The sequence below is a fragment of the uncultured Xanthomonas sp. genome, from assembly GCF_964278005.1.
Taxonomy (GTDB): Bacteria; Pseudomonadota; Gammaproteobacteria; order Xanthomonadales; family Xanthomonadaceae; genus Xanthomonas_A; species Xanthomonas_A sontii.
In genome coordinates, this window is record NZ_CAXYKF010000023.1 from 287,558 (window position 1) to 343,411 (window position 55,854).

General features: G+C 70.2%; 49 protein-coding genes (2 of these 49 only partly in view). 30 read left to right on the forward strand and 19 right to left on the reverse strand.

The annotated features are described in order from the left end of the window. The 3 genes from ACHWVH_RS15590 to ACHWVH_RS15600 all read left to right on the forward strand — a co-directional run. Positions 1-588, forward strand: the 3' portion of a protein-coding gene (locus tag ACHWVH_RS15590) for a ferredoxin reductase (protein ID WP_394687512.1). 489 nt of this gene lie to the left of the window's left edge; only the last 588 of its 1,077 coding nucleotides appear in the window; its start codon lies beyond the left edge, outside the window; its stop codon occupies positions 586-588. Between the two features lie 11 nt (positions 589-599). Continuing rightward, positions 600-1,724 carry a fatty acid desaturase family protein gene (locus ACHWVH_RS15595; RefSeq protein ID WP_394687513.1) on the forward strand — a complete coding sequence of 375 codons (1,125 nt, stop codon included), beginning with the start codon at positions 600-602 and terminating at the stop codon, positions 1,722-1,724. 166 nt (positions 1,725-1,890) lie between these two features. Continuing rightward, complete coding sequence (locus ACHWVH_RS15600; RefSeq protein ID WP_267084183.1) at positions 1,891-2,322, forward strand: low affinity iron permease family protein; 432 nt, start codon at positions 1,891-1,893, stop codon at positions 2,320-2,322. 79 nt (positions 2,323-2,401) lie between these two features. Here ACHWVH_RS15600 and ACHWVH_RS15605 read toward each other — a convergent pair whose 3' ends face one another. After that, positions 2,402-2,629, reverse strand: coding sequence for a hypothetical protein (locus tag ACHWVH_RS15605; RefSeq protein WP_267124367.1), 228 nt, complete (start codon positions 2,627-2,629; stop codon positions 2,402-2,404). A gap of 197 nt (positions 2,630-2,826) precedes the next feature. On the opposite strand from ACHWVH_RS15605, the gene ACHWVH_RS15610 reads away from it, so the two are divergent. From ACHWVH_RS15610 to imm45, 8 genes are all read left to right on the forward strand, one after another. Further along, complete coding sequence (locus ACHWVH_RS15610; RefSeq protein WP_267124368.1) at positions 2,827-3,171, forward strand: hypothetical protein; 345 nt, start codon at positions 2,827-2,829, stop codon at positions 3,169-3,171. Between the two features lie 127 nt (positions 3,172-3,298). Then, the gene (poxB, locus tag ACHWVH_RS15615) at positions 3,299-5,008 is read left to right on the forward strand and encodes a ubiquinone-dependent pyruvate dehydrogenase (RefSeq protein ID WP_295924194.1); all 1,710 of its coding nucleotides are present in this window, start codon (positions 3,299-3,301) and stop codon (positions 5,006-5,008) included. A gap of 75 nt (positions 5,009-5,083) precedes the next feature. After that, the gene (locus tag ACHWVH_RS15620; protein WP_394687514.1) at positions 5,084-6,520 is read left to right on the forward strand and encodes a sensor histidine kinase; all 1,437 of its coding nucleotides are present in this window, start codon (positions 5,084-5,086) and stop codon (positions 6,518-6,520) included. Continuing rightward, on the forward strand, positions 6,505-7,842 hold the full coding sequence (locus ACHWVH_RS15625; protein ID WP_394687515.1) for a sigma-54-dependent transcriptional regulator: 1,338 nt from the start codon (positions 6,505-6,507) through the stop codon (positions 7,840-7,842). Before ACHWVH_RS15620 ends, ACHWVH_RS15625 begins: the two co-directional genes overlap by 16 nt. A gap of 281 nt (positions 7,843-8,123) precedes the next feature. Further along, positions 8,124-8,915, forward strand: coding sequence for a hypothetical protein (locus tag ACHWVH_RS15630; protein WP_153750613.1), 792 nt, complete (start codon positions 8,124-8,126; stop codon positions 8,913-8,915). A gap of 97 nt (positions 8,916-9,012) precedes the next feature. Further along, positions 9,013-9,690, forward strand: a complete 678-nt coding sequence (locus ACHWVH_RS15635) for a hypothetical protein (protein WP_394687516.1) — start codon at positions 9,013-9,015, stop codon at positions 9,688-9,690. A gap of 154 nt (positions 9,691-9,844) precedes the next feature. Then, complete coding sequence (locus ACHWVH_RS15640) at positions 9,845-11,098, forward strand: MFS transporter (protein ID WP_394687517.1); 1,254 nt, start codon at positions 9,845-9,847, stop codon at positions 11,096-11,098. 249 nt (positions 11,099-11,347) lie between these two features. Beyond that, positions 11,348-11,536 carry an Imm45 family immunity protein gene (imm45, locus tag ACHWVH_RS15645; RefSeq protein WP_295928462.1) on the forward strand — a complete coding sequence of 63 codons (189 nt, stop codon included), beginning with the start codon at positions 11,348-11,350 and terminating at the stop codon, positions 11,534-11,536. A 165-nt stretch (positions 11,537-11,701) separates the two neighbouring features. On the opposite strand, the gene ACHWVH_RS15650 is transcribed toward imm45, so the two are convergent. Next, positions 11,702-12,193, reverse strand: a complete 492-nt coding sequence (locus tag ACHWVH_RS15650) for a hypothetical protein (protein WP_394687518.1) — start codon at positions 12,191-12,193, stop codon at positions 11,702-11,704. Between the two features lie 205 nt (positions 12,194-12,398). Continuing rightward, complete coding sequence (locus ACHWVH_RS15655; protein WP_394687519.1) at positions 12,399-13,382, reverse strand: NAD(P)-dependent oxidoreductase; 984 nt, start codon at positions 13,380-13,382, stop codon at positions 12,399-12,401. Positions 13,383-13,682: 300 nt separating this feature from the next. On the opposite strand from ACHWVH_RS15655, the gene ACHWVH_RS15660 reads away from it, so the two are divergent. After that, the gene (locus ACHWVH_RS15660) at positions 13,683-15,629 is read left to right on the forward strand and encodes a PEP/pyruvate-binding domain-containing protein (RefSeq protein ID WP_394687520.1); all 1,947 of its coding nucleotides are present in this window, start codon (positions 13,683-13,685) and stop codon (positions 15,627-15,629) included. Between the two features lie 207 nt (positions 15,630-15,836). Here ACHWVH_RS15660 and glgX read toward each other — a convergent pair whose 3' ends face one another. The 7 genes from glgX to glgA all read right to left on the reverse strand — a co-directional run bounded on the left by glgX (position 15,837) and on the right by glgA (position 28,622). After that, on the reverse strand, positions 15,837-18,002 hold the full coding sequence (gene glgX, locus ACHWVH_RS15665; RefSeq protein ID WP_295928453.1) for a glycogen debranching protein GlgX: 2,166 nt from the start codon (positions 18,000-18,002) through the stop codon (positions 15,837-15,839). A gap of 9 nt (positions 18,003-18,011) precedes the next feature. Continuing rightward, positions 18,012-18,218 (reverse strand): DUF2934 domain-containing protein, encoded by a 207-nt coding sequence (locus tag ACHWVH_RS15670; protein ID WP_081613481.1) that lies wholly within the window; start codon positions 18,216-18,218, stop codon positions 18,012-18,014. Positions 18,219-18,232: 14 nt separating this feature from the next. Beyond that, a complete protein-coding gene (gene treY, locus ACHWVH_RS15675; RefSeq protein ID WP_394687696.1) occupies positions 18,233-20,848 on the reverse strand; it encodes a malto-oligosyltrehalose synthase in 2,616 nt (871 codons plus the stop codon). Then, positions 20,845-22,812, reverse strand: coding sequence for a 4-alpha-glucanotransferase (locus ACHWVH_RS15680; RefSeq protein WP_394687521.1), 1,968 nt, complete (start codon positions 22,810-22,812; stop codon positions 20,845-20,847). Before ACHWVH_RS15680 ends, treY begins: the two co-directional genes overlap by 4 nt. 151 nt (positions 22,813-22,963) lie before the next feature. Beyond that, positions 22,964-24,751: a malto-oligosyltrehalose trehalohydrolase gene (treZ, locus tag ACHWVH_RS15685; protein WP_394687522.1), complete on the reverse strand. Its 1,788-nt coding sequence runs from the start codon at positions 24,749-24,751 to the stop codon at positions 22,964-22,966. Between the two features lie 2 nt (positions 24,752-24,753). Next, a complete protein-coding gene (gene glgB / locus ACHWVH_RS15690) occupies positions 24,754-27,000 on the reverse strand; it encodes a 1,4-alpha-glucan branching protein GlgB (protein WP_394687523.1) in 2,247 nt (748 codons plus the stop codon). After that, a complete protein-coding gene (gene glgA, locus ACHWVH_RS15695) occupies positions 26,997-28,622 on the reverse strand; it encodes a glycogen synthase GlgA (RefSeq protein ID WP_017907679.1) in 1,626 nt (541 codons plus the stop codon). Before glgA ends, glgB begins: the two co-directional genes overlap by 4 nt. 406 nt (positions 28,623-29,028) lie before the next feature. Between glgA and ACHWVH_RS15700 the strand changes: the two genes are divergently transcribed. Then, a complete protein-coding gene (locus ACHWVH_RS15700; RefSeq protein WP_394687524.1) occupies positions 29,029-29,253 on the forward strand; it encodes a hypothetical protein in 225 nt (74 codons plus the stop codon). Positions 29,254-29,318: 65 nt separating this feature from the next. On the opposite strand, the gene ACHWVH_RS15705 is transcribed toward ACHWVH_RS15700, so the two are convergent. Then, positions 29,319-29,693, reverse strand: coding sequence for a response regulator (locus tag ACHWVH_RS15705; RefSeq protein WP_017907677.1), 375 nt, complete (start codon positions 29,691-29,693; stop codon positions 29,319-29,321). Between the two features lie 115 nt (positions 29,694-29,808). Between ACHWVH_RS15705 and ACHWVH_RS15710 the strand changes: the two genes are divergently transcribed. Continuing rightward, entirely contained in the window at positions 29,809-31,116 is a 1,308-nt protein-coding gene (locus ACHWVH_RS15710) for a nitrogen regulation protein NR(II) (RefSeq protein ID WP_152235622.1), read from the forward strand. Positions 31,117-31,122: 6 nt separating this feature from the next. Here ACHWVH_RS15710 and ACHWVH_RS15715 read toward each other — a convergent pair whose 3' ends face one another. Continuing rightward, the gene (locus tag ACHWVH_RS15715; RefSeq protein ID WP_295943071.1) at positions 31,123-31,725 is read right to left on the reverse strand and encodes a cysteine hydrolase family protein; all 603 of its coding nucleotides are present in this window, start codon (positions 31,723-31,725) and stop codon (positions 31,123-31,125) included. A gap of 308 nt (positions 31,726-32,033) precedes the next feature. Here ACHWVH_RS15715 and mdoH point away from each other — a divergent pair, with 308 nt between their 5' ends. The 4 genes from mdoH (at position 32,034) to hemC (ending at position 36,505) form a co-directional block, all read left to right on the forward strand. Next, positions 32,034-33,983 carry a glucans biosynthesis glucosyltransferase MdoH gene (mdoH, locus tag ACHWVH_RS15720; RefSeq protein ID WP_267117055.1) on the forward strand — a complete coding sequence of 650 codons (1,950 nt, stop codon included), beginning with the start codon at positions 32,034-32,036 and terminating at the stop codon, positions 33,981-33,983. A gap of 39 nt (positions 33,984-34,022) precedes the next feature. Continuing rightward, positions 34,023-34,688 (forward strand): alpha/beta hydrolase, encoded by a 666-nt coding sequence (locus ACHWVH_RS15725; protein ID WP_394687525.1) that lies wholly within the window; start codon positions 34,023-34,025, stop codon positions 34,686-34,688. Between the two features lie 88 nt (positions 34,689-34,776). Then, positions 34,777-35,523, forward strand: a complete 747-nt coding sequence (locus tag ACHWVH_RS15730; protein WP_320740217.1) for a LytTR family DNA-binding domain-containing protein — start codon at positions 34,777-34,779, stop codon at positions 35,521-35,523. 58 nt (positions 35,524-35,581) lie between these two features. Next, positions 35,582-36,505: a hydroxymethylbilane synthase gene (gene hemC / locus ACHWVH_RS15735; protein ID WP_267099740.1), complete on the forward strand. Its 924-nt coding sequence runs from the start codon at positions 35,582-35,584 to the stop codon at positions 36,503-36,505. A 378-nt stretch (positions 36,506-36,883) separates the two neighbouring features. On the opposite strand, the gene ACHWVH_RS15740 is transcribed toward hemC, so the two are convergent. Further along, the gene (locus tag ACHWVH_RS15740) at positions 36,884-37,678 is read right to left on the reverse strand and encodes a YdiY family protein (RefSeq protein WP_017907670.1); all 795 of its coding nucleotides are present in this window, start codon (positions 37,676-37,678) and stop codon (positions 36,884-36,886) included. 180 nt (positions 37,679-37,858) lie between these two features. On the opposite strand from ACHWVH_RS15740, the gene ACHWVH_RS15745 reads away from it, so the two are divergent. Beyond that, positions 37,859-38,830, forward strand: a complete 972-nt coding sequence (locus tag ACHWVH_RS15745) for a YafY family protein (RefSeq protein ID WP_010341069.1) — start codon at positions 37,859-37,861, stop codon at positions 38,828-38,830. A 97-nt stretch (positions 38,831-38,927) separates the two neighbouring features. On the opposite strand, the gene ACHWVH_RS15750 is transcribed toward ACHWVH_RS15745, so the two are convergent. Together ACHWVH_RS15750 and ACHWVH_RS15755 are read right to left on the reverse strand one after the other, a co-directional pair. Beyond that, a complete protein-coding gene (locus tag ACHWVH_RS15750; RefSeq protein WP_043094676.1) occupies positions 38,928-39,344 on the reverse strand; it encodes a helix-turn-helix domain-containing protein in 417 nt (138 codons plus the stop codon). Between the two features lie 243 nt (positions 39,345-39,587). Then, positions 39,588-40,175, reverse strand: coding sequence for a lipocalin family protein (locus ACHWVH_RS15755; protein WP_017912048.1), 588 nt, complete (start codon positions 40,173-40,175; stop codon positions 39,588-39,590). Positions 40,176-40,300: 125 nt separating this feature from the next. Here ACHWVH_RS15755 and ACHWVH_RS15760 point away from each other — a divergent pair, with 125 nt between their 5' ends. Together ACHWVH_RS15760 and ACHWVH_RS15765 are read left to right on the forward strand one after the other, a co-directional pair. After that, positions 40,301-40,600, forward strand: coding sequence for a hypothetical protein (locus ACHWVH_RS15760; RefSeq protein ID WP_267084164.1), 300 nt, complete (start codon positions 40,301-40,303; stop codon positions 40,598-40,600). A 67-nt stretch (positions 40,601-40,667) separates the two neighbouring features. Beyond that, a complete protein-coding gene (locus ACHWVH_RS15765; RefSeq protein ID WP_267121987.1) occupies positions 40,668-42,773 on the forward strand; it encodes a prolyl oligopeptidase family protein in 2,106 nt (701 codons plus the stop codon). A 162-nt stretch (positions 42,774-42,935) separates the two neighbouring features. Here ACHWVH_RS15765 and ACHWVH_RS15770 read toward each other — a convergent pair whose 3' ends face one another. Then, positions 42,936-43,418 carry a GNAT family N-acetyltransferase gene (locus ACHWVH_RS15770; RefSeq protein WP_295928436.1) on the reverse strand — a complete coding sequence of 161 codons (483 nt, stop codon included), beginning with the start codon at positions 43,416-43,418 and terminating at the stop codon, positions 42,936-42,938. 38 nt (positions 43,419-43,456) lie between these two features. Then, positions 43,457-44,668, reverse strand: coding sequence for a pyridoxal phosphate-dependent aminotransferase (locus ACHWVH_RS15775; protein ID WP_394687526.1), 1,212 nt, complete (start codon positions 44,666-44,668; stop codon positions 43,457-43,459). 457 nt (positions 44,669-45,125) lie between these two features. Between ACHWVH_RS15775 and ACHWVH_RS15780 the strand changes: the two genes are divergently transcribed. From ACHWVH_RS15780 to hslU, 9 genes are all read left to right on the forward strand, one after another. Then, positions 45,126-47,216: a S9 family peptidase gene (locus ACHWVH_RS15780; protein ID WP_394687527.1), complete on the forward strand. Its 2,091-nt coding sequence runs from the start codon at positions 45,126-45,128 to the stop codon at positions 47,214-47,216. Between the two features lie 385 nt (positions 47,217-47,601). Continuing rightward, positions 47,602-47,982: a YbaN family protein gene (locus ACHWVH_RS15785; RefSeq protein ID WP_017910007.1), complete on the forward strand. Its 381-nt coding sequence runs from the start codon at positions 47,602-47,604 to the stop codon at positions 47,980-47,982. 61 nt (positions 47,983-48,043) lie between these two features. After that, positions 48,044-48,295 (forward strand): lipoprotein, encoded by a 252-nt coding sequence (locus ACHWVH_RS15790; RefSeq protein WP_017914634.1) that lies wholly within the window; start codon positions 48,044-48,046, stop codon positions 48,293-48,295. After that, a complete protein-coding gene (dapF, locus tag ACHWVH_RS15795; protein WP_394687528.1) occupies positions 48,288-49,145 on the forward strand; it encodes a diaminopimelate epimerase in 858 nt (285 codons plus the stop codon). The genes ACHWVH_RS15790 and dapF overlap by 8 nt, the downstream gene beginning before the upstream one ends. After that, entirely contained in the window at positions 49,142-49,807 is a 666-nt protein-coding gene (locus tag ACHWVH_RS15800) for a DUF484 family protein (RefSeq protein ID WP_026143225.1), read from the forward strand. Before dapF ends, ACHWVH_RS15800 begins: the two co-directional genes overlap by 4 nt. A 176-nt stretch (positions 49,808-49,983) precedes the next feature. Next, complete coding sequence (gene xerC, locus ACHWVH_RS15805; RefSeq protein ID WP_394687529.1) at positions 49,984-50,814, forward strand: tyrosine recombinase XerC; 831 nt, start codon at positions 49,984-49,986, stop codon at positions 50,812-50,814. A gap of 109 nt (positions 50,815-50,923) precedes the next feature. After that, positions 50,924-51,133, forward strand: coding sequence for a DUF3079 domain-containing protein (locus tag ACHWVH_RS15810; RefSeq protein WP_295938807.1), 210 nt, complete (start codon positions 50,924-50,926; stop codon positions 51,131-51,133). A 48-nt stretch (positions 51,134-51,181) separates the two neighbouring features. Next, complete coding sequence (gene hslV, locus ACHWVH_RS15815; protein ID WP_010341232.1) at positions 51,182-51,733, forward strand: ATP-dependent protease subunit HslV; 552 nt, start codon at positions 51,182-51,184, stop codon at positions 51,731-51,733. A 114-nt stretch (positions 51,734-51,847) separates the two neighbouring features. After that, positions 51,848-53,212 (forward strand): ATP-dependent protease ATPase subunit HslU, encoded by a 1,365-nt coding sequence (gene hslU, locus ACHWVH_RS15820; protein ID WP_295938811.1) that lies wholly within the window; start codon positions 51,848-51,850, stop codon positions 53,210-53,212. Positions 53,213-53,920: 708 nt separating this feature from the next. Here hslU and ACHWVH_RS15825 read toward each other — a convergent pair. Both ACHWVH_RS15825 and ACHWVH_RS15830 read right to left on the reverse strand, forming a co-directional pair. Continuing rightward, complete coding sequence (locus tag ACHWVH_RS15825) at positions 53,921-55,285, reverse strand: DUF2252 domain-containing protein (RefSeq protein WP_295928426.1); 1,365 nt, start codon at positions 55,283-55,285, stop codon at positions 53,921-53,923. 66 nt (positions 55,286-55,351) lie between these two features. Next, positions 55,352-55,854: the 3' end of a DUF1624 domain-containing protein gene (locus ACHWVH_RS15830; RefSeq protein ID WP_394687530.1), read on the reverse strand. 685 nt of this gene lie beyond the right edge of the window; only the last 503 of its 1,188 coding nucleotides appear in the window; its start codon lies off the right edge, out of view; the stop codon is at positions 55,352-55,354.

Here is a 55,854-nt window from a genome sequence, read left to right on the forward strand (position 1 = left end):
CAACTGGCCGATGCCGGCATGCCGGCCGATGTCGACCTGCTGTACTGGGCGCGGCGCCACGACCAGGTCTGCTTCCGCGACGAACTGCAGGCGCTGGCCGCGGCGCATCCGCGCTTCCGCCTGCACCTGGCCATCACCGGCGAGGGCGACGCCCCGGCTCCGCGCGTGGACACGCTGCCGCTGGACGCCCTGGGCAGCCTGGAGCAGGCACAGGTGCTGGCCTGCGGCCCCGGCGGCTTCGTGCAGGCCGCGCGTGCGCGCCTGCAGCACCGCGTGGCGCGTTTCCAGGCCGAGGCATTCAGCGCGCCGCCGGCGCCTGCCGATGTCGAGCAGGGCACCGTGGCGGTGACCCTGGCGCGCAGCGGCCGCGTGCTGCAGCTGCCGCGCGGCCAGTCGCTGCTCACCGCGCTGGAAGCCGAAGGCCTGCGGCCCAAGCACGGCTGCCGCATGGGCATCTGCAACAGCTGCGCCTGCGGCAAGCAGGCCGGCGTCACCCGTGATCTGCTCAGCGGCGCCCACGCCGCCGAACCCGGTTCGCTGAAGCTGTGCGTCAACAGCGCCAGTAGCGACCTGACCCTGGACCTCTGAAGGACTTCCCCATGGCGGCTCCCCGCAACCGCGCACTCACCCCGGCCGAACTGCAGGCCTTCGGCGACGAACTGGACGCGCTGCGCATGCGCACCCTGGCCGACCTGGGCGCGCGCGATGCGCGCTACATCCGCCGCATCGTCGCCGCGGTGCGCTACACCGGCGTGGCCGGCCGTGGGTTGCTGTTCCTCGGCGCCTTCGTGCACAGCGTGCTGGTGCCGGCGTGGATCGCCGGCGTGCTGCTGCTGACCCTGTCCAAGATCCTGGAGAACATGGAGCTGGGCCACAACGTGATGCACGGCCAGTACGACTGGATGGGCGATGCGCACCTGAACGGCAACACCTACGAGTGGGACATCGTCGCCACCGGCGACAACTGGCGCAAGACGCACAACTTCAAGCACCACACCTACACCAACGTGCGCGGCATGGACGACGACATCGGCTATGGCCTGCTGCGCATCTTCCCCGAGCAGCGCTGGCGCCCGTTCTACCTGGCGCAGCCGTTCATCGCGGTGGTGTTCGCGCTGCTGTTCGAATGGGGCGTGGCGATTCAGGACCTGCGCCTGGGCCGCTGGCTGGCCGGCAAGATGAAGCGCGGCGAATTGAAGCGGACGTTCCTGCCGGTCGGGCGCAAGATGGGCCGGCAGATCTTCAAGGACTACATCCTGTTCCCGGCGCTGGCCGGCCCGTTCTTCCTGCCGGTGCTGCTGGGCAACCTGGCCGCCAACGTGCTGCGCAGCATCTGGACCTTCGTGATCATCTTCTGCGGCCACTTCACCGCCGATGCCGAGACCTTCCCCAAGGAGTCGATCAAGAACGAGTCGCGCGGGCACTGGTACCTGCGGCAACTGCGCGGTTCGTCCAACCTGGCCGGCGGCAAGCTGCTGAACGTGCTGTCGGGCAACCTCAGCCACCAGATCGAGCACCATTTCTTCCCGGACGTGCCGGCCAACCGCTATGCGGCGCTGGCGGTGCAGGTGCGCGAGATCTGCGCGCGCTACGGCCAGCACTACAACACCGGTTCGCTGCCCAAGCAGTTCGGCCAGGTGGTGTGGCGGATTCTGCGCCACGCCTTCCCGAGCCGGCCGCGCCCGGTGCGGGCGCTGCAGCCGGCGACGCAACAGGCCGGCTGAGCCTCGCGCACAGGTCAAGCAAAAAGGCGGGGGCGACCCCGCCTTTTTCATTGGCCCGGCGCTGGCGCGATATGCACGCCTCGCTCACGGGAGGCTGTCGATCATCCTTGACCGCCTGCAGACGCTGGCGGCGGTGCAGGCGTCTCCCGTCGAGCGAGGGCCTGCGATGAAACCTGCTAAGCTGTTCAACGTCGTCGCCAAGAAGGCGTCGTATGCCGCCGGCACGCCCTGGACCTTCTGCATCGCGCTATGCATCGTGCTGGTGTGGGGCCTCAGCGGCCCGGTGTTCGGCTTCAACGACACCTGGCAACTGGTCATCAACACCGGCACCACCATCATCACTTTCCTGATGGTGTTCCTGATCCAGCACACCCAGAACGCCGACACCGCGGCGATGCAGATCAAGCTCGACGAACTGATCCGGGTCAGCGCCAAGGCCAACAACGAGCTGCTGGACCTGGAAGAGCTGGACGAGAAGCGGCTGGAAGAGATCCGCCGCCAGTACGAGGAACTGGCGCGCAAGGCCAGCGAGGAACTGCGTGCGCGCAATGCGCGCCACGGCGATGGCCGCGAAACCCACGATCGCCCCAAAGGTTGAGCTGACGCCCGCGCCCTGCGGACGGCGGAAGCAGCGTGTCGGCGGTGAGCGCGCGACACGCCGCTGCGCGTTGCAGGGATCAGGCCGGCACGGCGCCGTCGGGATCGTCTGTGACCGCAGTCGTCGAGGCGCGCTCGGCGCCCTGCAGGGTGTCGCCATGCGGCGGCGTGGCCAGGCCGTCATCCAGTTCGGCTGGTGGCATGGACGAGGCCCCGTCGGCCATGGTGGTGTGGGTGTTGCGGCGATAGGCGCGGATGGCGGCGTAAGCCGTGCCGGCCAGCGCAAGTTTCCAGAGTAGACCGGACATCGCAGGGCTCCAATGCGGAAGGAACGGCCAGCGTCGGCCAGCGCGGGTGGCGCAGGCGTGCAGGTCACGTGCGTGCGGCGTGGTGGTGCGGATTCGCAGCGTAGTGCTTGCTCGCGTGCTCTTCATGGCGCCTTGCGGGTTGGCTAACACCTTCCGGCCTAGCGTGATGCGGTCCCAGGCTTCTGCAGGAGATCGTCATGGCGCAGCGCACTTCACCTCCCACCGGCACGCACGACGTACGCCAGGCCGCCTACCGCGGCAAGCAGGGCGATGTGTCCGCCGGCAGCGGCGTGCCGCGCGGCCGCGACCGCGACGTGCCGTCGCAGCCCATACCGCCGCAGCAGCAGGCGCCTACGCCGCAGAATCACGGCGAGGACCGTAGCGGGCGCAGCCAGCCCAACCTGGGCCAGGCCGGAACGTATGGCGCCACCGGCGCACATGCCGGCGGCGCGCATGGCAAGGCCGCCACGCCGGGTGGCTACCACGAGGATGATGCGGACAATGCGGCGCACGATGCCGCCGCTGCACGCGGCGAAGACTAGCCGCACCGTGCGCTGAACATGGGGGCGGCAGGCGCGGGCTGCATCTGCTGCGCCACGCGTCGGTAACGCACGCGGTGCGACCATGCTGCTCCCCACCCGGAGATCAGCACGTATGTCCAAGCAGACCATGGCTCGCCTGCTCGCCGAAACCCTGCACAGCGCGGGCGTGGAGCGGATCTGGGGCGTGACCGGCGACAGCCTCAACGGCTTGACCGACGCGCTGCGGCAGATGGACAGCATCGAGTGGATGCACGTGCGCCACGAGGAAGTGGCCGCCTTCGCCGCCGGCGCCGAAGCCGCGGTCAGCGGCAAGCTGGCGGTGTGCGCCGGCAGTTGCGGCCCGGGCAACCTGCATCTGATCAACGGCCTGTTCGATTGTCACCGCAGCCACCAGCCGGTGTTGGCGATCGCCGCGCACATTCCGTCCTCGGAGATCGGCCTGAGCTATTTCCAGGAGACGCATCCGCAGGAACTGTTCCGCGAGTGCAGCCACTACGTTGAACTGGTGACCAACCCGGCGCAGATGCCGGAAGTGCTGCAGCGGGCGATGCGCACGGCGATCCTGCGCCGCGGCGTGGCGGTAGTGGTCATTCCAGGCGACGTGGCGCTGCAGGAAATGCCCAAGGGCACGCCGACGACGTGGCCGGCGCTGGCCGCGCCGCGCATCCTGCCGGCCGACGCCGACGTGGCGAAGCTGGCCGATCTGCTGCAGGCGAGCAAGGCCACCACCTTGCTGTGCGGCAGCGGCTGTGCCGGCGCGCACGACGAGGTGGTGGCGCTGGCCGACGCGCTCGGCGCACCGATCGTGCACGCGCTGCGTGGCAAGGAACATGTGGAGTGGGACAACCCGTTCGACGTCGGCATGACCGGCCTGATCGGCTTCAGTTCCGGCTACCAGGCCATACTCAACTGCGACACGCTGCTGATGCTCGGCACCGATTTCCCGTACCGGCAGTTCTATCCCAAGGACGCCACCATCGTGCAGGTCGATAACGACCCGGCCGCGCTGGGGCGGCGCACGCCGCTGCAACTGGGCATCGCCGCCGACGTGCGCGAGACCATCGCCGCGCTGCTGCCGCGCCTGCAGCGTCGCGAGGACCGCGGCTTCTTGGAGAAGTCGCTGGCTCACTACCGCAAGGCGCGCGAGGGCCTGGACGACCTGGCCGTGGCCTCGGCCCCCGGCGAGCCGTCGCATCCGCAGTTCGTCACGCGCATGGTCGATGCGCTGGCCGACGCCGATGCGATCTTCACCTGCGACGTCGGCACGCCGACGGTGTGGGCGGCGCGCTACCTGACCATGAACGGCCAGCGCCGCCTGCTCGGCTCGTTCAACCACGGCTCGATGGCCAATGCGATGCCGCAGGCGCTCGGCGCGCAGGCGCAGTTCCCGCGCCGGCAGGTGATCTCGCTGTCCGGCGATGGCGGCTTCACCATGCTGATGGGCGATTTCATCACCCTGGCCCAACTCGGCCTGCCGGTGAAGGTGGTGGTCTACAACAACGGCTCGCTCGGCTTCGTGGCGATGGAAATGAAGTCGGCCGGCTACCTGGATACCGGCACCGACCTGAGCAATCCGGACTTCGCGGCGATGAGCAACGCCATGGGCATCCTGGGTCTGCGCGTGGACGAGTCGGCGCAACTGGAGCCGGCCCTGCGCGAGGCGTTCGCGCATCCCGGCCCGGCGCTGGTGGACGTGCGCGTGGCCAGCCAGGAACTGGCGATCCCGCCGGCGGTCAAGCTGGAACAGGCCAAGGGCATGGGCCTGTACCTGCTGCGCGCGGTGATGAGCGGACGCGGCGACGAGGTGCTGGAACTGGTCAAGACCAACCTGCGCTGAGTCGCCGCAGGCACCGCGGCGCGGTTACGATCGCCGCGGTTCGCCCCGCCTCTTCCGTTGCGCCCAAGGACGTCCATGCCCCGTTCGCTGTTGCGGCAACTGCTGCTGATCTGGATCGTCATCGTCGCCGCCTGCGTGGGCATGGCGGTGGTGCTGGTCGGGCTGTACCGACACAGCGAGGGCGTGCGCAGCGAACGCGCGCAGGCCGGGTTGCGCGAGGTGTGCACGCGCATGGTGCAGCGCTACAACGGCGCCAGCGCCGCTGCCCACGGCAGCGACGGCACCGGCTTGGCGGCGGTGGTGTCGCAGCTGGTGCTGGCCGATGCCGCCGGCGTGGAAGGCGGCTTCTGGGACCGCCAGCGCGGCTTCGTCGCCTATGCCTATCCGACCTACGACGGGACCGAGCACAAGACCGACGTGCCCTCGGCCGAGCGCAACGTCATCGTGTCCACCGCGCAGCGCGGAGTGGAGGCGCAGCACCCGGTGGACTATCGCCGCGACGGGCAACGCGAGAGCCTGCTGATCGCGGCCTGCCCGCTGGACCGCAATGCCGCGGCCTGGGCCATGACCCGCGTGGCCTCCAGCGACGCCGCCGCCAGTCTGCCGCTGGCGTTGGGGATGGCGCTGATCCTGGCGCTGGTGGTGGTGTCGGCGCTGGCGCTGGGCTGGGTGGTGCGGCGCTGGAGCCAGCGCCTGCAGGGCATCCAGCAGGCCTTGGCGACGCCGGCCGAGGTACCGCAGATCCCCAAGACCGGCGCGCCGGAGCTGGACCGGCTCGGCGCCGCGGTCACCGACTATGCGCAACGCAGCGCGCGGGCCCTGGCCGAGACCCGCCGGCTCGGCGAGGAGCTGTCGCGGCACGAACGCCTGGCCGCGCTGGGGCGCATGACCGCGACCGTGGCGCACGAAATCCGCAACCCGATCGCGACCCTGCGCCTGGCGCTGGAAAACCAGATCGCCGCGCACGCGGACGGCGCCGACGACGCCCAGGCGCAACTGATGCTGGCGCAGATCCAGCGCCTGGACGGCGTGGTGGAAAGCCTGCTCGGCATGGTTCAGCCGATCCGCCTGCACCGGCAGACGGTGGCGCTGCAACCGTGGCTGCAGGCGCTGCTGGACCCGGCCGACTGGGACGGGCAGACGCCGCCGATCGCGCTGCGCCTGCAAGCGGCGCCAGCGCAGTGGATGCTGGATCCGCAGCAGGCCGGGCGCGCCCTGCACAACCTGCTGCGCAATGCGCTGCAGCACGCCGCTCCCGGCACCGAGGTCACGTTGGCGGCGCAGGCCGAGAACGACCTGCTGCACCTGCGCGTGCGCAACCAGGGCGATCCGGTGCCGGCGCCGGTGGCCGCGCATCTGTTCGAACCGTTCGCCAGCGGCCGCAGCGACGGCAACGGCCTGGGCCTGGCGCTGGTGCGCGAGATCGCCCGCGCCCATGGCGGCGAGGCGCACTACGCGCATCGCGACGGCATCACCGAGTTCAGCCTGGAGCTGCCATGGCGCGCATCCTGATCATCGACGACGACCTGGCCTTCCTCAGCACCCTGCAGGCCACGCTGCGCTCGTTCGGCCACGACGTCGTGGCCGTGGCCGATCCGCGCGAGGGCCTGGCGCGCCTGGGCGAGGGTGGGCTCGACCTGGCCTTCGTCGACTTCCGAATGCCCGGCATGGACGGCATCGCACTGATGCGTGCGCGCCAGGACGATGCGCTGGCCATGCGCGTGCCGCTGGTGATGCTCACCGCGCATGCCTCCAGCGGCAACACCATCGAGGCGATGAAGCTCGGCGCCTTCGATCACTTGGTCAAGCCGGTGGGCCGCGCCGATATCGCCGAGGTGGTCGAGCGCGCCCTGCGCAGCCGCGGCGACGCCATGCCGGAGGCCGCACCGGCCATGCCCGCCGAGGAGGACGACGCGCTGCTCGGCCACAGCGCGGCGATGCGCACCGTGCACAAGCGCATCGGCCTTGCCGCCGCGTCCGACCTGCCGGTGCTGATCACCGGCGAAACCGGCACCGGCAAGGAACTGGCGGCGCGCGCGCTGCACCGTGCCAGCGCCCGTGCCGCGCAGCCGTTCGTGGCGATCAATTGCGCGGCGATTCCCGCCGAGCTGATGGAGAGCGAGCTGTTCGGCTACCGCAAGGGCGCGTTCTCCGGCGCGGTGAGCGACCGCAACGGCCTGATCCGCGACGCCGATGGCGGCACCCTGTTTCTCGACGAGATCGGCGACATGCCCTTGCCGATGCAGGCCAAGCTGCTGCGTTTCCTGCAGGAAGGCGAGGTCTCGCCGCTGGGCGGGCGCGGCGCGCAGAAGGTGGATGTGCGGGTGATCGCCGCCACCCACCGCGATCTGCTGCAGGCGGTGGACGCCGGGCGCTTCCGCAGCGACCTGCGCTATCGGCTCAACGTGGTGCCGATCGAACTGCCGCCGCTGCGCGAGCGCGGCGACGACATCCTGCTGCTCGCCCAGCACTTCCTCGCCGCCGGTGCCAGCGCCCCGCAGACGCTGTCGACGGCAGCGCAGGCGCGCCTGCGCGCCTATCCCTGGCCGGGCAACGTGCGCGAGTTGCGCAACGCCATGCAGCGCTGCCAGGTGCTGGTGCGTGCGCCGGTGGTCGAGGCGCACGACCTGGACGAACTGCTGGCCCAGCCCGCCGAGACGCCCACGGCGCTCGATACCGACGCGCTGACCCTGCCCCAGGCGATCGCGCAACTGGAACGGCAGATGATCCAGGCGGCGCTGACCCAGGCCCACGGCAACCGCGCCGAGGCCGCGCGCCGGCTCGGCATCCATCGCCAACTTCTGTACCGCAAGCTCGACGAGTATGGGTTGTAGGCGGCGCGCTGGCGCGCGCCGCCGGGATTGGGGATTTGGGATTCGTGAAAGCGCCTGACATCAGGCCGCGGCACCCGCTTTTACGAATCCCCAATCCCCAATCTCCAATCCCCTTCCATCCACACCTGTCCGCAAAGCGGACAGATGTGGATGGAATGGAGACGCTGCCAAAGCCAGATCGGCACTCGATTCATTTAAAGATCAATGACTTAAAAGTTGGCACGGCCTCTGCATTATTTCTCCTGCGAGCGGCGCCCCCTTGCCGCTCAGGAGGAACTCCCATGATCCGTCGTAGCGCACTCGCTCTGTCCCTGGTGCTGGCCACCGCTGCCGCTGCCGCCACCGCGCAGGTGCCGGCGCCGCCCGCACCTCCCGCCCCGCCGGCGCCCGGCAGCGTCCCGGCACCGCCGCCGCCGCCCGCGGCCCCCGTCGCTGCCACGCCGGTGCGCGTGGACGGCACTGTCGAGCGTTTCATGCTCAACCCCAACGGCGACGTCGATGGCCTGTGGCTGATGGACGGCACCCAGGTCAGCTTCCCGCCGCACCTGTCGGCCGATCTGCAGGCCGCCGTACGTCGTGGCGATGCGATCTCGGTGCAGGGCTATCGCCTGGGCAGCCTGCCGCTGCTGCAGGCCAACACCATCACCGCGCGCCGCAGTGGCAAGCAGGTGGTCGACCGCCCGCCGAACCCGATGACGCCGCCGCCGGCGCCCCCGGCACCGCCGGCCCTGACCCCGCTGCAGGCCGATGGCCGCATCGAGCGGCTGGTCTATGGCCCGCGCGGCGACACCGCCGGCGTGCTGCTCAGCGACGGCACCGTGGTGCGCATGCCACCGCACGCCGCCGTGCAGTACAGCGAGTTGCTGCGGCCCGGCGCGCGCCTGAGCGTCAACGGCTTCGGCGTGTTGACCCAGGTGGGTCGCTCGGTGGAAGCCACCCAGGTCGGCCGCGACCGCAACTCGCTGCAGGCGGTGTTCGCGCCCCCGGCCCCGCCTGCGCCGCCGGCTGCTCCGCCGCCGCCGGGCGCGCCGGGTGCGCCGGCCGCCCCGCCGCCGCCGCCGGCCCCGCGTTGATCCGGGCGCGGTTCCATCGCGCCTGACCCCTGCGCCCGCCGTTCGCGGCGGGCGCTGCCGGCCCCCGCCGGCATCCCTTGTTCGTCTGGAGAATGCAATGCATTGGGTCGATCCCGATTCCCTGCCGGAAACCCGTGGCACGCTCGCGCGCTTCCTGCTCAACCCCAAGGCCGACGTCGACGGTCTGCTGTTCGACGACGGCACCGAAGTGCACACCCCGCCGCACCTGTCGGCGCAACTGCTGAAGGCGCTGCGTCCGGGCGCCGGCCTCGGCGTACGCGGACTCAAGCCGCGCGGCGCCGATGTGCTGGTGGCGTTGGCGGTGGACCCGGATGGGTCCGCGCGCATCGTCGATGAAGGTCCGCATGCCGGTCCGCACACACCCAAGCCCAAGTCGCCGGCCAAGCACAAGCCTGCGCAGGACGCGGTGCGTCACGCCGGCACCATCGCACGGCTGCTGCACGGCCCGCACGGGCAGGTGCATGGCGCGCTGCTGGAGGACGGGCTGATCGTGCGCTTCCCGCCGCACGCGGTGCCGGAATCGGCGCGCTGGCTCGCCGCCGGCAAGCCGCTGACGGCGCAGGGCGAATTGCTGGAGTCCGCGCATGGCCAGGTGCTGCATGCGCAGGCGCTGGGCGCCAGCGACGCGACGCTGCAGCCGCTGAAGCCGAAGCCGAAGCCGCCCAAGCCTCATCACAAGCCGTTGCACGCGCATGCGGATGATGCTGCGCCGAAGGACGGGCCCAAGCCGAAACCGAAGCCCAAGCCCCACTAAGTTCCGAGTCGTGGGGGCGGGGTGGCCCCGGCCCCCGCCCCCCCCCCGCGCCTGTGTTTCAGCTGGCCATCCAGGACACCGTCATGCCGCCCGTCGCGCCTGCGCAGCACCACGCTCTCCTGTCCTTGTCGACGCGCTCGTCGGCGGTGCGCGCATGAGCGGCGCTGGCAAGCGCCCGCGCGGCACGCGCGCGCTGGAAGCGCTCAACTTCACCATGGCCGACGTGCAGGACGGGCTCGGCCCGTTCCTGAGCGTGTTCCTGCAATCCAAGGGCTGGTCGCTCGGCGCGATCGGCTCGGTAATGACCGCCGGCGGCATCGTCGGCATGCTCGCCACCACGCCGGGCGGCGCGCTGGTCGATGCGACCAAGCGCAAGCGCAGCATCGTGGTGGTCGGCTGCAGCATGATCCTGCTGGCCTCAGCGCTGCTGTGGTGGTCGCCGACGCTGCCCGGCGTCATCGCCGCGCAGGTGATGACCGCGCTCGCCGCCGCCGCGCTGGGGCCGGCGCTGTCCGGCATCACCTTGGGCCTGGTGCGCCAGGCCGGCTTCGATCACCAGATCGCGCGCAACCAGGTCGGCAGCCATGCCGGCAACGTGGTGGCCGCGGCGCTGGCGGGCTTGCTCGGTTGGAAATTCGGTTTCGGCGCGGTGTTCGTGCTGACCGGCTGCTTCGGCGTGCTGGCGATCATCTCGGTGTTGATGATTCCGCGCGACGCCATCGATCACCGTGCGGCGCGCGGCATGGCCGAGGCCGAGGACGACCACGGTACGCAGGTCAGCGGCTGGTCGGTACTGCTGACCTGCAAGCCCTTGCTGGTCCTGGCCGCGGCGCTGGCGCTGTTCCACCTCGGCAATGCGGCGATGCTGCCGCTGTACGGCATGGCCGTGGTGGCCGCGCATCAGGGCGACCCGAACGCGCTGACCGCCACCACCATCATCGTCGCCCAGTCCACGATGGTGCTCGCCTCGCTGCTGGCGATGCGCCTGATCCGCGTGCGCGGGCACTGGTGGGTGCTGCTGCTGACCTTCCTGGCGCTGCCGCTGCGCGGGCTGATCGCCGCCAGCGTCATCCACACCTGGGGCGTGTTCCCGGTGCAGATCCTCGATGGCGTCGGCGCCGGCCTGCAGAGCGTGGCGGTGCCGGCGCTGGTGGCGCACCTGCTGCAGGGCACCGGCCGGGTCAACGTGGGGCAGGGCGCGGTGATGACGATGCAGGGCGTCGGCGCGGCGCTGAGTCCCGCACTGGGCGGCTGGATCGCACAGGGGTTCGGCTATCGCGCCGCATTCCTGCTGCTGGGCGGCATCTCGCTGCTGTCGCTGGCGTTGTGGGTGGGGATGCGCAAGCACTTGGTGACGGCGAAGCGGGACGGCGCAGCCGACGAACCGGTGCCGCCGCTGCCGGCCTAATCCACGTTACTTGGCCTCGTCGATGGCGCTGCCGCACACGCCGCGGTTACGCGACACTGGCCCCGGTTGCTGACGGCGCGATGCGCAGGATGGACCACGCCGTGGCAAACGAGGTGTCGATTGACCTGAAAGCAGAAGATCACCGACTACGCTCAGGATCTAGAGCGAGGCAAGATCCTGCTCTGCGAGCTTCCCGATGGCGAGTTGGTGGAACTGATGCTCATGCATCTCGCGCACTAGGAAGGGAAGATGTATGCGCTGCTGAACGTTAGCGGATACAAGGCCGGCTTGATCTATTCGATTCTTCCGGACGGCTCGCGGCCGCGCGAGACTGGGTGTGCAGTCGATTGCGAATGGCTGATCGCGAACTGGAACAAATGGTGCTACTTCGAGTGCCCGCTGGAGTGGGTGTATGTGGTGGACGCGCGCGAGAGCTGAGGGTGGGTTTGTTCCGGGAGCGATGCCTCCGCGATGAGGCTGTCGATGGAGACTGTACAGTGCTTTGTGCACTGTAACGGCCTTCGCTCGCTTGTTATGGAGAACAGTGCCGCATGATCGACCTGTCAATCCGCGCCGCGAAGCCACGCCAGCTTTGACGAATTCTTAGCTGGCACCAGCGACCTCGCGCAGGGCCAGCGTAAGCGCTCGCAGCTCTTCAGGATGGTAGCGGAAGTCAGCCTCCGTGTTGGTGGCGCCACGAGCGATCCAGTCTTCTCCGACCCGCCGGTACTGCTCGTTGGAAAGACAGCTGTGCTTTTCGTAGGGGTAGCGCAGCTTCACGAAATTGTTGCCGAGGTCGGTAAACACGCTTTCGTGGCAGTCGGTAAGCCCGGACGGGCCCGCCCATTCTCCGGCGAGCCGCAGCACGGTGTCTTGGATTTCCCGCGAGAGCTGATTGAACAGCCTCAAGTAATCGTGGCCGTGAGCGTCTTCGCCCGTGGCGCGCTCTACGACAACCTTGAGTAGCAACTCGAAGCCGACAAGCTGTAGTAGGTACGCTGAATCTGACTCGTCGCCTGCCGCCCGCAGCAGTTCAGCCGATGCGAAGCGGTTCTCGCTTTCCCGAAGCATCAACGAGTGCCGAACTGTCTCCATACTATCTAACACCATAATTAGGAAGGGCCGCGAAGCGGATTCGGCTTCAACGTAGCGCTAGCACCAGAATTAAGCGTCAGGCCCGTAAGATGAGACCAGTGCGTCGAACTGCATTGCTAGGAACGCCGCGATGCTGCCGCCACGGTGTGCAGAGTCTGCGCCGCGCAACCGTCTTCGCCAAGTGCGCCGGCTATGCTGCCACGCCTCAACCCAGTGCCACTCCGGGCACCACCTCGCAGGCGATGCCGGCGTCGGCCAATTGCGCTGCCAGCGCCGCGTGTGGCTGCTCCCTGAACGCATCGCCCGGCAGCAGGCTGACCACGCGCTGCCCGGCCTGCGCCTGTTCGATCAGCAGCGCCAGGTGCGCTGCCGGATCGTCCGGCAGCGGCTGGCGGCTGGCATCGCGGCGCGCCAGGCTCAGCACCGCCGCGCTCACCTGCGCACCGACCAGCAGCAGGTCGGCCTGGTTGAGCGTACGCAGCGCCTTCAGCGTCAGCGCGCCGGGGTCGCCGCTGCCGGTGCCGACCAGCCACACGCTGCCTTGCCGCGGTACCGCGTCGCTGCGCTGCAGGCTGTCGGCGAAGGCCTGCTCGGCGGCATCGCGTTGGCCGCTCTGCAGCAGGGTCTGCACCGGTCCCTCCAGTACCTGTTCGAACCAGCGGCGGCGCTGCGGCAGGTCCGGCAGGCGCGCGCGGATGGCGGCGCGGTGGCGCGCGAACAGTTGCGCCAGTTCGGCGTAGGAATGGTCCAGTTCGGTTTCCCAGCGCTCGCGCAGGCGCCGCGCCAGCATCGGTGCCGCGCCGCTGGAGGAGATCGCGATCAACAGCGGGTCGCGGTCGATGATCGCCGGCACCTGGAACGTCGACAGCGCGGCGTCGTCGACCACGTTGACCCACTTGCGTCGCGCTCCGGCCTGTTCGGCCAGTTGCCGGTTGAACGCGTCGTCGTCGGTGGCGGCCACCACCAGCCAGGCGGCGTCCAGCCACTGCGGGTCGAAGGCGCCGTCGGCGCGTTGCAGGCGGCCCTGCGCCAGCCACTGCGCCACGGTGGGGTTGAGCGCGTGCGCGTACACCAGCACGTCGGCGCCAGCGTGCAGCAGCGCCTCGATCTTGCGCATCGCCACCTCGCCGCCGCCGACGACCAGCACGCGGCGTCCGGCCAGGTCGGCGAACAGGGGATACAGCGGCATGCGGACTCCTGGCTGGGGCGAGGTGCGTCAGGTCGCGGGCAGGCATGTGGCGGGGCCGCACGCGGCTGCGCAGCGTTCTGTCGGTCAACGATACCGAAAGGACGGCCTGGTGGAGCTGTCCGCAGCGGATGTCATTCTCCCCCGTCATCCCAACGGCCCGCGGCGGGGGCAAACGCCGGACCATGCCCGGCAACGCCTGGCCGCGCAGCCAACGCGCAGGCGCTGGCGTATGATCCGCGCTCGTCGCCCTCCCGAACCGGCATCATGGATCGAGCCCGTCCGTCCCTTTCGTGGCCACGCGTGTCGGCGTGGTGTGTCCTTTTCGCGCTGCTGTGGCCGGTGGCGCCCACGCTGGCGCAGACCGCGCGCAAGCCGTCGGCCTACGAGCAACGCCCTGGCAGCAATGCCATCGTGCAGCCGGCGACGGGACCGGATTCCCTGCCGCGCCTGGACAGCCGTGCGCAGTTCCTGCAGCTCGCGCGGGTCTACAACGCCGGCACCGCGCTGGAGCTGCCGCATCTGCTGTTCGTGATCGACCGGCAGCAGGGTGGACGCGTCTACTACCTCAACACCCCGCGCTTCGCGCTGCACGAGCAATTCGTGCGCCAGCGTCTGGCGCCGGGCATGGGCAAGACGGCGCTGAAGGCGCAGTACCGCGATCCGCAGCGCCGCTTCCTGTTCGGGACCCTGAGCTGGCAGCAGGATCTGCCGGGCTACACCTACGAGTTCTGGGAGGGCGACGTCCTTACCGCGCCCTTGCTGCAGCAGACCGATGCCGCCCTGCGCGCGTCGTTCTTCGACACGCTGCGGTTCAAGACCAACTCCACGCTGCACGAACAGGTGGCCAAGTCCGCCGGGTTGGCCTTCGTGACACAGGAAGCGCTGCTGCGCGAGCAGCGCTTCCTGCCGTTGAACACCGGCCATGCCGAGGGACGGCTGCGCATCGTGCGTTCGGAGGCGCAGTTCCGTGCCCTGACGCCGCGCGACATCCCGGTACTGGACGAGGTGCCGATCGCATTGGCACCGGTCGCCGGCCTGATCACGCAACGCCCGTCCACGCTGTTGTCGCACGTCAACCTGCTGGCCAAGGGCTGGGGCATTCCCAACGTGTACGTGCGCGATGCGCAGGCGGCGTTGCGCCAGTACGACGGGCGCTGGGTGCAACTGGATGTCACCCACAACGACTACCGGGTGACAGCGCTGGCGGGTCCGCCGACGGCCGCACCCGCTGCCGCTCCCCGCACCGCGGCCCGCGCGCTGCCGCGTCCGGACCTGAGCGTGGCCGCGCTCCAACCGCTGGCGGCGCTGCGCGCCCGCGACAGCCGCGCCTGCGGGACCAAGGCCGCCAATCTCGGCACGCTGAAAGCGGTGCTGCCGCCGGCCGCGCGCGTGCCGGACGGCTTCTGCATCCCGTTCGCGTTCTATCAGGCGACGCTGCAGCGTCTGCAGGTCGACCAGCGCCTGCGCGACCTGCAGCGCCGCCCCGGCTTCGCCACCGATGCGGAGGTGCGTCGCGCCGCGCTGGCGGCGCTGCGTGCCGAGATCGCCGACGCCGCGCCCGATCCCGCCTTCGTGCGCGCGCTGGAGACGCAGTGGCAGGGGCAACTGCACGGCGCCGGCGTGTTCGTGCGCAGCTCGTCCAACTCCGAGGATCTGCCCGGCTTCAGCGGCGCCGGCCTGTACACCACCGTGCCCAACGTCACCCGTGCCGACGCCTTGGCCAAGGCGGTGCAGACGGTGTGGGCGTCGGTGTACAACTTCGAGGCCTACGAAGCGCGCGCCGCCGCCGGCTTGCCGCAGGACGCGGTGGCCATGGCGGTGCTGGTGCAGCTGGCCGCGCCGTCCGACAGCTCCGGGGTGATGATCACCCGCGATCCGTTCGATGCCGCGCGCCGCCACGTCACCTACATTTCGGCCAAGCGCGGCCTGGGCATCCGCGTGGTCGAGGGCAAGCGCCAGGCCGAACAGGTGATGTATTCGAGCTGGTCCAGGGCGGTGCAGGTGCTGAGCCGCTCGGCCGAGGACACCCAGCTCGTGGCCAACGCCGCCGGCGGCGTCCGCGAGGTGCCGATCGTCGGCACCCGCCAGGTACTGACCGACGCGCTCATCGCGCGGTTGGCCAAGGTCGGCGCGATGACCAAGCAGGCGTTGGGCGGCGCGGACCAGGACATCGAGTGGGCCGTGGTCGGCGACGAGGTGGTGATCCTGCAGGCGAGGCCGTATGTGGAGCGGGGTGGGCGCCAGTGAACCACCCTCACATTGCTGCCGGGGCGCTATCGGTGCAGCCGCTTGCGGTGGGCAGCCAGCGCGGCACGGTGGTATCTGAGTTCCATTGATGTCCGGTCGCGGCTGAAGCCGCTCCTATGGACGACAGTTCGCCACGTCCGCCTTCTGTAGGAGCGGCCTCAGCCGCGACCCGCAGCGCCCGACAACGCGTCGGACGCTCCCATCAGCTCACGCCGTCGGCGCATCCGCATTCTGGTGACGCGCCGCGGCGGTCTTGCTGTCGCGTTCGGCCGCCAGCAGGGTCAGCGAGCGGCCGATGCCGTGCCATTGCGAGCCGCCGGGCAGGCCGTGTTCGCCGTTGCGCTCGGCGGTGTCGATCAGCACGCGCCAGTGTTCGCCTTCGACCAGCGGCAGGGTGAACGGCACGTCCTCGACCGCGCCGTTGACGATCATCAGCAGGGTCACGTTGGACGCGGCCTGGCGCAGGCCGCTGGACGGGGCGCGGCCGTCCAGGCGCATCATCAGCGCGCGGGCGTGCGGATCGTGCCAGGAGGCCTCGGTCATTTCCTCGCCGTCCGGGGCAAGCCAGGTCACGTCCTTGATGCCCAGTTCCTCGTCGTAGACCCCGTCGAAGAAGCGTGCGCGGTGCAGTAGCGGGTAGTGCGCGCGCAGGTGGGTCAGGCGCGAGACGAAGGCGCTGAGCTGGTGCGCGCGCGGGCCGGCTTCCCAGTTCAGCCAGGTCAGTTCGTTGTCCTGGCAGTAGGTGTTGTTGTTGCCGCCCTTGCTGCGGCCGAACTCGTCGCCGGCCAGCAGCATCGGCGTGCCCTGCGACAGCAGCAGGGTGGCGAGCATGTTGCGCATCTGCCGCAGGCGCAGCGCGTTGATCTGCTCGTCGTCGGTCTCGCCTTCCACGCCATAGTTGGCGGAGATGTTGTTGTCCGAGCCGTCGCGGTTGTGCTCGCCGTTGGCCTCGTTGTGCTTGTGCGCGTAGCTGACCAGGTCGTGCAGGGTGAAGCCGTCGTGGGCGGTGACGAAGTTGACCGAGGCGGTGGGGCGGCGGCCGCGGTGGTGGAACAGGTCGGCCGAGCCGGTCAGGCGCGTGGCCAGTTCCGCCAGCTGGCCTTCGTCGCCGCGCCAGAACGCGCGCACGTTGTCGCGGAACTTGTCGTTCCACTCCGACCAGCCCGGCGGGAAGCCGCCGACCTGATAGCCGCCGGGGCCGACGTCCCACGGCTCGGCGATCAGCTTGACCTGGCTCAGCAGCGGGTCCTGGCGGCAGGCGTCGAGGAAGCCGCCCTTGGGGTCGAAGCCGTGGTGCTCGCGGCCGAGGATGGTGGCCAGGTCGAAGCGGAACCCGTCCACGTGCATCTCCGACACCCAGTAGCGCAGCGAGTCGTTGACCATGCGCAGCGCGCCGGCATTGGTCAGGTCGAAGGTGTTCCCGGTGCCGGTATCGTTGATGTAGAAGCGGCGGTCCTCGGCCAGGCGGTAGTAGCTGGCGTTGTCGATGCCCTTGAACGACAGCGTCGGCCCCAGTTCGTTGCCTTCGGCGGTGTGGTTGTAGACCACGTCCAGGATCACTTCCAGCCCGGCACTGTGCAGGCGCGCCACCATCTGCTTGAACTCGGACACCGTGCGCGTGGCCATGTAGCGCGGGTGCGGGGCGAAGAAGCCGATGGTGTTGTAGCCCCAGTAATTGCGCAGGCCCTGCTTGAGGAGGTATTCGTCGTCGACGAAGGCGTGCACCGGCAGCAGTTCCACCGCGGTCATGCCCAGGCGCTTGATGTGCTCGACCACCTCGTCCACCTTCAGCCCGGAGAAGGTGCCGCGCCAGGCCTCGGGGACCGAGGGGTGGCGCATGGTGGTGCCGCGCAGGTGGGTCTCGTAGATCACCGTGCTGTCCCACGGCGTCTGCGGGCGCTGGTCCTTGCCCCAGGTGAAGGCCGGATCGATCACCGCGCACTTGGGCATGTAGGCGGCGCTGTCGCGGCGGTCGAAGCTGAGGTCGGCATCCTTGTGGCCGATGGTGTAGCCGAACAGGGCCGGCGCCCATTTCAGTTCGCCGACCAGTTGCTTGGCGTAAGGATCGAGCAGCAGCTTGTTGGGATTGAAGCGGTGCCCGGCGTCGGGCGCGTACGGACCGTACACGCGGTAGCCATAGAGCTGGCCGGGGCGCGCGTCGGGCAGGTAGCCGTGCCAGATCTCGTCGGTGTACTCGGGCAGGGCGATGCGTTCGATCTCGCGGCCGCGATCGTCGAACAGGCACAGCTCCACCTTGGTGGCGTGCGCCGAGTACAGGGCGAAGTTCACTCCCAGGCCGTCCCATGTGGCGCCCAGCGGATACGGCAGGCCCTCGCGGATACGCGAACGGCGGGTGAGCTTGCGCACGGGCATGAAGGATCCTTAGGAAGAGGTGCTGCCGTTGCCGGCGCTGCGTCGCGGTTGCGACGGCGGCAGCGCCTCGGCATCGGCTTCGGCGGCCGCTTCCGCGGCCACCAGGCGTTCGGCCATGGCCCAATGGCGGGCGGCGTGGCCGTCGGGTCGCCCTTCGGCTTCCCAGATTTCGTGTGCGAGTTGGCGGATGCGGCGTTGGCGTGTTTCTGCGTCCATGGCTTCTTGCGAGATCAGGGGGAGGCGACCAGCACGGCCACCGGGAACTCGGCGAACAGCGCCGACACCGCAATGGCCGACGTCGCGTCGACGGTAGCACTGGCCAGCACCGGGCGATACTGTGCCTGCGGCAGTGTCAGAACCGTGTTACGCCAATCGAACTGCGCCCGCAGCGGCGCGTCCGGCCGCAGCGCCTGCGCGGCGGCGCCCAGCCGCGGTACCACCACCACCAGCGAGGCGCCCTCGTGTTCGCGCACGAAGCCGAGCACGTGTTGGGCCTGCGGGCCCTGCGCCTGCAGCGGCGTGTAGCGGCCGTGCGCGAACAGGTCCGGATGCGCGCGCCGCAGCTGCAGCAGCTGTGCGGTCAACCAGGCCTTGACGTGGCCGCTGTGCCAGTCCTGCAGCAGCGCGTCCGCTGCGGTGGCATCGCGCAGCCAGGCCTGGCGCAGCGCGTAGTCCACCGGGCGGCGGTTGTCCGGATCCACCAGCGAAAGATCCCAGCCCTCGCTGCCCTGGTACAGGTCGGGCACGCCGGGCAGGGTCAGGCGCAGGGTGGTCTGCACCAGGCTGTTGAGCGCGCCGGCCGGGGCCAGTGCCGCGGCCGCCTGCGCCAGCGCCTCGCGCAGTGCCGCGCCGGCTGGCTGCACCAGTGCCGCATCAAGCAGCGCGCGCGCATTGCGCTCGTAGTCCTCGTCCGGCCAGGTCCAGTGGGTGCGCAGCTTGGCTTCGCGCGCGGCCTTGAGCTGCCAGGCGCCGATGCGCTCGGCGTAGTCGCGCAGGCCATCGGCGTCGTCCACCGCCAGTTCCAGCGGCCACGCCGCCACCAGCATCTGCCACAGCATCAGCAGGTCGCCGGGCAGCGGCGCGGCGCTACCGGCCGGCAGCAGGTCCGCCGACAGCGCCTGGAACCGCGCCACCTGCGCCTCCCACCACGGCGCCTGCGCGCTGAGCGCGGCCAGGCGCATGCGCACGTCTTCGCCGCGCTTGTGGTCGTGGGTGGCGGTGGCCAGCAGCGCGCGCGGATAGCGCTGCGCGCGCAGGGCGTTGGCCGCGTGGAACGCCTCCGGCGTCAGCGCGAACACGTCCGGCTCGCTGCCGACTTCGTTGCGCGAGAGCAGCACGCCGTGGCGGTAGAAGGACGTGTCCTCCACCGACTTGGCGTTGAGCGGTGCCGACAGTTGTTCCAGGCGCCGGCGCACGATCCGCCGCAGCGCCACCTGCGCCTTGCCGGTGCCGCGGCCGTCGCGGCTCCAGCGCTCGATCGCATCGATCGCCGCGCACACCCGCGGCTCGGCGCCGACGCGCGCACGCTGCGCGGCCTGCGCCAGGCGCGCCGCGTCGTCGTCGTCCAGGCCATCGGGCCCGGCATAGGTGCGGTACACCTCGAAGTGCCGCAGCAAGGCCATCAGCCCGCGCGCCAGCATCTGCGGGCTGAACTCGCGGGTCAGCGGATCCAGGTGCGCGGCGGCGCCCAGCGCCTGCACGGTGCGCACGAACTCGGCCTGCAGCGAACCCTGCAGGATCTCGTCGCGCGCGGCGCGCTGCTCCTGGCCGAAGTCGCCGCTGCGGCCGCTCCAGCGCCGCCACAGCGCGGTCAGCGGTTCGGCGCCGGCCGGGTCGTGCAGCATCGCGGCGACCTGGTCCATGAAGTCGTAGCCGGTGGTGCCGTCGCAGGGCCAGTCGCTGCGCAACTGCTCGTGCGGCGCCAGGATCTTTTCCAGATACAGGACGATGCCGCCCGGGGCGATGCCGCGGCGGCGGCCGGCGCGGTCCAGTTGCGTGCGCAGCCGCTGCACGTAGCCGGTGGGATCGGCCAGGCCATCGACGTGGTCGACCCGCACGCCATCCAGATGGCCCTCGGCGACCAGCCGCAGCGGCAGCTCGTGGACCGCGGCGAACACGTCGTTCTGCTCCACCCGCAACGCCGCCAGCGAGGTGATGTCGAAAAAGCGGCGGTAGTTGAGCATGTCGTTGCCGACCCGCCACCAGGCCAGGCGATAGCACTGGCGTTCGATCAGCCGGTGCAGGGCGTCGTCGCCCAGCCGCGCGGCGTCGTTGAGCCGGGCGGCCCAGGCCGGGCGCGTGCTGGCCGCTTCCTGGGCGACGGCACCGTCCAGGCGGATCGGGAAGCGCTGGTCGTGGTGCAGCAGGACCACGCTGCCGTCCTCGGCGACCTGCAACTGCAGCGCGCCTTCGCTCAGCGCCTGCGCATACGGCCGGTCCAGCACCGGCAGCCACAGCTTGCCCTCGCGCCCGGGCGCGCGCCAGTCGATGTCGAACCAGCCGGCATGACGGCTGCGCCGGCCGTGCGTGAGCACATCCCACCACCATGGATTGCTCGGGTGGGTGGCCATGTGGTTGGGCACGATGTCCAGGATCAGGCCCATGCCGTGGCTGCGCGCGCGCTCGGACAGGTGCAGCAGCGCCGGTTCGCCGCCGAGTTCGGGATTGACCTGGCGCGGGTCGGTGACGTCGTAGCCGTGGGTGGAGCCGGGAACGGCGGTGCCGATCGGCGACAGATACAGGTGGCTGATGCCCAGCCCGGCGTAATACGGCACCCGTGCGGCGGCATCGAGCAGGGTGAAACCGGCATGCAGCTGCAGGCGGGCGGTGGCCCGCAGGGGAATCATGCGCATGCGTCGGCTCCTTGCGCGGCGGTGGCGGTGGATTGGCGGGTCTGGGCGAACGCGTCCAGGCGCGTGGCGAGTGTGGCCGCGGTCGCGGCGGCATCGGGCGCGGGCAGGCGCCGGCGCCAGTTCGGGTGGCCGTCGACGGTGCCGGGCAGGTTGGGTTGCTGGTCCAGGCCCAGCGCGTCCTCGGCCGGCAGCAGGGCCAGCGGCGAGGGCGTGGCGGCGACGAAGCGCAGCGCGCCCAGTTCCGGGTCGGCGGCCTGCGCGGGCGGCAGCGCCGCGGCGACCGCCTGGTCCATGCGCGCGACATCGTCGGTGCGTGCCTCATGGTCGGCATGTTGCTGCGCGGCGTCGCTCAGTTGCAGGCGCCGGCGCCAGTCGATGTCCTCGCCGCGGCGCCAGCCGCGCAGGGTCGGCAGGTCATGGGTGGTGGTGGTGGCGAGTGCGTCGGGGCGCCACTGCGCCGGCGGCAGGAACGCGCCGGCGCGGTCGCGGGTGAACAGCAGCACGTCGATGCCCATCACCCCGCGGCGCGACAGTTCCGCGCGGATGCCGTCCGGCACCACGCCCAGATCCTCGCCGATCACGATCGCGCGGTGCCGCCAGGATTCCAGCGCCAGCAGGCGCAGCAGGTCGTGCAGCGGATAGCGCAGGTACACGCCGGTGGAGGAGGGTGCGCCGCGCGGGATCACCCACAGCCGCAGCAGGCCGAGGATGTGGTCGATGCGCACGCCGCCGCGATCGCGCATCACCGCGCGCAGCAACTCGATGAACGGCGCGAAGCCGGTGGCGCGCAGCGCGGTCGGTGCATAGCCGCAGATGCCCCAGGCCTGGCCGTCGCCGTTGAACGCGTCCGGCGGCGCGCCCAGTTCCAGCCCCTGCAGCACCGCCTGCGGCCACGCCGCGGCCTCGGCGCCATGCGCGTCGAAGCCCACCGCCAGGTCGGCGATCAGGCCGATGCCCATGCCGTCGGCGCGTGCCTGCCGCTGCACGTCGGCCCAACTGCGCGCGGCCAGCCATTGCGCGAAGCGGTGCAGGCCCGGATCGGCATCGCCGAAGTCCTGCGCGGCGAACGCGGCATGCGCGTGCAGGGCGCTGCCGCCGTCGCGTTCGAACGCGGCCAGGTCGGCGTGCAGCGCGGCATCGGCCTGACCGAAGTCGGTATGCAGTTGCCGCAGCCACTGCCACTTCAAGGCAGCGGAGGCCGGCCAGTCGATCAGCGGGCGGGCCTGCGCCTCGGCGAAGGCCTGCGCCAGCCCGGCCGCCTCCAGCGCGCGCTGCGCGGCGGCGGCACCGAGCACGCGCGCCGGCGCTGCCTGCAACGGATCGAGGAAGCGGCGGTCGCTGGGCGAGTAGGGGCTGTAGTGCGCACTGATCGGTCGCGCCGCATGCACCGGGCTCAGCGCGATGGCATCGCCGCCGGCCGCGGCGATACGCGCGGCCCAGGCGGCGGTGCCGTCGGCGTCGCCGATGCCGGCGTCGTAGCCGCCCGGCGCCGAGTACACCTGCAACGACAGGCCCCAGCGCCGCGGCTGCGCCGCGCCCACCGCGTCGGCGACGCCGTAGCAGCGTGGCGGCGCCACCGCCAGGGTGGTGCTGCGGTCGCCGTGCTGCAGGGTCCAGTAGCCGGCGGTATCGGGTGCGACCAGGCGGCCTTGTGCGTCGCAGTGGGCGTGCAGCGTCTGCCCGTCCTCGCCGTCGAGCCGGTACGCCGCACCGGGCACGGCGCCGACCTCGACCGGCACGCCGGCGTCGGCGGTCAGCAGCGGCGGCAGTGCGGCATCGGCCTGCAGCCGGCGCAGGCTGTCGCGGCAGGCGGCCGCGTCGCGCGCGTCCAGGTCGAGCGCACCGAGCACATGGCGCAGGGTGTCGTCGGCAACCGTGCGCGGGGTGTCGCTGGCGTCGATCCAGTCGACCAGCAGGCCGGCGACGTCGGCCAGGGTGTGCAGGGAAGTGTCGGTCATGGGCAGGGCGAACCGGGCAGCAGGGCGGAGGAAGAGATATCCGCCGCGGTCCCGCCCACACGCGCCGGCGGCGCGTGCGCGGCGGTGGGCAGCGAACGAGGCGGCCAGCGTGCCGGGGACGCTGTCGCGATGGCGTCGCGACAGCGGGCGCTCATGCGGCGTTGCCGGGCCGGTAGCGCGCGACGAAGGCGTTGGGCGGCAACTGCGCGGCGTCGTCGCCGGCGTTCTCCGCGTGCACGGTGCTGCCGGGCAGGTCCAGCGCCACCGGCGCGTCGCCGAAGTTGGCGGCCACGTGCCATTCGCCGTCGCCCAGGCGCCAGCCCGCCGCGATCGCCTTCGGGCCGATCACCCGCGCCCCCAGCGCGCTGGCCTGGCTGAGCGCCGGCACCAGGTGCTGGCGGCGCAGCGCCATCAGCGCCGCGAACCAGTCGCGCCAGCGCGCACCGTCGCCATGGGTGGCGTCGCTGATGTCGGCGATGGACGCCTGGAAGGTGCCCGGTGCGTTGGGGTCTGGGATGGTGGCGCGCTGTTCCGGATCGGCGAAGGCGGCGAAGTGCGCGAACTCACGGCGGCGGCCCTCGCGCACCGCCTCGTCCAGCGGCGGCGCGAAATCGGTGAAGAACTGGAACGGGGTGCGGCTGCCCCACGGCTCGCCCATGAAGAACAGCGGGATCATCGGGGTCAGCGCGGTCAGCGCCAGCGCCGCGCGCAGTGCCGGGTCGCTCACCTGGGTGATCAGCCGGTCGCCACGCGCGCGGTTGCCGATCTGGTCGTGGTTCTGCGCGAAGATCACGAACTTGTGCGGCGGCAGGTGGCCGCTGGGCTCGCCGCGCGCGTGGCCGCGGTGGTCGGCCTGGCCCTGGAAGGCGAAGCCTTCGCCGAGCACACGTGCCAGGTGCTGCGCCGGCGCGTCGGCGAAGCCGGCGTAGTAGCCCTCGTGCTCGTCGGTCAGCAGCACGTGCAGGCTGTTGTGGAAGTCGTCGTCCCACTGCGCGCTGTAGCCGTGCTCCAGCACGTCGGCCTGGTTGGCCTCGTTCTCCAGCACCAGGTGCACGTGGCGCCCGTCGGCGACGCTGGTCATGATCGCCTCGCGCAGGGTGTCGAGGAAGGCGTTGGGCACGATCGCGTGCACCGCATCCAGGCGCAGGCCGTCGAAGCGGTATTCGTGCAGCCACATCAACGCGTTGTCGATGAAGTAGCGCTGCACCGGCGGCAGGCGGAAATCGATCGCCGCGCCCCACGGGGTCGGCGCGTCCTCGCGGAAGAAGGTCGAGGCGTATTGGCCCAGGTAATTGCCGTCCGGGCCGAAGTGGTTGTAGACCACGTCCAGGAACACGCTCAGGCCCAGGCCGTGGGCCTCGTCGATCAGTGCCTTGAGTTCGTCCGGATGGCCGTAGGCCGAGGCCGGCGCGTACGGCAGCACGCCGTCGTAGCCCCAGTTGTGGCGGCCGGGGAATTCGGCCAGCGGCATCAGTTCGATCGCGGTCACGCCGAGCGCGGCCAGCGTCGGCAACTGCGCACGCAGCCCGGCATAGCCGCCGCAGGTGCCCACGTGCAGTTCGTAGAACACCGTCTCGGCCCAGGGCCGGCCGCGCCAGTCGCCGTGGCGCCAGGCGTAACCGTCGGTGGCCAGCACCGCGCTGGCGCCGTGCACGCCGTCCGGCTGCCAGCGCGAGGCCGGGTCCGGCACCGGTCTGCCGCCGTCGATGGCGTAGCGGTAGCGGGTGCCGGGCGCGCACGCCAGGGTGGCGGCGAAATAGCCGTCGCCGATCGCCTGCAGCGGCTGCCGCCGATCGTCGCCGAATACCAGCTCCACGCGCTCGGCATCCGGCGCCCACAGCGCGAAGGCGACCTCGCCGTTGGCGCCTGGCCAGGCGCCGGGGCGCAGCGCCGCGCGCGGGGCGGCAGGGGAATCGGTCGAGACAGCGGTCGTGGCCATGGTCAAAGGTCCGGTTGCAGCCAAAGGGTGGACAGCGGCGGCAGGGTCAGCGCCAGCGATTGCGCATGCCCGTGCATCGGCTGCGGCAGGGTCGACAGCACACCGCCGTTGCCCTGGTTGGAACCGCCGTAATAGCCGCTGTCGCTGTTGAGAATCTCGCGCCAGCGTCCGCCACGCGGCACCCCCACGCGGTAATCGTGGTGGACGGTCGGCGTGAAGTTGCTCACCGCCAGCAGCGGCGGCGTATCGTCATCGCGGTCGTGGCGGACGAAGGCGAACACGCTGTTGTGGTGATCGTCGGCGATGCTCCATTCGAAGCCGTCGCTGCTGCGGTCGCTGCGGTACAGCGCCGGCAACGCACGCAACTGCCGGTTGAGGTCGGCGACCAGGCGCGCGACGCCGCGGTGCTCGGGCTGCTGCGCCTGCACCCAGTCCAGCGGCCGGTCGTGGTCCCAGTCCTGCCACTGCCCGAACTCGCAGCCCATGAACAGCAGTTTGCGTCCGGGATGCGCCCACATGAAGGCCAGGTAGGCGCGCAGGTTGGCGAAGCGCTGCCAGGCGTCGCCTGGCATGCGCGCCAGCACCGAGCCCTTGCCGCGCGCCACCTCGTCGTGCGACAGCGGCAGCACGAAATGCTCGGAGAACGCGTACACCAGGCCGAAGCTCATCTCGCTGTGGTGGTGCTGCCGGTGCAGCGGATCGCGCTGCAGGTAGCGCAGGGTGTCGTGCGCCCAGCCCATGTTCCACTTGTGGCTGAAGCCCAGGCCGCCCTGCGCCGTGGGCGCGGTCGCACCCGGCCACGCGGTGGATTCCTCTGCGATGGTGCGCACGCCCGGGAAGCGCTGCGCGATCTCGTCGTTGAGCCGGCGCAGGAAGGCGATCGCCTCCAGGTTCTCGCGGCCGCCGTGGGCGTTGGGAATCCACTCGCCGGCGTTGCGGCCGTAGTCGCGGTACAGCATCGCCGCCACCGCATCCACGCGCAGGCCGTCGACGTGGAAGCGCTCGATCCACTCCAGCGCGCTGCCGATCAGGTAAGCCACCACTTCCGGGCGGCCGTAGTTGTAGACCAGCGTATTCCACTCGCGGTGCACGCCTTCGCGCGGGTCGGCGTGTTCGTACAGGGCGCTGCCGTCGAAGCGCTGCAGGCCGTGCGCATCGTCGGGGAAGTGCGCACCGACCCAGTCCAGCAACACGCCGATGCCGGCCTGGTGACAGGCATCGACGAAGCGCGCGAAGCCGTCGGCGTCGCCATGGCGCGCGGTGGGCGCGTACAGGCCCAGCGGTTGGTAGCCCCAGGAGCCGCCGAACGGGTACTCGGCGATCGGCAGCAGCTCGATGTGAGTGAAGCCGAGCCCGCGCACGTAGGGGATCAGTTCGGCGGCCAGCGCATCCCAGTGCAGCGGCTGGCCGTTGCCGTCGTGGCGCCAGGAGCCGGCATGCAGCTCGTAGACGCTCAGCGGCTGTGCGCTGCCGGCCTGGGCCTCGCGCTGCGCAAGCCAGGCCGCATCGCCCCAGGCATGGCTGTCGGCGTACGGCACCACCGAGGCGGTGGACGGCGCCAGGGCGCTGCAGCGCGCCACCGGATCGGCCTTGCGCGGCAGCACGCTGCCGTCGGCAGCCTGCAATTCGTATTGATAGTGTTCGCCGCCGTGCAGCCCGGGCACGAACAGTTCCCAGACCCCGGCGTCCGGGTGAAAGCGCAATGGATGCCGGCGCGCGTCCCAATGGTTGAAGTCGCCGACCAGCGCCACCCGCCTGGCCTGCGGCGCCCACACCGCGAAGCGCACGCCCTCCACCTCGCCGACGCGGGCGTGATGCGCGCCGAGCGCGGTACGCAGGGCGGCGCCGTCGCCGGCGGCCAGATCCTGCAGCCAGGCCGGATCGAGCATCGGCTCGAAGGCATAGGGATCGTCGCATTCCTGCACCGCGTCCGGCCACACGATGCGCAGCCGGTAGGGCGTGGGCTGCTTCAGCTCGCCCTCGAACAGGCCATCGGCCTGCGGGTGGGTACGCATCCGCGCAATCAGCTTGCCCTGCGCATCGAGCAGGCCCAGCGCCTCGGCGCCGGGCGCCAGCACACGCACCTGCACCGTGCCGTCGGCCTGTGGATGCGGGCCAAGCCAGGCGAACGCATCGATCGCCTCGCCGCGTGCCAGTGCCTGCAGGGCAAGGCCGTCGCCGTCGTCCTCCGTGTCCGCCGCCGGGTCCCCGCCGGCGGCCGGGTCCACGGCGTGTTCCCGATCGCTCATGCGGCGGCCATGGCACTCGCGGTGGCCGACACCGTGGCGCTGGCCGCGGCCGGGATGTTGCCGGCGGTCGTGGCGGCGGTGCGCTCGTACAGCGCCATGTACTTGCGCCCGGCCAGCTCCCAGCCGCTGGGCCGCAGCATCGCCGCGCGACGCATCGCCTGCAGCAGACCCGGCAGGCGGAAGGTGCGGAACACCCGTTGCAGGCAGCGGCGCAGGCCGTCGGCCGAGGCTTCCTCGAACAGGAAGCCGGTGACGCCGTCGTCCACCGTGTCGATCAGGCCGCCGGTGGCGTGGGCGATCGGCAGGCTGCCGAAGCGCTGCGCGTACATCTGGCTCAGCCCGCAGGGCTCGAAGCGCGAGGGCATCAGCAGGAAGTCGGAGCCGGCGAACATGCGCCGCGCCAGCGGCTCTTCGAAGCCGATGTGCGCGCCGACATGGCCGGGGTAACGCCGCGCCAGCGCCGCCACCGCCTGCTCGATCTGCGGCTCGCCGCCGCCGATGATCACGATCTGGCCGCCGGCGGCGACGATCTGCGGCGCCACCTCGCAGATCAGGTCCAGGCCCTTCTGGTGCACCAGCCGCGAGACCACCGCGAACAGCGGACCGTCGCTGTCGAGCAGGCCGAACGCCTGGCGCACCTGCGCCGCGTTCTCGCGCTTGCCCTGGATCTGGCCGACACCGAAGTGCGCCGGCAGGTGCGCGTCGGTGCGCGGGTCCCAGCTGGCGTCGATGCCGTTGACGATGCCGCTGAGGCGGCCGCTGGCGGCGCGCCGCGCCAGCAGCGCGTCCAGGCCGCAGCCCTGCGCCGGGCCGGTGATCTGCGCCGCGTAGCTGACGCTGACCGTGTTCACATGGTCGGCGTGGACGATGCCGGCACGCAGGAACGACATCTGCCCGTAGAACTCCAGGTCCTGCAGGCCCTCGGCGGGGATGCCCAGGGCACCGGCCATCGCATACGGAAACAGTCCCTGGTAGGCGAGGTTGTGGATGGTCAGCAGGCAAGGCGTGCGGCCGCCGGACCAGCGCACGTAGGCCGCGGCCAGCGCACACGGCCAGTCGTTCAGGTGCAGCAGCTCCGGCGTCCAGTCCAGCCCGGCCTGACCGCCGGCGATCTGCGCGGCAGCGTGGGACAGGGTGGCGAAGCGCAGCGCGTTGTCTTCCCAGTCGCGACCTTCGCTGCAAACGTACGGCGAACCCTGTCGCTCGAACAACTGCGGGCACAGCAGCACGTAGACGCACAGACCATCCGGACGCTCGGCCCGGCCCAGCGCGCAATCCGGCAGCCCGGCATGTGCGGCGATACGGCCGACGATCTCCAGCGGCCCGGTCGTGCGCAGCACCGCCGGGTAGCCCGGGATCAGCACGCGGATGTCGCAGCTGCCGCGCAGCGCGCGCGGCAAGGCCGCGGCCACGTCGCCCAGGCCGCCGGCCTTGATGAAGTCGGCCATCTCGGAGGTCACGAACAGGCTGGTCCGGCGCGGCGCCGGGTGCAGCTTGACGGTCACCTCGGCATTGCGGACGAAGCGGCCGCGCGCATCGCGGTAGCGGCGGCGCGGCGCATGCAACACCGGATGGGTATCGCGTTGTCTGTCGGTCAGGTCGGCGGGAGTGGGGGGCGACATGGCGGTTCCGTCTGGGAAGGGGGAGGACGGGGCACACGAAAATCGGAAAGCGACTGCCGGCGCGCGTCCTGGCGGGCGCGCGACGTGAAGCGAAGGAAGAGGCACGGCAGCGTCGAAACGGAACGGCGATGTTGCAGTGCGATAATGCACGAGCAAAGTACAAATGGCGCGATAAAAGAGGCGTGAAGCGCGCGCTTGTCTACGGCGAAATGGAGAGTGCGGCGCATAGTGGATTTGCCGAACGTCAGACGCCGCAAGCATGGATCGCGTTGCACGTGCGAATGAATCGTTTAGCTTCCGTTGCCAACACGTGCCGCGCTCCCGTGCGACCGTGGTCGCCACCTCCGTTGTGCGAGCTTCATGCGGTCTATGGTGCAGTGTGCTCATGACAGTCTTGAAACCGCAGATGCGCCGCGAGCTGGACGGCTTCGTCCTCGACGGGCTGCTGCGTACGTGCCCGGATGGCGTGCTCAAGCCGCAGATCTGCATCAGTGGCCACGACGGTGCGGTGCTCGGCCGGCACGCGTTCGACGGCGTGTATTTCCGCGATGCCAACGCCGGCGCCTATTTCGTCGCCGAGCGCCTGGCAGCGATCCGTTCGGCACGGTACGGAAAGCTGGTCTTCGCCTGAATTCGCTGGCCGGTCGTCTGTCGGATGCGATTGCCGTGGGGAAGCGGTGTGGGGTGGCGCCCCGCTCAGGCTCCGGTCTGCAGACGATCCAGGGCCGCCAGCAGATCGGTGCGGCGGTAAGGTTTCGGCAGAAAGCCGGTGTGCTCCGGCAGCATCCATGGTTCCGGTGCGTGCATGCCGGAGGTCAGCAGGGCCGGGGTGACGATGCCGCGGCGGCGCAACTGGCGCACCATGCTCAAGCCGTCGCAGCGCGGCATCTGCACATCGCTGAAGATCAACGCCACGTCCGGATGCCGTTCCAGCACCGCCAGTGCTTCCTGCGCGGTCGCCGCCGACAGGACCCGGTATCCATCGGCGGCCAGCATGGCGGCGGCCAACTCCCGGATCGTCTGGTCGTCCTCCACCAGAAGAATGGTGGTGGAGGCGGAGGTGACGCGCATAATGCAGGGATCGCTTTAATAAATAATCCACTGCAGCTTCACGATTCGTCGGTGAAGCGCTGGTGACGTCCCGCAAATCCCGATATTCTCGACCTTACTTACTGCGAGACGCAGCTTGACCACGCACGCCCACTATCGGCAGATCGTCGAGCTCTCCCACGACTGCATCAAGGAAGTCGGCCGCGACGGCGTCGTGCGCTCGATCAATCCCCACGGGTTGGCCCTGCTCGGCGTGTCCGACCCCGCCGACGTCGTCGGCCACAACTGGGTCGAGCTGTGGCCCGAGGACATGCGCTCGCTGACCCAGGGCGCCTTTGCTGCGGCGTTGGGCAACGAGCAGCGTGAATTCTGGGCGGAGCGCCCCTCGCTGGATGGACGGCGGCGCTGGTGGCACGTGATGGTCAGTCCGCTGGCCAACGCCTCGGCGCGGGTGGAAAGCGTGCTGGTGATCAGCCGCGACGTCACCCAGCAACACCAGGTCGAACAGGCCCTGCGCGCGCTGGGTCACCTCGCCCCGATCGAGGGCCGGGGCGACACGATGGACGCCGACGATGCCGCTGCGCTGGGCCGTCGCTGGCAGACCGAGCAGTCGCAGCTGCGCGGGCAACTGGACATCGCCCTGGCCGCGCAGCGCGTGGCCGAGCGCGCGATGACCCAGGCGCAGAAGGGCGAGGCGGTGGGGCAGATGCTTGCCGGCGTGGTCCACGACTTCAACAACATGCTGCATACCGCGATCACCTCGGTGAGCATGGTCGCCGACCATCCGCAGCGCCTGCAGCCGGACCAGCAACGGCTGCTCGCCATCGCCAACGAGGCCTTGCAGCACGGCGCGGGCATGACCCGGCGCCTGCTCGGCTTCGCCCGCGCGCACCCGGTCAAGCCGATCTGGCTGGACCTGAACGCGCTGGTGACGCAGATGCAGCCGTTGTTGGCGCAGGCGCTGGGCGGCGAGATGCGCCTGCAATTGCTTGCATGCGCCGAGGTGGCGACGACCTATGCCGACCGCAACGCGGTCGAGCAGGCGGTACTGAATCTGGCGTTGAACGCGCGCGACGCCAGCCGCCCCGGCGATGCGGTGACGATCCGCTGCGGCGCGCTGGAGGTGCCGCCGTCGCGCGCGGCGGCGATGCGCCAGCCCGGCCGCTACGTGACCCTGGCGGTCAGCGACCAGGGCGAGGGCATGTCCGATGCGGTCAAGTCGCGCCTGTTCGAGGCGTACTTCACCACCAAACCCGAGGGCAAGGGCACCGGCCTGGGGCTGGCCCAGGTCTACGGTCTGGTGCGCCAGGCCGGCGGCTTCGTCGACGTGGAATCGGAACTGGGACGCGGCACCACCATCACCCTGGCGTTCCCGTTCGTGGCGCGGCCGCTCGGCGACGAGGGCGAGGGCGCCGACCCGATGCCGGTGCCGACGGCGGAGTAACCACGCTCATCCGCCTGCGCGCACCGGCAGCCGGTCGCTGATGCGCACCGCGAAGGCCTCGCGCAGCACCTGCAGCGCCCGTTGCTGGCGCCCGGCATCCAGCGCCGCGCAGCACGAGGGCGGCACCTGCACCTGGAAATCGCGCATGCGCGCATCGATCGCGGTCGCCAGCACGCAGGCGTCGGTGGCGATGCCGGTGACCAGCAGGCGGGTGGTCTGCAGTCGCGCCAGCAGCAGGGCCAGGGCCGAACCGAGGAAGGCGGAGTGCTTGGGCTTGAGCACGTAATAGTCCTGCGGGCGCGGCGCCAGGCAGGCGGCAATGCGTTCGCCGCGCTGCTTCGGGTCGGCGCACAGGGTCCACAGACCTTCGAAATCGGTCCGCCAGTCGGCGAAGTTGTCGTTGGCGAACAGCACCGGCCAGCCGCGGCGATGGAAGCGCGCGCGGAGCTGGGCGATGCGCTCGGCCACCGGGAGTGCGGCCTCCGCCAGCCGTGCGCCGTCCGGGAAGTCGAAACGGCTGATCATGTCCACGATCAGCAGCGCCGGCGCCCCGTGCGGCGTCGCGGGTTGCCGCTGGGTGCGTGTGCGTCGCCGGGCGGTCTGGCGCATGCGTCGATCCTCCATAGCCGGACTGGCTTCATGGTCGGCGCGACGGGTGAAACGCGGGTGAGCGCAGGTGACGGCGGCATGGCTGAACGGATCGGCCGGCGCCACCTCGGCGGCGCCGCTGGCCACCTTCGCGAAAGCTTACTATTTAGGGTTTACATTGACCGGCGTCCTTGCCCGTCGACAGGAGAGCACGTGGTACCAACTGGCGAACACAACCAGGCGCGCGTGGCCGCGGCGGCATCCGCCATGCCGTCCGCCCGCGGCACTTCCCGATGGCGCTGCGGCGCCGGACGCGGTCGGCGGATCGCATGAGCACGGTCGCCCCCACACCGGTCGTGCACGTCGATGCTCCCCTGGATGCCGGCCACGCGGTCCTGCCGCCCGAGGCGCCGCTGGCCATGCCGCTGCAGTCGCTGCAGGAAGGCAAACTGCGCAACACGCGCCTGCCCAGCACCCCGGTCGGGATCGGCTGGCGGCGCTTCTACGTGTTCGGCACCACCGCGGCGATGACCGCCTACGCCAGTTGGCTGATCGGCAAGGTCTTGGTGATCGGCGGCGTGAGCGTGCTCGAAGCCTGTCTGATGGTGCTGTTCATCCCGTTGTTCGCCTGGATCGCGCTGTCTTTCGTGAGCGCGCTGGCCGGCTTCTTCACTCTGGTGTTCGGCAAGGGTCGCAAGCTCGGCATCGATCCGGACGCGCTGCTGCCGCAGGTGCGCAACCGCACCGCGCTGCTGATGCCCACCTACAACGAGGATCCGCACCGGCTGATGGCCGGCCTGCAGGCGATCTACGAGTCGGTGGCGGCCACCGGCCAGATCGAGCGCTTCGATTTCTTCATCCTCAGCGACACCACGCGCCCGGCCATCGGCGCGGAAGAAGAGAAGGTGTACGCCGAGCTGGTGGAGCGGGTCGGCGGCCAAGGCCGCCTGTTCTACCGGCGCCGCGCCAGCAATGCCGGGCGCAAGGCCGGCAACATCGCCGATTGGGTACGCCGCTTCGGCGGCGCCTATCCGCAGATGCTGATCCTGGACGCCGACAGCCTGATGACCGGCGACAGCATCGTGCGCCTGGCTGCCGGCATGGAGGCCAACCCCGACGTCGGCCTGATCCAGACCCTGCCGGAAGTGGTCAACGGCAACACCCTGTTCGCGCGCATGCAGCAGTTCGGCGGCCGCGTCTACGGCCCGGTGATCGCCTTCGGCGTGGCCTGGTGGCACGGGGCGGAAAGCAACTACTGGGGCCACAACGCGATGATCCGCACCGAGGCCTTCGCCGCGCAGGCGGGCCTGCCGTCGCTGCCTGGGCGCAAGCCGTTCTGCGGCCACGTGCTCAGCCACGACTTCGTCGAAGCGGCACTGATGCGTCGTGGTGGCTGGGCCATGCACATGGTGCCGTACCTGCAGGGCAGCTACGAGGAAGGCCCGCCGACGCTGACCGACCTGCTGGTGCGCGACCGCCGCTGGTGCCAGGGCAACCTGCAGCACTCCAAGGTGGTGCGCGCGCGCGGCCTGCACTGGGTCAGCCGCATGCACATGCTGATCGGCATCGGCCATTACTTCACCGCGCCGATGTGGGGCATGCTGATGCTGATCGGCATCGCCATTCCGCTGCAGAACGGCGGTTTCGACCTGGTCGCCTCGGTGATCTCGCCGTTCTCGCCGGCGCGCTACTGGCACCAGCAGGACTCCACGCGGGTGGCCTGGGTATTCGCGGTGACCATGTTCGTGCTGCTGGCGCCCAAGGTGATGGGCTACTTCGCGATGCTGCTCAAGCCCGGCGAACGCCGCGGCTGCGGTGGCGGGCTGCGCGCTTTCGCCAGCATGCTGCTGGAGACCCTGCTGGCCGCGCTGATGGCGCCGGTGGTGATGTACGTGCAGTCGCGCGGCGTGGCCGAGGTGCTGGCCGGCAAGGACTCGGGCTGGGACGCGCAGCAGCGCGACGATGGGCGCATTTCGTGGTCGGCGCTGTTGCGCAGCTACGGCGGACTGAGTGCGTTCGGCCTGCTGATGGGCGGCATGGCCTATGCCGTGTCGCCGTCGCTGGCGGCATGGATGGCGCCGGTGGTGATCGGCATGGCGCTGGCGGTGCCGGTGGTGGCGATCAGTTCCTCACGCGCCGCCGGCCTGTGGCTGCGCAAGCTGCGCATCCTCGCCATTCCCGAGGAGTCGCAACCGCCGGCAGTGCTGCTGCGCGCCGCCGAACTGCGCCGCGAGGCCGCCGCACGCCGGGCCGAGGCCGAGGCGCAGGCCCAGGGCTGAGGCCGGCATACTATCCGGCCTCATTCATCGGGAACCGACATGCTGGAGACAGTGGAACACGAAACCGGCGCCGCGCCGCGCTGGACCGTCCTGTGGCTGCACGGCCTGGGCGCCGACGGCAACGACTTCGCGCCGCTGGTGCCGGAACTGGTGCGGCCGCACTGGCCGGCGCTGCGCTTCGTGTTCCCGCACGCGCCGGTGCGGCCGGTGACGGTCAACAACGGCGTGCGCATGCGCGCCTGGTACGACATCGTCAGCATGGACTTCTCCAACCGCGCCGACAGTGCCGGCGTCGCCGAATCGGTTGCCCAGGTCGAGGCCCTGATCGCGCGCGAGGACGCGCGCGGCGTGCCGGCCGAGCGCCTGCTGCTGGCCGGCTTTTCCCAGGGCGGCGCGATCACCCTGGCCGCCGGCCTGCGCCGCGAACGGCCGCTGGCCGGCCTGATCGGGCTGTCCACCTACCTGCCGGAACTGGAGAGCGTCGCCAACTGGCACGTCCCGGCGGCCCTGCGGCAACCGCTGTTCATGGCCCACGGCCAGGGCGACCCGGTGATCCCGCAGACCTACGCCGAGCGTACCGCGCAGACCCTGCAGGCGCTGGGCATGCCGGTGCAGTGGCGACGCTATCCGATGGCGCACCAGGTCTGCGCCGAGGAAATCGCCGACCTGCGCGACTGGATGGACGCCTGCCTCGCCGGCAGCTGATTGCAGCGGCCGCATGGCGGCATGGTGCGATGCCGATGGCGGGCGCCCGGAACCAGGGCTAGTATCGGCCGCAGCGCACGCCAGTCGAGTGAGGGAGACCTGGGTGAAGGTGCTGATCGCCGACGACGAACCCCTGGCGCGCGAACGCCTGCGCACGCTGCTGGCCGCGCATGCCGGCGTGGAAGTGGTGGCCGAAGCCGCCAACGGCATGGACGCGCTGCACGCCTGCGCCGCGGCGCAGCCGGACCTGGTGCTGCTGGACATCGCCATGCCCGGCCTCGACGGCCTGGAGGCCGCGCGCCATCTGGCCACCTTCGAACCGCGCCCGGCCGTGGTGTTCTGTACCGCCTACGACGCGCATGCGCTGTCCGCGTTCGAGGCGGCGGCGATCGACTACCTGATGAAGCCGGTGCGCGCCGAGCGCCTGGCCGCGGCCCTGCAGCGCGCCCGTACGTTCATGGCCGGACGCGGCAACGGCGACGCCGCGGCGCCGGCCCCGCAGCGCCGCACCCACCTGTGCGCGCGCCTGCGCGGCAGCCTGCGGCTGATCCCGGTCGACGACATCCACTACCTGCAGGCCGAGGAAAAGTACGTGGTCGTGCACCACGCGCGCGGCGAGGACCTGATCGAGGAATCGCTGCGCGCGCTGGAGGAGGAGTTCGCCGAGCGCTTCGTGCGCATCCACCGCAACTGCCTGGTCGCACGCCACGAACTGGTGGAACTGCGCCGGCTCGGCGAGGGCCAGGTGCAGGCGGTGCTGCGCCATGGCAAGCAGCCGCTGGAGGTCAGCCGGCGCTGCGTGGCGCAGCTGCGCAAGGAGATCCACCAGCGCTGACGCCGCCCGGGCCGCCCGCGTGCAGCGGCGGACGGCGGCTTTCCGCGATAATGCGCGCATGAAGATCCTGCGCATCGCTACCCGCAAGAGTCCGCTCGCCCTGTGGCAGAGCGAGCATGTCGCCGCCTGTTTGCGCCGCGCGCACCCGCATCTGGACGTGGTGCTGGTGCCGATGAGCACCCGCGGCGACGAGGTCCTGGACCGCTCGCTGGCGGCGATCGGCGGCAAGGGCCTGTTCCTGAAGGAACTGGAGCTGGCGATGCTGCGCGGCGAGGCCGATTGCGCGGTGCATTCGCTCAAGGACGTGCCGATGGAGCTGGATCCGCCGTTCGTGCTGCCGGCGATCCTGCCGCGCGCCGATCCGGCCGATGCGCTGATCTCCAACCTCTACGCCTCGCTGGACGCGCTGCCGCTCGGCGCGCGCGTCGGCACCTCCTCGCTGCGGCGGCAGGCGCAACTGCGCGCGCGGCGCCCGGACCTGGAACTGCTGGACCTGCGCGGCAACGTCAACACGCGCCTGGCCAAGCTCGACAACGGCGGCTACGACGGCATCGTGCTGGCCTGCGCCGGCCTGCAGCGGCTGGGCCTGGAGGGGCGCATCACCCAACGCCTGCAGGCGCCGGACTGGCTGCCGGCCCCGGCGCAGGGCGCCATCGCGGTGGAATGCCGCGAGGACGCCAGCGACGCGCTTGCATTGTTCGCCGCGCTCGACGACGCCCCGACCCGCATCTGCGTGGAGGCCGAGCGGGCGATGAACCGCGCTCTGCACGGCAGCTGCCACGTGCCGGTGGCGGCCTTCGCGCAATGGCGCGGCGAGGACCTGCTGTTGCAGGGCCTGGTCGGTGGCGTCGCCGACGGGCGCCTGGTGCGCGCCGACCTGCAGCGCAGTGCGCAGGATCCGCAGGCGCTGGGCCAGGCCGTGGCCGAGGCCCTGATCGGCGCCGGCGCGCGCGAACTGCTGGATGTCGATCTGCCGGCCTGAGGGCGTGCGCAGTCCGCGCCAGCGACGGTGGGGGTCACCTGTCATGCAGCCGCGACAAGCGAAGCCGAAAGCGGACTGACACCCTCCGTCGGCGGGACTGAAGTCCCTCCCACAGTGCAGATCCCGGCAGTGCCGGTTGCGCGCGTGGGGGAGCGGCTGCAGCCGCGATAGGCGTTACCGGGAAAGCCTGTCGCGGCTGACGCCGCTCCTGCAGGTGAGGTGCATTGGTCCCTGCGCGCCAACGCCATTGCGTGCCGTGCTGGCGGGGCGCGGCTGCAGCGGTTCCTGCGAGAAGCGAATCAACGGGTCAGCCCTGCGGCGTCGCGAGGCGACGCGCTGCCGTGCGCCAATCCCGAATCCCCACTCCCCAATCCCGGCTCACTTGAACTTGTAGACCAGGTTCATCGTGGTCAAGGTATCGGTCTTCTTCTTGTCGTCGCTGACGTCGCTGTTGTAGCGCGCCTGCCAGCCGGCCTTCAGCGCCAGGCGCTCGTTCATGCTCACCGAGATGCCCAGGTCGTTCTGCGCGAAGGTGTTGTACGCGCCGGACTCGACCAGCAGGGTGTTACCCAGCTCGGTATTGCTGGTCAGGCCGTACTTGAAGTCGACCAGGCCGCGGCCGATCAGGCCGGTTTCGGTGCGGTCCTCGACCACGTCGTGGGCGCGGCGCACGCCGGGACCGATCTGCACGTCGATGCTGCGGCGGTCGCCGTCCATGATCCGGGTGCCGTAGCCGATGCCGATCGTCGCCAGGCGGTCGTAGGTGGCGAAGTCGTCGCGCTCGTAGCGCAGCGAGGCGGTCAGCTGGCGGTGCTCGCCGAGCTGCAGCGCGCTGCCGGCGCTGCCGGTGTAGCGGTTGGAGGTGGTCTGGCGCTTGCGCGAGGTGGTGCCGTCCGGATTGGTGTCGGTGTACTCGGCGCTGGCGTGCAGGGCGAGCAGGTCCAGGCTGTGGATCCAGTCGCCGTCCACGTACTGGCCCTTGAGCCGGCCGTTGAGGCTTTCGTTGGTGCTGTTGCCGTGCGAGGAGGCGAAGCCCAGTTCGCCCGATCCGCTCCACGGCGAACTGGCCGGGTCCGTGGCTGTCGGTGAGGTGGCGACGTCGGCGGCCCAGGCCGGGGACGTGCTCAGCAGCAACAAAGCGATGGCGGATACGAGGGTGGCACGGCGGGACATGGCTTCTCCGGGAATGAGGACGCAGCCTTCGGCTAACGAAATGGAAACGATTTCATCATACCGGATCCACATGACACCCTGGCCGGCCCGGGGCGCCGGCTTCATCGGCGGTTCGGGCGCTGCACCGGCCGCCATGCCGGGCAGGCGTTTTCCGCCCGCGACTCAGACATAATCGGGACCATGGACCGCTACGAACGCATCAACGCACTGCACCGCCTGCTCAAGTCCGCGCGCTACCCGGTGACGGTGGCGCGGCTGCAGGACGAACTGGGCTGCTCCCGCGCCACCGTCTACCGCGATCTGGCCTTCCTGCGCGACGCGCTGATGGCGCCGGTGGAGGGCGACGGCGAGGCCGGCTTCCGCTACGAATCCGGCGAGAGCGACCGTTTCGAGCTGCCCGGGCTGTGGCTGAGTTCGGAGGAACTGCACGCGCTGCTGGCCTCGCAGCAATTGCTGGCGCGCACCGGCGGCGGGGTGCTGTCCTCGGTGCTGGCGCCGCTGCAGCAGCGCATCGAGAGCCTGCTCGCCGCCCAGGCCGGGGCGACCCATTGGCCGGTGGAGCGGGTGCGGGTGATCCCGCACCGCGGCCGCAAGCTCGACGAAGCCAGTTTCCGCACCGTCGCCTCGGCGGTGCTGGAGCGCAAGCGCCTGTCCTTCGACTACCGCGCCCGCTCCACCGACGAATCGACCAAGCGCACGGTGTCGCCGCAGCGCATCACCCACTACCGCGACAACTGGTACCTGGACGCCTGGGACCATGGTCGCGACGCGGTGCGCAGCTTCGCGGTGGACCGCATCAACCACGCGCGCCTGCTCGACCAGCCGGCGCAGGACGTGGCCGACGCCGAACTGGATTCGCAGCTGGCGGCCAGCTACGGCATCTTCTCCGGCGCGCCCAAGGGCTGGGCCACCATCGTGTTCAGCCCCAAGGCCGCGCGCTGGGTCGCCGACGAGCACTGGCATTCCAAGCAGCAGGGCCGGTTCCTGGCCGATGGCCGCTACGAACTGAAGGTGCCCTACAGCGTCTCGCGCGAACTGCTGATGGACGTGCTGCACTACGGCTCGGATGCGGAGATCGTCGAGCCGCGCTCGCTGCGCGAGCAGGCCAAGGCGCTGCTGTCGCTGGCGCTGAGCAACTACAGCGACGACTGAGGCGTCGCCGTGCGCGCTGCGATAGCCCGCGTCGGAGCGGCTCCAGCCGCGACCGCCGCTTTACCGCCAATGCGTGTCGCAGCCTGAAGGTCGACGCCTACGCCGCATCCAGCGGCGCGCCGCCGCCGAGGATCACGCCGATATTGCGCTCGATCCAGTCCACCAGCGCGTGCACATGCGCCGCGGCTTCCTCGCCGAGCGGGGTCAGGTCGTACTCCACGTGCGGCGGCACCACCGGGTAGGCGGTGCGCTGCACCAGGCCGTCCGCTTCCAGCGCCTGCAGGGTCTGCGACAGCATCTTCTCGCTGACCCCTTCCAGGCTGCGGCGCAGATCGCCGAAGCGATGGGTGCCCTTGCGCAGCGCCACCAGCACCAGCACGCCCCAGCGGCTGGTGACGTGGCTGAGCACGGCCCGGGACGGGCAGTTCTGCGCGAACACCTGGCCGCGCAGCTGGGTCGTGTCCGCGCAGCCGCGCGGTGCTTCGTCGAGAGGTTCGGAGAGGACGCTGGCCAAGCGGTGCACCTGTCTGTGGGGGAGGGCGCCCCGATCATACGGGTCGCGCCGGGTGCTTCGCTGAGCGAAGGATGATCGTGGTGCCGGTGCAGACCACGCGCGGTGCGGCGGCGTGGCGGCGTTGGATGGTCGCAGTAAGGGGCCTGATGTGGCCCGAACGGCACACGGGCGCGCGGCGCGCGCCGGCCCAGCGCAATGCGGATCGGGTCGTCCGCGTCGCAGCCGGCTGCGACGGGAACCGCTTCAGGGCTTGTTCGGCACTTCGAAGCCGAGCTTGCCGACCTGGTCGCGGCGCTGCGCCACGCGCTTGAGCTTGTCGATGTTGACCCCGTACTGGTGGTCCAGCTTGTCGACCAGTTCGCGGTACTGCTTGTGGCTCATGTTCGGTGAGCGCGCGAACACCCAGGCCAGATCGCGGCCCGGATAGTCGATCAGCGCCCAGGAATAGTCCGGCGCCACTTCCAGGATGCGGTACTTGGTGGGCACCATTCTGAAGAACCAGGTGGTCCAGCGGCGGTTGCCGGTGCCTTCCTTGACCGTGGCGCGCGAGTTGAGCTCCTTGACCGGCTCGTCGAAGCCGTTGCGGTACTCGTAGCGCACCGCGATCTTGCCGTCTTCCTTGAGGGTGTACTCGTCGCTGCTGGCGACGTGGCCGCGCTCGGCGAAGTACGGGATGTGGGCGATCACGTACCAGCGGCCCATGAAGCGCTGCAGGTCGATCGGCGGCTGCGCAGGCTCCTGCTCCGGGTCCGGCGCCTTGGCCCGGGCCGTCGGCAACGGGACGGCCATGCCCAGCAGCAGCACGGAAGCGAACAGGGAGAGCAGGCGCATAGGAGATTCCGGGGCGAAGGGCGAACGCCGGTGAAGTATGCGCGTGCGCCATGTCAATGGTGCGTCGCAGCCCCTGAGATGTCGCGGCGGCAACCTGCGCGCCTCGACTTCCAGGAGCTGCCGTCATGCCGATCGTTCCGTCCTCCCCGCGCACCCACGTCCCGCACCCGGGCCTGCGCCGCCTGCTGCGCCAGGCGATCCTGGCCGGGCTGGCCCTGGTCCTGGTATGGCCGGCCGCGCGCGGCCACAGCGAGTGGCTGGGCTGGCGGCCGCTGTGGTTGCTGGGCATGCCGCTGAGCGCCTGGTGGGCCTTGCACCGCTTCCCGCTGCCGCCGTTGCGGCGCCTGTGGGGACAGTGGCGGGCACGCCCGCGGGTGCAGGCGCGGCGGCGCCGGCCGGCGCTGCGGACCGCGCGCCCGGCCTGACCTTCGGCAGGGGAGGGCGGCGATGCTGCGTGCTACGGTGCGGCGCTGTCCTTCCACGGATCCGAACATGTCCTCACTCGCACACGCCTGCCTGATCGCCGGCCTGCTCGCCGCCGGCACCGCCGCGGCCAAGGAAACCGCGATGCCCCAAGACCCCTACGCCTGGCTCGAAGACGTCACCGGCACCAAGGCGCTGGACTGGGTCAAGGCGCAGAACGCCAAGACCGAGGCGCGGCTGGCCGAGACCCCCGCCTTCAAGGCCCGCGAGGCCGGCATCCGCGAGGTGCTGGATTCCGACGCCAAGATCCCGGCCGTGCAGAAGATCGGTCCGTACTACTACAACCTGTGGAAGGACCGCGCCCACGAGCGCGGCCTGTGGCGCCGCACCACGCTCGATGAGTACCGCAAGCCCGAGCCGAAGTGGGAGACGGTGCTGGACCTGGACGCGCTGAACAAGGCCGAGGGCGAGAACTGGGTGTGGCATGGCGCCAACTGCCTGCGCCCGGAGTACCGCCGCTGCCTGATCGCGCTGTCGCGCGGTGGCGCCGACGCCGACGTCACCCGCGAGTTCGACCTGAGCACCAAGCAGTGGATCAAGGACGGCTTCTTCCGTCCCGAGGCCAAGGGCGGGCTGAGCTGGATCGATGCCGACACCGTCTACCTGTACACCGACTTCGGCCCCGGCTCGCTGACCAGCTCCGGCTACCCGCGCATCGTCAAGCAGTGGAAGCGCGGCACCCCGATGACCAGCGCCACCCTGGTCTACGAGGGCAAGCCGGACGACATGTACATCGCCGCGATGCACGACGATACGCCCGGCTACGAGCGCGATTTCGTCAGTCGCACGCTGGCGTTCTACAACGACGAGATGTACCTGCGCGGCGCCGACGGCCGCCTGACCAAGATCGACGTGCCCAACTCGGCCAACAAGGGCGTGCACCGCCAGTGGCTGACCCTGGAACTGCGCGATCCGTGGACGGTGGGCGGCACGACCTACCCGGCCGGTGCGCTGCTGGTGACCAGGTTCGACGACTTCATGGCCGGCAAGCGCGACTTCCAGGTGCTGTTCACGCCCACCGAGACCGCGTCGCTGGCGTCCTTCGCCTGGACCAAGTCGCGGTTGGTGCTGAACGTGCTCGACGACGTCAAGAGCCGCCTGTGGGTGCTGACCCCGGGCGAGGGCGAATGGGCGCGTGCGGCGTTCCCGGTCGGCGACCTGGCCTTCGGCAGCACCAGCGTCGATGCGGTCGATGCCGACGAGAACGACCAGGTGTGGCTGACTTCCACCGACTTCCTGACCCCGACCACGCTGATGCTGGCCGACGTGCAGCGCGGGCCGAAGAGCATCGAGACGCTGAAGGCGATGCCGAGCTTCTTCGACGCGTCCAAGGACGAGATCGAGCAGCACTTCGCGGTGTCCAAGGACGGCACCAAGGTGCCGTACTTCCTGGTCCGGCCCAAGCAGCTCAAGGCCGACGGCAGCGCGCCGACCCTGCTGTACGCCTACGGCGGCTTCGAGATCTCGATGACCCCGTTCTACTCCGGCAGCCTGGGCCGCGCCTGGCTCGACCAGGGTGGCGTGTACGCGCTGGCCAACATCCGCGGCGGCGGCGAGTACGGTCCGCGCTGGCACCAGGCGGCGCTGAAGCAGAACCGGCACAAGGCCTACGAGGACATGGCGGCGGTGGCGCAGGACCTGGTCGCGCGCAAGATCACCTCGGCCAAGCACCTGGGCGTGCAGGGCGGCAGCAACGGCGGGCTGATGGCCGGCAACATGCTGATGCAGTATCCGCAGCTGTTCGGCGCGGTGGTGGTGCAGGTGCCGCTGCTGGACATGAAGCGCTACAGTCACCTGCTGGCCGGCGCCTCGTGGATGGCCGAGTACGGCAACCCGGACACCGACGACTGGAAGTTCATCCAGACCTTCTCGCCGTATCACCTGTTCGATCCGAAGAAGACCTATCCGCCGGTGATCTTCCTGACCTCGACCCGCGACGACCGCGTGCACCCGGGCCATGCGCGGAAGATGGCGGCGAAGATGATCGACGCCGGCAAGGACGTGACCTACTACGAGAACATCGAAGGCGGTCATGGCGGCGCGGCCAACAACGCGCAGGCGGCGCACATGCAGGCGCTGGCGTACAGCTTCCTGTGGGAGCGGCTCTCCAAGTGAGTGGTGTGGTCCGCGTCCCGGCTGGGGCGCGGACCATCTCCTGGCCTGGCGCGCCATCCAATGAGCGGTCGAGCCTGCGCGCAATGCGTCGCGTTGCGTCACGATCGCGCCGGCATTGTCCGCGTTCTCAAGGTGATCTCAGGTCGTCGCCGCAGCGGGTGTTCAGGCCCCGTCGGCCAACGACTTGACCAGAGTCAGCGAACGGACTTCATAACCCAGTTCTTCGTAAACGTGCAGTGCGTGGGTGTTGAAGGCCCAGACATTCAGGCGCATTTCGACACCGCCGCGCAGCGCCACCCACTCGTGCGCACGCTGCATCAGCGCCGGGCCGATCCCCTGGCCGCGATGGCGTTGGGTGATGCCCACGCTGCCCACCCGGCCGAAGCGCATGGGCTGCAGCAGTGAGTGCGATTCCGACACCATGCCGACCGTGACGAAACCGACGAGGACGCCTTGCGCTTCGGCGACGATGGTGGTGGCATTGTCCTGGCCGATGCTGCGCTTCCAGTGCGCCACGTCGCGGTCCGCCTCGCCCGGGCCGGCGAAGATGTGGGGAAACGCGTCATGGTGGACAGCGTTCACTTCCTCGCCGAGCGCGCAGATGGCAGTCAGATCGGATTCGATGGCTTCGCGATAGATGAGCAAGGCTGGCTTCACTCGCGTCTCCCCCGCCGCTGGTCGCCTCAGCGCGCCCAGCGCCCCAGCCCACGCGCGATCCGCGCCACCGCCTCCTGCAGTCGTGGCAGGCTCTGGGTATAGGCGATGCGCACATGCTGGCGGGCGCGATGGCGGCCGAAATCCACGCCCGGAGTGAACGCGACGTGCTCGCTCTCCAGGAAGTGCGCGCAGAACGCCTGCGCATCGTCGGTGAAATCGGACACGTCGGCGTACAGGTAGAACGCGCCCTCCGGCTCGACGTCGATGCGGAAGCCGAGCGCGCGCAGCGCCGGCAGCAGGTAGTCGCGGCGCTGCGCGAACTCGGCGCGGCGCGCTTCCAGGATCTGCAGCGTTTCCGGCAGGAAGCAGGCCAGCGCCGCGTGCTGGGCGATGCTGGGCGCGCTGATGTACAGGTTCTGCGCCAGCTTCTCCAGCGACGGCACTGCCGCGCGCGGCGCCACCAGCCAGCCGAGGCGCCAGCCGGTCATGCCGAAGTACTTGGAGAAACTGTTGAGCACGTAGGCGTCATCGTCGACTTCCAGCACGCTGGGCGCGTCGATGCCGTAGCTGAGGCCGTGGTAGATCTCGTCCACCACCAGGTGCCCGCCGCGGGCGTGCAGCGTCTGCGACAGCGCGGCCAGTTCGGCGCGCGACAGCACGGTGCCGGTGGGATTGGCCGGCGACGCCACCAGCGCGCCGACGCTGCCCGCGTTCCAGTGCCGCTGCAGCAGCTCCGGGGTCAGTTGGTAGCGGCTGTCCGGGCCGACCGGCACCAGCTGCGCGGCACCTTCGACCAGGCGCAGAAAGTGGCGGTTGCACGGGTAGCCGGGGTCGGCCATCAGCCAGTGGCGGCCCGGATCGACCAGCAGCGCGCTGGCCAGCAGCAGCGCGCCGGAGCCGCCGGGGGTGATCAGGATGCGCGCCGGGTCCAGGTCGACGTCGTGGCGCTGCCGGTAGAAGTCCGCCAGCGCCTGGCGCAGGGCCGGCAGGCCGCGCGCAGCGGTGTAGCGGGTATGGCCGGCAGCCAGCGCGGCCTGGCCGGCGGCGACGATCGGCGCGGCGGTGGTGAAATCCGGCTCGCCGATTTCCAGGTGGATCACGTCGTGGCCGGCCTGTTCCAGTTCGTTGGCGCGGGCCAGCAAGGCCATCACGTGGAAGGGTTCGATCTCGCGGCTGCGCCGGCTGTAGCCGGGGGCGGCGGGCGAGGCGCTGAGGGTGTCGCGAGGATGGGAAGCCATGCGGCCGATGATAGAGGAGCGTGTTCCCGAGCGTGTTAGCCGCGTCCAGTCGGCGAGGTCCGGCAGATTGCGCGGTGGCGGTGGCGGCGTGACCCGAGATGGGCGCTGGGCCTGGGCGAATCGGGCGTGGGTCGGGGCCGTGCACCCCCGTGCATCTGGCGTTGCTTTCCTGGTGATTGGTCGTGTGCGGTGCGATGCGGCGCCATTCGGCTTCGCTGGCCACGGCTGCCCGCCGCGATGCCATTGCGGCACCACGGCTCGCCGATTGCCCTGCGTCGCAGGCTGCACTGCCTCGGCACGCTTGCCACGGCGCAGCGTTGCAGGGAGACTCGGCCGGCACTGCGCGGCGCCCGCCCGCTGCCGCCGCCCGGCCAAGGCGGCGCGTCCCGTTGCGTTACCGCCGCCGGAGCCCCATTAGATGCCTCACCGCCCCTTGCTAGCGAGCCTTGTCCTGCTCATGACCGCCTCCTTCGCTTCCTCCGCCTCCGCCGCCGCGGCCACCCCGCCGCATCCGGCCAAGCAGCCGCACGCGGTCAAGGCGCCGTTCGGCGCCGTTCGCCAGGACGCCTACTACTGGCTGCGCGACGACGCGCGCAAGAACCCGCAGATGCTGGCCTATCTCAATGCCGAGAACGCCTACGCGGATCAGGTGCTGAAGCCGCTGCAGCCGCTGGAAGACCGGCTGTACGAGGAGATCGTCGGGCGCATCAAGCAGGACGACAGCAGCGTGCCGTACCGCGAGCGCGGCTACTGGTATTACACCCGCTACGAGAGCGGCAAGGACTACCCGATCCAGGCGCGCCGCAAGGGCAGCATGGAGGCACCGGAGGAGATCCTGCTCGATGTCAACGCCATGGCCGCCGGCAAGGGATATTTCAGCGTCGGCGACGCGGCGGTCAGTCAGGACAACCGCATTCTCGCCTGGACCGAGGACGACGTCGGTCGCCGCCAGTACGTGGTGCGCTTCAAGAACCTGGACACCGGCGAGGTCTATGCCGACCGCATTCCCGGCGTGTCGCCGGACGTGGTCTGGGCCGACGACAACAAGACCCTGTTCTACGTCGAGAACGACCCGGAGACGCTGCTGACCGTGCGGGTCAAGAAGCACGTGCTGGGCACTCCGGCGGCGCAGGACGCGCTGGTGTACGAGGAAAAGGACGACAGCTTCTACATGGGCGTGGGCCGCACCCGCGACGACAAGTACATCGTCATCGGCGTCGAAAGCACCGTGTCCTCCGAGCAGCGCTATGCGCCGGCTGCCGATCCGCAGCGCTTCACCGTGCTGGCGCCGCGCGAGCGCGACGTCGAGTACCACGCCGATCACTTCGACGGCCGCTGGGTGATCCGCACCAACTGGAAGGCCAAGAACTACGCGCTGATGACCGCGCCCGACGGCGCCACCTCGCGCGACCAGTGGCAGAGCTGGCTGCCCTACGACGAAAAGGTGTTCATCGACGGCTTCGAACTGTTCGACGGCTTCACCGCCATCGCCGAGCGCTCCGACGGCCTGGAGCGGATCCGTCTGCACTTCGCCGACGGCAAGGAGGAGTACGTCAAGGCCGACGAGCCGGCGTATTCGATGGGCCTGTCGATCAATGCCGAGCCGGACACGCCGTGGCTGCGCTACAGCTACACCTCGCTGACCACCCCGGCCACCACCTACGAACTCAACACCCGCACCGGCGAGCGCAAGCTGCTCAAGCAGCAGCCGGTGATCGGCTACGACGCCAGCAAGTACCAGACCGAACGCGTCTGGGTGACCGCGCGCGACGGGGTCAAGGTGCCGGTGTCGCTGGTCTACAAGAAGGGCTTCAAGAAGGACGGCAGCGCCGCGCTGTACCAGTACGCCTACGGCAGCTACGGCATGTCCACCGATCCGGCGTTCAACCTGCCGGTGGTGAGCCTGCTCGACCGTGGCGTGGTCTACGCCATCGCGCACATCCGCGGCGGCCAGGAAATGGGTCGCGACTGGTACGACCAGGGCAAGCTGCTGCACAAGAAGAACACCTTCAACGACTTCATCGACGTCACCCGCGGGCTGGTGCAGCAGGGCTACGCCGCCCCGGATCGGGTCGCCGCGGCCGGCGGCAGCGCCGGCGGCCTGCTGATGGGCGCGGTGGCGAACATGGCGCCCAAGGACTACCGCGTGCTGGTGGCGCAGGTGCCGTTCGTGGACGTGGTCACCACCATGCTCGACCCGAGCATCCCGCTGACCACCAACGAGTACGACGAGTGGGGCAATCCCGAGCAGAAGGCGTACTACGACTACATGCTCAGCTACTCGCCCTACGACAACGTCAGCCGCCAGGCCTACCCGGCGATGTACGTCGGCACCGGCCTGTGGGACTCGCAGGTGCAGTACTGGGAACCGGCCAAGTGGGTGGCCAAGCTGCGCGAGAACGACACCGGCAGCCAGCCGATCGTGTTCCGCGTCAACATGGATGCCGGCCACGGCGGCAAGTCCGGCCGCTTCCGTCGCTACCGCGAAATGGCCGAGTCCTATGCCTTCATGCTGGACCAGCTGGGCGTGGAGCAGCCGGCCAAGTGAGGGCCGTACGCATCGGCCGGCCTGCGGGCTGGCCGATGCGCAGGTGGGGCGGCTGGCGTGAGGCTGGCCCATCCCGATGTTTGGTTGGATGGCGGATGGCCCGTGGCTTCACGCGTCGCGGCTGAAGCCGCTCCCACAGTGAGCATGCCGGCCGAGTCGGACCTGAAGGGTCGATGGCCTTTGCGCCATGCCATGCAGCAGCGCTGACGGCTTGGCAATGCCTTGTGGGAGGGACTTGGGTCCCGACTGCAAAGAGTCGGACGCACCGGTGGCTTCTTCCATCGCGGCCGAAGCGGCTCCCACAGCCGCTGCCGCACGGCTACCTCGGTTGCGTCGACAGACGGTCGCCACCTGCCCGTGCCAGCGCAGGCTTATCATGCCTGCCATGCGCACGCACTCCCGTTTCCGCTGGGCCTGGTGGCTGCTGGCCTATGCCAGCCTGGCGACCGGCATCGTCGGCATCTTCGTGCCGGGCTTGCCGACCACGGTGTTCGTGCTGATCGCCGCTTACGCCGCCGCGCGCGGTTCGCCGCGGCTGCGCCGGCGTCTGCTGCGCGATCCGCGTTTCGGCCGCAGCATCCGCGACTGGGAACGGCATGGCGCGGTCAGCCGCCGCGGCAAGTGGATGGCGACGCTGACCATGGCCGCGTGCGCGCTGGTGCTGCTGCTGTTCGTGCACCGGCTGTGGGTGCAGGTGCTGGCGATCGGCTGCATGAGCGCGGTGGCGCTATGGTTGTGGTGGCGGCCGGAACCGCCGCGCGCGTGAGCGCGCCGCGTCACGCGACCGCGGCACAGCCGGTTCATGCCGGTGTGGCTATACTCGGCGCATGAGCACATCGTCCTCTTCTCCGATCCGTCTCGTTCTCTCCGCCGCTGCGTTGCTGGCCCTGGCCGGTTGCGGCAACAAGGGGCCGCTGGTGATGCCGCAGAAGCCGGTGCCGGTGGAAGCCGCGCCCGCCACGCCCGCGCCGGATGCGACGCCGCCGGCGACCACCGATCCCGCCGGGCAGGCGCAGCCGGTGGATGGGCAGCGCCCGCCGGCCAACGACACCACCATGCCCACCAATGGGAATGAGTGAGGCCCGCCACGACGCGCGCCTGCGTTTCAGCAAGATGCAGGGCGCGGGCAACGATTTCGTGGTGCTCGACCTGCGCGACGGCACCCCGCCGCCGGACGCCGCACTGGCGGTGCGCCTGGCCGACCGCCACTTCGGCGTCGGCTGCGATCAGATCCTGACCATCGAACCGCCGCGCGACGCCGCGGCGGTCGCCAGCTACCGCATCTGGAACACCGACGGCAGCGCCGCCGGGCAATGCGGCAACGGTGCACGCTGCGTCGCGGCCTGGCTGGTGCGCGACGGCAGTGCGCCGGCCGCGGACGATTTCGTCATCGAAAGCCCCGCCGGCAGTCACCACATCACCCGCAGCGCCACCGGCGAATTCGCCGTGGCGATGGGCGTGCCGCGCTTCGCGCCGGAGGACGTGCCGCTGGTCGGCTTCCCGCGTGCGCGCGACGAATACGTGCTGCCGCTGCAGGGCGGCAGCGTGCGCTTCGGCGCGGTGTCGATGGGCAACCCGCACGCGGTGCTGGAAGTGGGCCTGGTCGATGCGGCACCGGTGGAACGCCTGGGTCCGTTGCTGCAGCAGCACGCCTCGTTCCCGGATTCGGTCAACGTCGGCTTCGTGCAGGTGATCGACCGCGGCCACCTGCGCCTGCGCGTGTACGAGCGCGGCGTCGGCGAGACCCTGGCCTGCGGCAGCGGCGCCTGCGCGGCGGCCGCGGTGATGATGCAGCGCGGCCGGCTGGAGCGCGACGTGCGCGTCAGCCTGCCGGGCGGCGAACTGCGCGTGCAATGGCCGGAAGACACCGCATCGGTGGTGATGTCCGGGCCGGCGACGTTCGTCTTCGATGGAGAATGGATCCGATGAGCGACAGCCAGGACAAGATCGGTGCGCACGAGGTGGCGGCGTGGCTGCGGCGCCATCCCGGCTTCCTCAAACAGTTTCCCGATCTGGCGCTGACCCTGGTGGTACCGCGCGACGACGGTCCCACCGCGTCGCTGGCCAGCTACCAGCTGGAAGTGCTGCGCGACAAGAACCGCGAACTGTCGCGGCGGCTGGCCGACCTGGCCGCCAATGCGCAGGTCAACGAGCGGCTGGCGGTGCGTACCCACCAGTTGACCCTGGCGCTGATGCGCCAGCGCAGCGCCGCCGACAGCGTGCGCGCGATGGCCGCGTCGCTGCAGGAGGATTTCCAGGGCGACCTGGTCAGCATCGTGCTGCTGCAGCCCTTGCCCGGCCTGGAGCAGGCGCCGTGGCTGCAGGTGCTGGCGGCCGACGATCCGCGGCTGGCGCCGTTCCGCGATTGCCTGAAGGACGGCGAGCCGATCTGCGGCCGCCTGCAACCGGAAAAGCAGGCGCTGCTGTACGGCGAGCGCGTGGACGAAGTGCAATCCACCGCGCTGCTGCCGCTGCCCGGCCTGGGCCTGATCGCGGTCGGCAGCCGCGACCCGAACCGGTTCTATCCCGGCATGGGCACCTTGTTCCTGCGCATGATGGGCGAGGCGCTGGCGGTGGCGTTGCAGCGATGAGTGGGGCCGGGACTCGGGATCCGGGACCCGGGACCCGGGACAGCACCGGAACCGGCGCTGCCGATCACCAGGCCGGGCAGGGCACTGCTGTCATCGCGAGCGAGGCCACGTCTCCCGGGTCCCGGGTCCCGGGTCCCGCGTCCCGGTTCCTCGCCTACCTGCAGGTCGAGCGGCGCATGTCCGCGCATACCCTGGACGCGTACCGCCGCGACCTGGCGGCGCTGGAGGCGTGGGCGGCCGCCAACCTGCTTGGCGAACCGGCCGCGCTGGATGCCGCGCAATTGCGCAACTTCATCGCCGCCGAGCACCGCCGCGGGCTGTCGCCCAAGAGCCTGCAGCGGCGGTTGTCGGCGTGCCGCAGCTTCTATGCGTGGCTGCTCAAGCACGGCCACATCGCCACCAGCCCGGCCGCGTCACTGCGCGCGCCGAAGGCGCCGCGCAAGCTGCCGCAGGTGCTCGACGCCGACGAGGCGGTGCGCCTGGTCGAAGTGCCGACCGATGCGCCGCTGGGCCTGCGCGACCGCGCGCTGCTGGAGCTGTTCTATTCCTCCGGCCTGCGCCTGAGCGAACTGTGCGCGCTGCGCTGGCGCGATCTGGATTTCGTCGCCGGCATGGTCAGCGTGCTGGGCAAGGGCAACAAGCAGCGGCTGGTGCCGGTCGGCTCGCACGCGCGCGCCGCGTTGCTGGCGTGGCGCGAGGAAAGCCGGGGCGAGGCTGCCGCGCCGGTGTTCCCGGGCCGGGGCGGGGCGCCGATCGGCGCGCGCGCGGTGCAGATCCGCATCAAGCAACTGGCCGGGCGCCAGGGCCTGTTCAAGCATGTGCATCCGCACATGCTGCGGCACAGTTTCGCCAGCCACATCCTGGAATCCTCCGGCGACCTGCGCGGCGTGCAGGAACTGCTCGGCCATGCCGACATCGCCACCACGCAGATCTACACGCATCTGGACTTCCAGCACCTGGCCAAGGTCTACGACGCATCGCACCCGCGGGCCAAGCGCAAGTCCTGAGCGCTGCATCGCGACCGCACGGTTGCCATCGCACCCGCGCTTGTTCTGGATCAAGGCGAGTCGGCAAAGGCGGGAGGACACTGTCCTCCCACGTTGCGAGGGCTCACCGATGGCCAACCCCTTTCCGCTGGCGCCGCGCCGCCCCGAACGGCTGTGCTGGGGCTGCGACCGCGATTGCGCGGCACACGACCTGGCCTGCGGCAACGGCGCCGGGCGCACCCTGCATCCGATCGAAATCCAGGGCGGGGACTGGTACGCCGCGTGGGGTATCGCTGCCGATCCGGCACGGCCGGCGCATGCCCGGCTCGGCGACGCTTGAACCGCGCGCCGCCAGCCCCCACACCTGAGTCATCGCTCCGGAGGCCGCATGGATCCCAGTCAGAACCCCAATGTTTTCCACGCCACCACGATCCTGTCGGTGCGCCGCGATGGTCGCGTCGCCGTGGCCGGCGATGGCCAGGTGACCCTGGGTCACACCGTGATGAAGGGCAATGCGCGCAAGGTGCGCCGGCTCGGCCGCGAGGGCCAGGTGCTGGCCGGCTTCGCCGGCGCCGCCGCCGATGCGTTCACCCTGTTCGAACTGTTCGAGGCCAAGCTGGAGAAGCACGGCCAGCTGACCCGCGCCGCGGTGGAACTGGCCAAGGATTGGCGCACCGAGCGCCGCCTCGGCAAGCTCGAGGCGCTGCTGGCGGTCGCCGACAAGGAAACCTCGCTGATCATCAGCGGCACCGGCGATGTGATCGAACCGGAGGACGGCATCATCGCCATCGGCTCCGGCGGCTCCTATGCCCTGTCGGCGGCGCGCGCGCTGCTCGGCCACACCACGCTGGACGCACGCACCATCGCCGTCGAAGCGCTGAACATCGCCGGCGATATCTGCATCTACACCAATCGCAACGTGGTGGTGGAAGAGCTGTGAATCGGGAATGGGGACTGGGGAATCGCAACAGCGGTTCCCGTCTCCGTCACCGATGACGCCTGCTTTTCCCATTCCCGATTCTCCATTCCCGATTCCCTCTTCGATTTCCCGACCATGACCGATACCCATAGCACCATGACCCCGCGCGAGATCGTGCAGGAGCTGGACCGCCACATCGTCGGCCAGCACGAGGCCAAGCGCGCGGTGGCGATCGCGCTGCGCAACCGCTGGCGGCGCATGCAGTTGCCCGATGCGCTGCGCAACGAAGTGATGCCGAAGAACATCCTGATGATCGGCCCCACCGGCGTCGGCAAGACCGAGATCGCGCGGCGCCTGGCGACGCTGGCCAATGCGCCGTTCGTCAAGGTCGAGGCCACGCGCTTCACCGAGGTCGGCTACGTCGGCAAGGATGTGGAGCAGATCGTGCGCGACCTGGCCGACACCGCGGTCAAGCTGTACCGCGAGCAGGCCAAGACCCGCGTGCGCACGCAGGCCGAGGAGCGCGCCGAAGACCGCATCCTCGATGCGCTGCTGCCGCGGCGCAGCGCCGGCATCGGCTTCGATCCGGAAGCCGCACGCAACGAGCCCTCGGCGCAGGACAGCGACACCCGCAGCAAGTTCCGGCGCATGCTGCGTGCCGGCGAACTGGACGAGCGCGAGATCGAACTGGATGTCGCGGTCAACGTCAGCATGGACATCATGACCCCGCCGGGCATGGAGGAAATGGGCCAGCAGTTGCGGCAGATGTTCTCCAACCTCGGTGGCGGCAAGTCGCAGTCGCGCAAGCTGACCATCAAGGCGGCGCGGCCGCTGCTGATCGAGGAAGAGGCGGGCAAGCTGGTCAACGAGGACGATGTGCGCGCCGCGGCGATCGAGGCCTGCGAACAGCACGGCATCGTGTTCATCGACGAGATCGACAAGGTGGCCAAGCGCAGCGAGGCCGGCACCACCGGCGGCGACGTCTCGCGCGAAGGCGTGCAGCGCGATCTGCTGCCGCTGGTGGAAGGTTCCAACGTCAGCACCAAGTACGGCACGGTCAAGACCGACCACATCCTGTTCATCGCCTCCGGTGCGTTCCACCTCGCCAAGCCCAGCGACCTGATCCCGGAGCTGCAGGGCCGCTTCCCGATCCGCGTGGAACTGTCGGCGCTGTCGAAGGACGACTTCATCCGCATCCTCACCGAGCCGAAGGCGGCGCTGACCAAGCAGTACGAAGCGCTGTTGCTGACCGAGGGCGTGAGCCTGCGCTTCACCGACGAGGCCATCGCGCGCCTGGCGGAGATCGCGTTCCTGGTCAACGAGCGCCAGGAGAACATCGGCGCGCGGCGCCTGCACACCGTGCTCGAGCGCCTGCTCGACACGCTGAGCTACGAAGCCCCGGACCGCGACGGTCAGAGCGTCACCGTGGACGCGGCCTATGTCGATGCGCACCTGGGCGAGCTGGTGCAGGACCCGGATCTGAGCCGGTACATCCTGTAGTTCCGGGTCGACGCACGCCCGCGATGCGTTCCCCTTTGTGGGAGTCAACTGTCATGCAACCACGACGAACTGCGTAGGCGGACGATCTGGCCTCGGAAGCCGTCGTGCCTGATCCCACAAAAGGGGACGAAGGTCCCTCCCGCATCGCGCCCGGACAGCGATCACCACGAGTCCGTGTGGGAGTCGCGGTCGCTTGGCTTTGGCTCTTGCCCTTGCCCTTGCTTTTGACTTACTGGGTTCCCTTCCGAAGCGGCGGCCATCGCGGGGAAAAACCCGAAGGGCGGCGCACAGGGATGTGCGCCGTCCGCGGCAGGGGCAGGATGCCCCTTCCGCGGATCCGCGTGATGGACGCGGACCCGGAGCGCGTTAGCGCGGAGGGCGCGAGGCAGGGCGCGCTTTCTTTTGGTTACCTTTTCTTTGCGCGAGCAAAGAAAAGTAACTCGCCCGTATGGGCGAAAGCCTTTGCTTTCGCTTGAGATTTGCGTGTCGGACGAAAAGAAGAACCGTAGACATAACGCCATCAGGGCTCCATGTCCAGATACAAGGAGCGACTTCCGTCGTGACGGGACTTGCCGGTAAGGCCTCGTCGCGACTGGGATCCCACAAAAGGGGACGAGAATCGCTCCGACAGGAGAGCGTGCCGCAGGCCGGGGTATGTTTCCCGCAGCGCCAAGACGGCGTGGGCGATCCCGGCCACCCCCGCCGCGTTCAATACAGTGGCGTGCCCGCCTTGTACGCGGCCACGAACGACTGCCAGTCCAGTTGCACCTGCGCGGCGTAGTCGAACGCGAACTGGCGCAGTTCCGATTTCAGCCCGCTCTTGCTGCTGGCCGCCTGGTCGATCTGCTTGTCGATGCTGTAGGGCACCACGTTCGGGTCGTAGTCCTGGTCGGCCAGCGCATGCGCCGAGGCCAGGGCCTGACCCAGGTAGGTGGCGGCGGTGGCGAGCTTGCCGGCGCTGTCCAGCGCGGTCGGGTCCAGGTCCTGCTGGAACGGGGATTTCTCGTGCACGTAGAACGGGGTGCCGTCGACGCTGGCGTAGCCGACCAGCACGTCGGCGTCGATGGTCTGCGCCTTGGCGGTACGCGCCACCCGCGCGCCCTCGTTGTTGTCGTAGGTGGAGGCCGGCATCTGCGACGGCGCGGCCACGGCGACCACGCTGGCCGCTTCCTGCTTCCACTCCAGGATCACGTCGTCGCTGGTCGACGCGCTCGGGCCTTCGATCAGCACGTACAGGCGCAGGCGGCCGAGGCTGCCGGTGCCCGAGCCCAGCTTCTGGCGCACGTCCTTGATGCTGTAGTAGCTGGCCGCATAACGCTTGGACGCGGCGATCGAGCCGATGTAGCCGTTCATCGCCGCGGCCACCGCCGAGGCGGTGCCGGCGTCCACCGCGACCAGGTTGTCCAGGTTCTGGAACTGGCGCTTGCCGCCGTTGACCACCGTGTACTTGGACAGCAGGCTGCTGCGGCTCTTGCCGTCGGCGCTGTCGATGATCTTGGCCACCGCGCCGCTGGTGTTGCGCTTGCTCAGCTGGAAGCTTTCTTCGGCGTCGCTGCCGCGGAAATCGGCGATCTTGTCCAGGTAGGCGCTGACCATGGTGTCGATGGCGTCGCCGATGTCGCTGTCGGACAGGCCGTTGTCGCGCCCGGCCAGGACCATGCTCGCGGCCAGCCGGCGCAGGTCCCACACGTACTGGCCGAGGTGGCCTTCGTCGAAGTCGGCGACCTTGAACACCGCCTTGCCGCTGCTGTCGCGCGCCGCATCGAAGTTGCCGAGGTGGGTGTCGCCGCCGAGCCAGGTGTAGCCGGTCTGCGGTGAGGTCCACAGCGAACCCGGCAGGGTTTTCATGTCCTGGTAGAAAATGTGGTCGGTGCCGCGGTAGAAGGCGTAGGCGCCGGTGGCCATGGTCGCCATCTTGGTATCCAACTCGGCGCGCTGCGCGGCGTAGGGATGGTTGTAGTCATGGATCTGCTGCACCACCCAGGCGTCGCGCTTGCTCGCCGCGGTCGCGCATCCGGCGCAGGCGGCGAGGGTCAGGCCGATCAGCAGCAACTGCGGCAGGCGGGTGGACATCGCAGGTCTCCAGGCGCGGACGAAGGAACCGGCAGTCGACCACGCCTGCATTGCACGCGGATGAACCTAGAAGTAGCGCAGCCAGTCCAGGTCGCGGCGCCGCGCCTTCAGTCGCGCGAACGCGGCGGTGGGCCAGTACAGGGCCAGACCCAGCAAGGCGGCGATCGCCCACAGCGCGGCCACGCTGTCCACGCCGAACAGGTCGCCCTGGTTGGTGCCCCACAGCGCCAGCGCGGCCAGGTAGCCGAGCTTCAGCACGTACAGGTGCAGCAGGTAGAAGAACATCGGCGCCGCGCCGATCGTCGCCAGCGGCGCCAGGGTACGGGCCACGGCGGGGTGCTCGTACAGGCGCAACAACAGCAGGCCTACGCCCAAGGTCAGCAGCACGAACTGCAGCGACGGCGGGTACTTGGTGACGTTGAAGAAGCTCATTGCGGTATGCGCGAGGTCGTCCTGCGCCTGCCAGGGCGCATCGCCGTAGCCGTTGTGCCAACGCAGCAGGTGGAAGCCGGCCAGCGCGCCCAGCCCCCAGGCCAGCAGGCGCTGCTGGCGCTGCGCCGGCTCGGCGG

What these genes read in the sequence shown, in the direction of transcription:
- ACHWVH_RS15595 (WP_394687513.1), top strand. Translation starts at nt 600, where the DNA reads ATGGCGGCTCCCCGCAACCGCGCACTCACCCCGGCCGAACTGCAGGCC.
- ACHWVH_RS15600 (WP_267084183.1), top strand. Translation starts at nt 1,891, where the DNA reads ATGAAACCTGCTAAGCTGTTCAACGTCGTCGCCAAGAAGGCGTCGTAT.
- ACHWVH_RS15605 (WP_267124367.1), bottom strand. Translation starts at nt 2,629, where the DNA reads ATGTCCGGTCTACTCTGGAAACTTGCGCTGGCCGGCACGGCTTACGCC.
- ACHWVH_RS15610 (WP_267124368.1), top strand. Translation starts at nt 2,827, where the DNA reads ATGGCGCAGCGCACTTCACCTCCCACCGGCACGCACGACGTACGCCAG.
- poxB (WP_295924194.1), top strand. Translation starts at nt 3,299, where the DNA reads ATGGCTCGCCTGCTCGCCGAAACCCTGCACAGCGCGGGCGTGGAGCGG.
- ACHWVH_RS15620 (WP_394687514.1), top strand. Translation starts at nt 5,084, where the DNA reads ATGCCCCGTTCGCTGTTGCGGCAACTGCTGCTGATCTGGATCGTCATC.
- ACHWVH_RS15625 (WP_394687515.1), top strand. Translation starts at nt 6,505, where the DNA reads ATGGCGCGCATCCTGATCATCGACGACGACCTGGCCTTCCTCAGCACC.
- ACHWVH_RS15630 (WP_153750613.1), top strand. Translation starts at nt 8,124, where the DNA reads ATGATCCGTCGTAGCGCACTCGCTCTGTCCCTGGTGCTGGCCACCGCT.
- ACHWVH_RS15635 (WP_394687516.1), top strand. Translation starts at nt 9,013, where the DNA reads ATGCATTGGGTCGATCCCGATTCCCTGCCGGAAACCCGTGGCACGCTC.
- ACHWVH_RS15640 (WP_394687517.1), top strand. Translation starts at nt 9,845, where the DNA reads ATGAGCGGCGCTGGCAAGCGCCCGCGCGGCACGCGCGCGCTGGAAGCG.
- imm45 (WP_295928462.1), top strand. Translation starts at nt 11,348, where the DNA reads ATGTATGCGCTGCTGAACGTTAGCGGATACAAGGCCGGCTTGATCTAT.
- ACHWVH_RS15650 (WP_394687518.1), bottom strand. Translation starts at nt 12,193, where the DNA reads ATGGAGACAGTTCGGCACTCGTTGATGCTTCGGGAAAGCGAGAACCGC.
- ACHWVH_RS15655 (WP_394687519.1), bottom strand. Translation starts at nt 13,382, where the DNA reads ATGCCGCTGTATCCCCTGTTCGCCGACCTGGCCGGACGCCGCGTGCTG.
- glgX (WP_295928453.1), bottom strand. Translation starts at nt 18,002, where the DNA reads ATGCCCGTGCGCAAGCTCACCCGCCGTTCGCGTATCCGCGAGGGCCTG.
- ACHWVH_RS15670 (WP_081613481.1), bottom strand. Translation starts at nt 18,218, where the DNA reads ATGGACGCAGAAACACGCCAACGCCGCATCCGCCAACTCGCACACGAA.
- treY (WP_394687696.1), bottom strand. Translation starts at nt 20,848, where the DNA reads ATGATTCCCCTGCGGGCCACCGCCCGCCTGCAGCTGCATGCCGGTTTC.
- ACHWVH_RS15680 (WP_394687521.1), bottom strand. Translation starts at nt 22,812, where the DNA reads ATGACCGACACTTCCCTGCACACCCTGGCCGACGTCGCCGGCCTGCTG.
- treZ (WP_394687522.1), bottom strand. Translation starts at nt 24,751, where the DNA reads ATGGCCACGACCGCTGTCTCGACCGATTCCCCTGCCGCCCCGCGCGCG.
- glgB (WP_394687523.1), bottom strand. Translation starts at nt 27,000, where the DNA reads ATGAGCGATCGGGAACACGCCGTGGACCCGGCCGCCGGCGGGGACCCG.
- glgA (WP_017907679.1), bottom strand. Translation starts at nt 28,622, where the DNA reads ATGTCGCCCCCCACTCCCGCCGACCTGACCGACAGACAACGCGATACC.
- ACHWVH_RS15700 (WP_394687524.1), top strand. Translation starts at nt 29,029, where the DNA reads ATGCGCCGCGAGCTGGACGGCTTCGTCCTCGACGGGCTGCTGCGTACG.
- ACHWVH_RS15705 (WP_017907677.1), bottom strand. Translation starts at nt 29,693, where the DNA reads ATGCGCGTCACCTCCGCCTCCACCACCATTCTTCTGGTGGAGGACGAC.
- ACHWVH_RS15715 (WP_295943071.1), bottom strand. Translation starts at nt 31,725, where the DNA reads ATGCGCCAGACCGCCCGGCGACGCACACGCACCCAGCGGCAACCCGCG.
- mdoH (WP_267117055.1), top strand. Translation starts at nt 32,034, where the DNA reads ATGAGCACGGTCGCCCCCACACCGGTCGTGCACGTCGATGCTCCCCTG.
- ACHWVH_RS15725 (WP_394687525.1), top strand. Translation starts at nt 34,023, where the DNA reads ATGCTGGAGACAGTGGAACACGAAACCGGCGCCGCGCCGCGCTGGACC.
- hemC (WP_267099740.1), top strand. Translation starts at nt 35,582, where the DNA reads ATGAAGATCCTGCGCATCGCTACCCGCAAGAGTCCGCTCGCCCTGTGG.
- ACHWVH_RS15740 (WP_017907670.1), bottom strand. Translation starts at nt 37,678, where the DNA reads ATGTCCCGCCGTGCCACCCTCGTATCCGCCATCGCTTTGTTGCTGCTG.
- ACHWVH_RS15745 (WP_010341069.1), top strand. Translation starts at nt 37,859, where the DNA reads ATGGACCGCTACGAACGCATCAACGCACTGCACCGCCTGCTCAAGTCC.
- ACHWVH_RS15755 (WP_017912048.1), bottom strand. Translation starts at nt 40,175, where the DNA reads ATGCGCCTGCTCTCCCTGTTCGCTTCCGTGCTGCTGCTGGGCATGGCC.
- ACHWVH_RS15760 (WP_267084164.1), top strand. Translation starts at nt 40,301, where the DNA reads ATGCCGATCGTTCCGTCCTCCCCGCGCACCCACGTCCCGCACCCGGGC.
- ACHWVH_RS15765 (WP_267121987.1), top strand. Translation starts at nt 40,668, where the DNA reads ATGTCCTCACTCGCACACGCCTGCCTGATCGCCGGCCTGCTCGCCGCC.
- ACHWVH_RS15775 (WP_394687526.1), bottom strand. Translation starts at nt 44,668, where the DNA reads ATGGCTTCCCATCCTCGCGACACCCTCAGCGCCTCGCCCGCCGCCCCC.
- ACHWVH_RS15780 (WP_394687527.1), top strand. Translation starts at nt 45,126, where the DNA reads ATGACCGCCTCCTTCGCTTCCTCCGCCTCCGCCGCCGCGGCCACCCCG.
- ACHWVH_RS15785 (WP_017910007.1), top strand. Translation starts at nt 47,602, where the DNA reads ATGCGCACGCACTCCCGTTTCCGCTGGGCCTGGTGGCTGCTGGCCTAT.
- ACHWVH_RS15790 (WP_017914634.1), top strand. Translation starts at nt 48,044, where the DNA reads ATGAGCACATCGTCCTCTTCTCCGATCCGTCTCGTTCTCTCCGCCGCT.
- dapF (WP_394687528.1), top strand. Translation starts at nt 48,288, where the DNA reads ATGAGTGAGGCCCGCCACGACGCGCGCCTGCGTTTCAGCAAGATGCAG.
- ACHWVH_RS15800 (WP_026143225.1), top strand. Translation starts at nt 49,142, where the DNA reads ATGAGCGACAGCCAGGACAAGATCGGTGCGCACGAGGTGGCGGCGTGG.
- xerC (WP_394687529.1), top strand. Translation starts at nt 49,984, where the DNA reads ATGTCCGCGCATACCCTGGACGCGTACCGCCGCGACCTGGCGGCGCTG.
- ACHWVH_RS15810 (WP_295938807.1), top strand. Translation starts at nt 50,924, where the DNA reads ATGGCCAACCCCTTTCCGCTGGCGCCGCGCCGCCCCGAACGGCTGTGC.
- hslV (WP_010341232.1), top strand. Translation starts at nt 51,182, where the DNA reads ATGGATCCCAGTCAGAACCCCAATGTTTTCCACGCCACCACGATCCTG.
- hslU (WP_295938811.1), top strand. Translation starts at nt 51,848, where the DNA reads ATGACCGATACCCATAGCACCATGACCCCGCGCGAGATCGTGCAGGAG.
- ACHWVH_RS15825 (WP_295928426.1), bottom strand. Translation starts at nt 55,285, where the DNA reads ATGTCCACCCGCCTGCCGCAGTTGCTGCTGATCGGCCTGACCCTCGCC.